The 49,164-nt window shown below is 43.1% G+C and carries 42 protein-coding genes and 6 pseudogenes; 18 read left to right on the forward strand and 30 right to left on the reverse strand.

Translation table 11 applies throughout. The annotated features are described in order from the left end of the window. Positions 1-266 precede the first annotated feature (266 nt). Positions 267-1,229 (forward strand): IS30-like element IS18 family transposase, encoded by a 963-nt coding sequence (locus HYG93_RS15390; protein ID WP_033917576.1) that lies wholly within the window; start codon positions 267-269, stop codon positions 1,227-1,229. 12 nt (positions 1,230-1,241) lie between these two features. On the opposite strand, the gene adeS is transcribed toward HYG93_RS15390, so the two are convergent. Together adeS and adeR are read right to left on the reverse strand one after the other, a co-directional pair. Then, the gene (gene adeS / locus HYG93_RS15395) at positions 1,242-2,321 is read right to left on the reverse strand and encodes a two-component sensor histidine kinase AdeS (protein ID WP_043041662.1); all 1,080 of its coding nucleotides are present in this window, start codon (positions 2,319-2,321) and stop codon (positions 1,242-1,244) included. Continuing rightward, positions 2,311-3,042, reverse strand: a complete 732-nt coding sequence (gene adeR, locus HYG93_RS15400) for an efflux system response regulator transcription factor AdeR (protein WP_033917517.1) — start codon at positions 3,040-3,042, stop codon at positions 2,311-2,313. Before adeR ends, adeS begins: the two co-directional genes overlap by 11 nt. A gap of 138 nt (positions 3,043-3,180) precedes the next feature. Between adeR and HYG93_RS15405 the strand changes: the two genes are divergently transcribed. From HYG93_RS15405 to HYG93_RS15420, 4 genes are all read left to right on the forward strand, one after another. After that, positions 3,181-4,368, forward strand: a complete 1,188-nt coding sequence (locus tag HYG93_RS15405) for an efflux RND transporter periplasmic adaptor subunit (protein ID WP_033917516.1) — start codon at positions 3,181-3,183, stop codon at positions 4,366-4,368. After that, positions 4,368-7,478, forward strand: coding sequence for an efflux RND transporter permease subunit (locus HYG93_RS15410; protein ID WP_033917518.1), 3,111 nt, complete (start codon positions 4,368-4,370; stop codon positions 7,476-7,478). The genes HYG93_RS15405 and HYG93_RS15410 overlap by 1 nt, the downstream gene beginning before the upstream one ends. Before the next feature lie 88 nt (positions 7,479-7,566). Continuing rightward, positions 7,567-8,955, forward strand: a complete 1,389-nt coding sequence (gene adeC / locus HYG93_RS15415) for an AdeC/AdeK/OprM family multidrug efflux complex outer membrane factor (protein WP_370538948.1) — start codon at positions 7,567-7,569, stop codon at positions 8,953-8,955. A 228-nt stretch (positions 8,956-9,183) separates the two neighbouring features. Further along, a complete protein-coding gene (locus HYG93_RS15420; RefSeq protein WP_033917554.1) occupies positions 9,184-10,698 on the forward strand; it encodes an MFS transporter in 1,515 nt (504 codons plus the stop codon). Positions 10,699-10,800: 102 nt separating this feature from the next. On the opposite strand, the gene HYG93_RS15425 is transcribed toward HYG93_RS15420, so the two are convergent. Further along, positions 10,801-11,100: an ATP-binding protein gene (locus HYG93_RS15425; RefSeq protein ID WP_306306510.1), complete on the reverse strand. Its 300-nt coding sequence runs from the start codon at positions 11,098-11,100 to the stop codon at positions 10,801-10,803. A 31-nt stretch (positions 11,101-11,131) separates the two neighbouring features. After that, positions 11,132-11,836 (reverse strand): IS6-like element IS1006 family transposase, encoded by a 705-nt coding sequence (locus tag HYG93_RS15430; protein WP_001067784.1) that lies wholly within the window; start codon positions 11,834-11,836, stop codon positions 11,132-11,134. A 61-nt stretch (positions 11,837-11,897) separates the two neighbouring features. On the opposite strand from HYG93_RS15430, the pseudogene HYG93_RS15435 reads away from it, so the two are divergent. Next, positions 11,898-12,353: pseudogene (locus HYG93_RS15435) on the forward strand (recombinase family protein); the annotation flags it as partial. Positions 12,354-12,647: 294 nt separating this feature from the next. Here the strand turns inward: HYG93_RS15435 and HYG93_RS15440 are convergent. Further along, positions 12,648-13,352 carry an IS6 family transposase gene (locus HYG93_RS15440; RefSeq protein WP_058952605.1) on the reverse strand — a complete coding sequence of 235 codons (705 nt, stop codon included), beginning with the start codon at positions 13,350-13,352 and terminating at the stop codon, positions 12,648-12,650. A gap of 62 nt (positions 13,353-13,414) precedes the next feature. Here HYG93_RS15440 and HYG93_RS15445 point away from each other — a divergent pair. Then, positions 13,415-13,579, forward strand: a pseudogene (locus HYG93_RS15445) (S-(hydroxymethyl)glutathione dehydrogenase); the annotation flags it as partial. Between the two features lie 86 nt (positions 13,580-13,665). On the opposite strand, the gene HYG93_RS15450 reads toward HYG93_RS15445, so the two are convergent. The 4 genes from HYG93_RS15450 to cml all read right to left on the reverse strand — a co-directional run bounded on the left by HYG93_RS15450 (position 13,666) and on the right by cml (position 18,662). After that, entirely contained in the window at positions 13,666-14,757 is a 1,092-nt protein-coding gene (locus tag HYG93_RS15450) for an NAD(P)-dependent alcohol dehydrogenase (protein ID WP_019838318.1), read from the reverse strand. 72 nt (positions 14,758-14,829) lie between these two features. Continuing rightward, positions 14,830-16,266: an aldehyde dehydrogenase family protein gene (locus tag HYG93_RS15455; protein WP_081316864.1), complete on the reverse strand. Its 1,437-nt coding sequence runs from the start codon at positions 16,264-16,266 to the stop codon at positions 14,830-14,832. Further along, entirely contained in the window at positions 16,199-17,404 is a 1,206-nt protein-coding gene (locus HYG93_RS15460; RefSeq protein ID WP_020753573.1) for an ISL3 family transposase, read from the reverse strand. The genes HYG93_RS15455 and HYG93_RS15460 overlap by 68 nt, the downstream gene beginning before the upstream one ends. Then, positions 17,397-18,662: a CmlA/FloR family chloramphenicol efflux MFS transporter gene (cml, locus tag HYG93_RS15465; protein ID WP_020753574.1), complete on the reverse strand. Its 1,266-nt coding sequence runs from the start codon at positions 18,660-18,662 to the stop codon at positions 17,397-17,399. The genes HYG93_RS15460 and cml overlap by 8 nt, the downstream gene beginning before the upstream one ends. A 466-nt stretch (positions 18,663-19,128) precedes the next feature. On the opposite strand from cml, the gene HYG93_RS15470 reads away from it, so the two are divergent. The 5 genes from HYG93_RS15470 (at position 19,129) to HYG93_RS15490 (ending at position 25,099) form a co-directional block, all read left to right on the forward strand. After that, entirely contained in the window at positions 19,129-20,025 is an 897-nt protein-coding gene (locus tag HYG93_RS15470; RefSeq protein ID WP_158660397.1) for a LysR family transcriptional regulator, read from the forward strand. A 200-nt stretch (positions 20,026-20,225) separates the two neighbouring features. After that, positions 20,226-21,515 (forward strand): salicylate 1-monooxygenase, encoded by a 1,290-nt coding sequence (salA, locus tag HYG93_RS15475; protein WP_019838315.1) that lies wholly within the window; start codon positions 20,226-20,228, stop codon positions 21,513-21,515. Between the two features lie 99 nt (positions 21,516-21,614). Continuing rightward, positions 21,615-22,535, forward strand: coding sequence for a catechol 1,2-dioxygenase (gene catA, locus HYG93_RS15480; RefSeq protein ID WP_033917443.1), 921 nt, complete (start codon positions 21,615-21,617; stop codon positions 22,533-22,535). Positions 22,536-22,803: 268 nt separating this feature from the next. Beyond that, a complete protein-coding gene (locus tag HYG93_RS15485) occupies positions 22,804-24,156 on the forward strand; it encodes an MFS transporter (protein WP_019838314.1) in 1,353 nt (450 codons plus the stop codon). Between the two features lie 52 nt (positions 24,157-24,208). Next, complete coding sequence (locus tag HYG93_RS15490) at positions 24,209-25,099, forward strand: LysR family transcriptional regulator (protein ID WP_026438256.1); 891 nt, start codon at positions 24,209-24,211, stop codon at positions 25,097-25,099. 428 nt (positions 25,100-25,527) lie between these two features. Here the strand turns inward: HYG93_RS15490 and HYG93_RS15495 are convergent, their stop codons facing one another. The 6 genes from HYG93_RS15495 to HYG93_RS15520 form a co-directional block, all read right to left on the reverse strand. Then, complete coding sequence (locus HYG93_RS15495; RefSeq protein ID WP_005093359.1) at positions 25,528-26,001, reverse strand: DUF6527 family protein; 474 nt, start codon at positions 25,999-26,001, stop codon at positions 25,528-25,530. Next, positions 25,995-27,179 (reverse strand): ThiF family adenylyltransferase, encoded by a 1,185-nt coding sequence (locus HYG93_RS15500; protein WP_005093361.1) that lies wholly within the window; start codon positions 27,177-27,179, stop codon positions 25,995-25,997. The genes HYG93_RS15495 and HYG93_RS15500 overlap by 7 nt, the downstream gene beginning before the upstream one ends. Then, a complete protein-coding gene (locus tag HYG93_RS15505; RefSeq protein WP_005093363.1) occupies positions 27,154-27,909 on the reverse strand; it encodes a multiubiquitin domain-containing protein in 756 nt (251 codons plus the stop codon). The genes HYG93_RS15500 and HYG93_RS15505 overlap by 26 nt, the downstream gene beginning before the upstream one ends. A 98-nt stretch (positions 27,910-28,007) precedes the next feature. Then, on the reverse strand, positions 28,008-31,391 hold the full coding sequence (locus tag HYG93_RS15510; protein WP_033917444.1) for a UvrD-helicase domain-containing protein: 3,384 nt from the start codon (positions 31,389-31,391) through the stop codon (positions 28,008-28,010). 1 nt (position 31,392) lies between these two features. Beyond that, positions 31,393-31,959, reverse strand: coding sequence for a hypothetical protein (locus HYG93_RS15515; RefSeq protein WP_033917445.1), 567 nt, complete (start codon positions 31,957-31,959; stop codon positions 31,393-31,395). After that, complete coding sequence (locus HYG93_RS15520; RefSeq protein ID WP_005093369.1) at positions 31,959-32,735, reverse strand: hypothetical protein; 777 nt, start codon at positions 32,733-32,735, stop codon at positions 31,959-31,961. The genes HYG93_RS15515 and HYG93_RS15520 overlap by 1 nt, the downstream gene beginning before the upstream one ends. 311 nt (positions 32,736-33,046) lie before the next feature. Here HYG93_RS15520 and HYG93_RS15525 point away from each other — a divergent pair, with 311 nt between their 5' ends. The 3 genes and pseudogenes from HYG93_RS15525 to HYG93_RS15535 form a co-directional block, all read left to right on the forward strand. Further along, entirely contained in the window at positions 33,047-33,751 is a 705-nt protein-coding gene (locus HYG93_RS15525; RefSeq protein ID WP_001067783.1) for an IS6-like element IS1008 family transposase, read from the forward strand. 53 nt (positions 33,752-33,804) lie between these two features. Further along, a pseudogene (locus HYG93_RS15530) lies at positions 33,805-34,260 on the forward strand (recombinase family protein); the annotation flags it as partial. 45 nt (positions 34,261-34,305) lie between these two features. After that, positions 34,306-34,929: pseudogene (locus HYG93_RS15535) on the forward strand (IS5 family transposase); the annotation flags it as partial. Positions 34,930-35,008: 79 nt separating this feature from the next. Here the strand turns inward: HYG93_RS15535 and HYG93_RS15540 are convergent. From HYG93_RS15540 to merT, 8 genes are all read right to left on the reverse strand, one after another. Next, on the reverse strand, positions 35,009-35,221 hold the full coding sequence (locus HYG93_RS15540) for a DUF3330 domain-containing protein (RefSeq protein WP_000993245.1): 213 nt from the start codon (positions 35,219-35,221) through the stop codon (positions 35,009-35,011). Between the two features lie 65 nt (positions 35,222-35,286). Next, complete coding sequence (gene merE / locus HYG93_RS15545) at positions 35,287-35,523, reverse strand: broad-spectrum mercury transporter MerE (protein ID WP_001087807.1); 237 nt, start codon at positions 35,521-35,523, stop codon at positions 35,287-35,289. After that, positions 35,520-35,885, reverse strand: coding sequence for a mercury resistance co-regulator MerD (gene merD, locus HYG93_RS15550; protein ID WP_033917457.1), 366 nt, complete (start codon positions 35,883-35,885; stop codon positions 35,520-35,522). The genes merE and merD overlap by 4 nt, the downstream gene beginning before the upstream one ends. 40 nt (positions 35,886-35,925) lie before the next feature. Beyond that, the gene (gene merB / locus HYG93_RS15555; RefSeq protein WP_033917456.1) at positions 35,926-36,552 is read right to left on the reverse strand and encodes an organomercurial lyase MerB; all 627 of its coding nucleotides are present in this window, start codon (positions 36,550-36,552) and stop codon (positions 35,926-35,928) included. Positions 36,553-36,591: 39 nt separating this feature from the next. Further along, complete coding sequence (gene merA, locus HYG93_RS15560; RefSeq protein WP_033917455.1) at positions 36,592-38,226, reverse strand: mercury(II) reductase; 1,635 nt, start codon at positions 38,224-38,226, stop codon at positions 36,592-36,594. A 38-nt stretch (positions 38,227-38,264) separates the two neighbouring features. Next, positions 38,265-38,690, reverse strand: a complete 426-nt coding sequence (merC, locus tag HYG93_RS15565; protein WP_000522996.1) for an organomercurial transporter MerC — start codon at positions 38,688-38,690, stop codon at positions 38,265-38,267. 27 nt (positions 38,691-38,717) lie between these two features. Then, positions 38,718-38,993, reverse strand: coding sequence for a mercury resistance system periplasmic binding protein MerP (gene merP, locus HYG93_RS15570; RefSeq protein ID WP_004178136.1), 276 nt, complete (start codon positions 38,991-38,993; stop codon positions 38,718-38,720). A gap of 13 nt (positions 38,994-39,006) precedes the next feature. Then, positions 39,007-39,357, reverse strand: coding sequence for a mercuric ion transporter MerT (gene merT / locus HYG93_RS15575; protein WP_001294659.1), 351 nt, complete (start codon positions 39,355-39,357; stop codon positions 39,007-39,009). Between the two features lie 71 nt (positions 39,358-39,428). Between merT and merR the strand changes: the two genes are divergently transcribed. Next, a complete protein-coding gene (merR, locus tag HYG93_RS15580) occupies positions 39,429-39,884 on the forward strand; it encodes an Hg(II)-responsive transcriptional regulator (RefSeq protein ID WP_001166626.1) in 456 nt (151 codons plus the stop codon). A gap of 166 nt (positions 39,885-40,050) precedes the next feature. Here merR and HYG93_RS15585 read toward each other — a convergent pair whose 3' ends face one another. Further along, positions 40,051-40,755, reverse strand: coding sequence for a hypothetical protein (locus HYG93_RS15585; protein ID WP_228716448.1), 705 nt, complete (start codon positions 40,753-40,755; stop codon positions 40,051-40,053). Positions 40,756-40,814: 59 nt separating this feature from the next. On the opposite strand from HYG93_RS15585, the gene HYG93_RS15590 reads away from it, so the two are divergent. Then, positions 40,815-41,947, forward strand: a protein-coding gene (locus HYG93_RS15590; protein ID WP_223235881.1) for an IS3 family transposase whose coding sequence is annotated in 2 segments (ribosomal slippage) — positions 40,815-41,067 and positions 41,067-41,947 — 1,134 coding nt in all. Because the reading frame shifts where the segments join, the coding sequence is not laid out codon by codon here. Between the two features lie 59 nt (positions 41,948-42,006). On the opposite strand, the pseudogene HYG93_RS19600 reads toward HYG93_RS15590, so the two are convergent. From HYG93_RS19600 to HYG93_RS15610, 4 genes and pseudogenes are all read right to left on the reverse strand, one after another. Beyond that, positions 42,007-42,840: pseudogene (locus tag HYG93_RS19600) on the reverse strand (site-specific integrase); the annotation flags it as partial. A 1,113-nt stretch (positions 42,841-43,953) separates the two neighbouring features. Continuing rightward, positions 43,954-45,325 (reverse strand): annotated as a pseudogene (locus tag HYG93_RS15600) (IS1182-like element ISCfr1 family transposase). 114 nt (positions 45,326-45,439) lie between these two features. Further along, a complete protein-coding gene (locus HYG93_RS15605) occupies positions 45,440-46,576 on the reverse strand; it encodes a DUF3883 domain-containing protein (protein WP_000080860.1) in 1,137 nt (378 codons plus the stop codon). 50 nt (positions 46,577-46,626) lie between these two features. Beyond that, positions 46,627-46,854: a hypothetical protein gene (locus HYG93_RS15610; RefSeq protein ID WP_000248278.1), complete on the reverse strand. Its 228-nt coding sequence runs from the start codon at positions 46,852-46,854 to the stop codon at positions 46,627-46,629. A 23-nt stretch (positions 46,855-46,877) separates the two neighbouring features. Here HYG93_RS15610 and HYG93_RS15615 point away from each other — a divergent pair, with 23 nt between their 5' ends. Next, positions 46,878-47,069, forward strand: coding sequence for a hypothetical protein (locus HYG93_RS15615; protein ID WP_000951934.1), 192 nt, complete (start codon positions 46,878-46,880; stop codon positions 47,067-47,069). A 481-nt stretch (positions 47,070-47,550) separates the two neighbouring features. Here HYG93_RS15615 and HYG93_RS15620 read toward each other — a convergent pair whose 3' ends face one another. After that, a complete protein-coding gene (locus tag HYG93_RS15620; RefSeq protein WP_000587837.1) occupies positions 47,551-48,093 on the reverse strand; it encodes an AAA family ATPase in 543 nt (180 codons plus the stop codon). 12 nt (positions 48,094-48,105) lie between these two features. After that, positions 48,106-48,966, reverse strand: a complete 861-nt coding sequence (gene aac(3)-IId / locus HYG93_RS15625; protein WP_000557454.1) for an aminoglycoside N-acetyltransferase AAC(3)-IId — start codon at positions 48,964-48,966, stop codon at positions 48,106-48,108. Between the last annotated feature and the right edge of the window lie 198 nt (positions 48,967-49,164).

Consider the following 49,164-nt stretch of genomic DNA (forward strand, 5'->3'; position numbering starts at 1 on the left):
ATTTCTATCATTTAATCTTAATTCTATTAGATTAATGATAATACTATCATTTAATTATTGCATTAAGTCTAATGATAGATATTGTATGCGATTTGGCTCGCTATCATTCAGGTATAGTCTTTTGATAGACTGCTTGTTTGCGGAATGTTCCGATTTGAACCACGCAGATTCAAATCCCAAGTGCAACACATTTGTAGTCAGTTGAAAAAGTTAGGTGTATTCATAGAATCATTAGACTTTTTCAACTCGCAATTGGAAAGCACACAATGAAGAAATACACCCAACTCTCTCAAGATGAAAGATACGAAATTTATGCTACTTTGAAAAGTAAAAGTTCAATCGCCTCCCTTGCTCGGGAGTTAGGACGTTCACGATCAACCATCTACCGTGAATTAAAAAGAAATACTGGACAACGTGGATATAGAGCTCAACAGGCAGCTAAATTTGCAAGTCAAAGACGGTATCGTCCTTCATCATCAATGACAGCATTTGCCTTCGCTTATATTGATTATTTGATTGGTTTGGACTGGTCACCAGAACAAATTTCAGGTGCTTTAACACAACGCGGTTGGCTGGATGTACCTTCACATGAGTGGATTTACCAGTACATTTATCAAGATAAATCAAAAGGCGGTAAACTTCATCTACACTTAAGGCATCAGAAGAAATATCGAAAACGCGGTTACAAAAACACGGATCGTAGGGGTCAAATCATTGATAAAACAAGTATTCACTGCCGAGACCAGGTCATTGATCAACGACAACGTTTAGGAGATTTCGAAGGTGACACGGTGATTGGTAAACATCATAAAGGTGCTTTATTGACTCTCGTTGATCGAAAGAGCCTGTATGTACATATTGTTCATTTAGGGCCAACGAGAGCATCCTCTCAAACGATTACTTGTGCATTAGATCGTTTACAAATGAGCCATGCTTATAGTGTAACATTTGATAATGGCAAAGAATTTTCCGAACACAAAAGAATTACTGATGTTGGCATAGAGACGTATTTTGCTGATCCTTACAAGTCTATTCAACGAGCAAGGAATGAAAATACGAATGGTTTAATCCGTCAATATCTGCCAAAATCATCATCGTTTGATGACGTGTCAAACGAACAAATAGAGCAGATAGAATTTGCACTCAACCATCGTCCTAGAAAAACACTAGGTTGGTATACACCGAGTGAAGTTATGGCTGGTTTTTATACTGTTGCACTTGCCGCTTGAATCCGCCTTTTATTATTCGAAGTTTATCCTAATAGTAAATACACTTTTAGAATTCCTATTTTCATACTGAATGGTTCCATGATGAGCATTAATAATTGCATTAACAACAGCTAGCCCTAAACCAGTTCCGCCAAATGCTTTATTTCTTGAGTCTTCTATCCTGAAAAAAGGTTTAAATAGTTCTTCTTGATATTCCATAGAAATACCTGGCCCGTCATCTTGTATCATTAATGTCCATATATGTCGTTGAACAAATGATGTAATACTTAGTAAGCCTGGATTGGCATAGCGTATAGCATTATCTACTAAAGCAATTAATACCTGTTCCATTCGGCGACTATCACAATACACTATGTCATCTGATACTTCAGAGTGAATAGTAATTTTAGCTTCCTCTAATTTCTCACTAAACATTAAAATAATTTTTGATACGCTTTTTTGGAAATTGGTTGGCTCTATATTTAACTTAAGCTGTTGATTCTCAATTAAACTTAATACTCTCAGATCCTCAACCAAATACGATAACCCTTCAGTCTGGTTTAGTAGACTTTTCATTAGAGCGGGACTAGGCTCAAATACATTATCGACAATACCCTGTAGTCGGCCTTGAAGAATTGTAACTGGAGTACGTAATTCATGTGCTATCGCTGCATTCCACACATGAGCATTTTTTATTGAAACTTCAAGTTTATGGGCCATATCATTAAAATTATCTATAAGCTCTGAAATTTCAGCATTTACATATTTATTGTTTTCAACTCTTGCTGTTAAATCCCCTTGACTAATTTTTTGAGTTGCTACGGCTATAGATTCAATTGGTCTAACAAATCGTTGAGAAAGCCGTATTCCTAAAAAAATAGATAAGAAAAATCCTATAATTAATACTATTAGTAACCAAACTAAGTCTAATAAATGAAGATAAGGCCAGTTCTGCCCAAGTTTTTCCCATGTAACTAATTTCGCTTCAATGGCAATGGCATAAATTAAATAACCAAAAGTTAAAGTAAAAAAAGTAATACTAAAATTCAAAATACTGAATGTAATAATTAGCTGTTTACTAATTTTAATTTTAATTTTACTTTTACTTTTCATTTAAATTATCCAAACGATAGCCTACGCCTCGTACATTAATAAGCATATGATTTAAGCCATGTTCTTCAAGTTTTTTTCTTAATTTACTCACATGACTATCAACAGTTCTTTCTAAAGCATTACCATCTGGCATGCAATAACTCATCAACTCTCCTCTAGTAAACACCTTATGTGGTTGTGCTATCATGAGCATTAAAATTTTATACTCTGTTAAAGTTAAGTTCAGCTTTGGTGATGATGAACTTAAATTAATAAATACACTATGAGTATCCGTTTGAATTTCAATATTTTTATAATGCAAATTCTTATTTTTTGCTTGCTGGTTTTGTTGGCTGCGTCTTAATACAGCATATACTCTTGCTACGACTTCATTAGGATTAAAAGGTTTTACCACAAAATCATCAGCGCCCATTCGGAGTGCCATAACTTTATCAATATCTTGATCAAGTGCGGTTAACATGATGACTGGGGTATCATTAGTTTGTCGAATTTTTTTAAGAACATCCCATCCATTTATTTCTGGTAATTTAATATCTAACAATAATAAATCAATAGGTTGAGACGAATGGAGCTCTATAGCTTGTCTACCGTTCATAGCACGTATGACACGCATCCCTTCTTTTTTTAGATACTGTTCAATAATATCACCAATATCATATTCATCCTCAACAACAAGAATTAGTTTGTCACGGCAATCAAATGAGAATGAACTATCAAACATAAAATAATCCTTTACTAAGAACTTATTTATTTTATCGATATTTTTTTTATTCTCCACACTTTTTCCATAGTTTATCAACGATAAATACACAAATATTAAAAATAATGTAAATATCTAAAACTGTATGAGTTTTTCCATATGAAGAAGCCTCTGTTACTTCCACTTTTTTTATCTATTGGCCTTATCTTACAAGGCTGTGGCTCTGAAGAAGCAGCTCAGACTGAAACACCTTCGGCAAAAGTAAGTGTATTAAATGTTCAACCACAAACAGTAAACTTCAGTGAAAATCTTCCAGCTCGTGTACATGCATTCCGAGTAGCAGAAATTCGCCCTCAGGTTGGTGGAATAATTCAAAAAGTACTATTCAAACAAGGCAGTGAAGTAAAAGCTGGGCAACCCTTATACAAGATTAATTCAGAAGTCTTTCAAGCTGATGTTGCAACAAATCAAGCTGCATTGAAAAAAGCGGAATCAGAAGTTAGTCGATTAAAGACCCAACTTGAGCGTTATCAAGAGTTGTTACCTAGTAATGCTATTAGTAAACAAGAATTTAGTAATGCACAGGCCCAATATCATCAAGCTCTAGCTGATGTTTCACAAATGAAAGCCAGCCTGACACGCCAAAATATTAATTTACAATATGCAACCGTGAGAGCACCTATTTCAGGACGTATTGGTCAGTCTTTTGTCACTGAAGGTGCATTAGTTGGGCAAGGAGATGCTAATGCTTTAGCAGTGGTTCAGCAAATTGACAAAGTATATGTGGATGTAAAACAATCTATTACAGCTTATGAAAAACTACAAGCTGCTTTACAAGCAGGTAAATTATCCGCAAATGCTGATCACAACGTCCAAATTTTAAATAATCAAGATCAACCTTATAACGTTACCGCAAGACTATTATTTGAAGATATTAATGTTGACCCTGAAACTGGCGACGTAACTATGCGTATTGAAGTTGACAATAAAAATCGTCAGCTTTTACCAGGGATGTACGTTCGAGTGAAGATGAGTCGTTCTTCCGTTCCTAATGCCTTACTAATTCCAGAACAAGCGATTCAATATGACAACAGTGGACATTCACAAGTTTATATTGTGAATAGCAAAGGAATGGCTGAGTTACGCAAAATCGAATTAGGTCAACAACATGATCAATTTTACACAGTCAATCAAGGCTTAAATTCAGGTGACCGTATTGTTGTCGAGGGTATTGACCGGATCCAGCCAAATCAAAAACTTGAAATCACTACATGGAAAGTATCAGGACCTAAAAATACGTTTCCAAACGCAGAAGTCAAAGCCTCTACAACAAAAGGAGGTGAATGATTATGTCTCAATTCTTCATCCGCCGCCCTATATTTGCATGGGTGATTGCGATTTTTATTATTCTCTTTGGATTACTCAGTATTCCTAAATTACCTATTGCCCGTTTTCCAAGTGTTGCTCCACCACAAGTGGTTATTACAGCCGTTTATCCTGGTGCAACGCCAAAAGCAATTAACGATAGCGTAGTAACGTTAATTGAACGGGAAATGTCAGGCGTAAAAAACTTACTTTATTATAGTGCAACAACAGATACATCAGGTTTAGCACAAATTACTGCGACCTTTAAGCCTGGTACAGATGTAGATATGGCTCAGGTAAATGTACAAAATAAGATTAAAACTGTTGAAGCCCGCCTGCCGCAGACTGTACGCCAACAAGGTTTGTTAGTCGAAGCATCTTCTTCAGGCTTTTTAATGTTGGTCAGTCTGAGTTCACCTAATGGACAACATTCTGAAGTCGATTTAAGTGATTATTTAGTTAGGAATGCTGTTGAAGAATTAAAACGTGTTGAAGGCGTAGGTAAAGTTCAATCGTTTGGTTCAGAAAAGGCTATGAGAATATGGGTTGATCCAAATAAATTGGTGTCCTATGGCTTATCTATTAGTGATGTAAATAATGCTATACGTAGTAATAATGTTGAAATTGCACCCGGTCGATTAGGTGATGTACCCGCTGAAAAAGGACAACTCATTAGTATTCCCCTATCAGCACAGGGCCAACTTAAAAATATTGATGAGTTCAAGAATATAAGTTTAAAAAGTAAAGTAAGTGGTAGTTCAATAAAACTATCAGATGTTGCTAAAGTTGAAATGGGTTCACAAGCCTATAGTTTTGCTATTTTGAAAAATGGTAAACCTGCTACTGCAGCAGCAATCCAGCTCAGCCCTGGTGCTAATGCAGTAAAAACCGCTGATGGTGTTAAAGCTAAGGTTGAGGAACTAAAACAGAATTTACCAGAAGGTATGCAACTAGATATACCTTATGACACCGCTCCATTTGTCAAAATCTCAATTGAAAAGGTAATTCATACATTACTTGAAGCCATGGTTCTGGTTTTTATCGTGATGTATATATTTTTACATAATGTTCGATATACATTAATTCCAGCGATTGTAGCACCTATTGCTTTACTTGGTACATTTACAGTGATGTTATTGATGGGCTATTCCATCAACGTACTAACTATGTTTGGTATGGTGCTTGCCATCGGAATTATTGTCGATGATGCCATTGTCGTCGTAGAAAATGTTGAACGAATCATGGCAACAGAAGGCCTCTCACCTAAAGAGGCTACCTCTAAAGCCATGAAAGAAATTACTAGTCCTATTATTGGGATAACACTAGTACTTGCAGCCGTATTTTTACCTATGGCATTTGCAAGCGGCTCTGTAGGGATCATCTATCGTCAATTTACAGTGACGATGTCTGTATCCATTTTATTTTCCGCTTTGCTAGCTTTAGTGTTAACTCCCGCACTTTGTGCCACCATTTTAAAACCGATCAATGGTCATCATCAAAAGAAAGGGTTCTTTGCATGGTTTGACCGTAGTTTTGATAAAGTGACTAAAAAATATGAAGTCATTTTGCTCAAAATCGTTAAACACACTATTCCAATGATGATTGCCTTTGTTGTCATTACGGTTGTTACTTTTGCTGGTATGAAATATTGGCCTACAGCATTTATGCCAGAAGAAGACCAAGGTTGGTTTTTAACAACATTCCAACTTCCATCAGATGCAACACGTGAAAGAACCCAGAATATTGTGAAAGAGTTTGAAGGACATCTAAATCAAAAACCTGATGTGCAAAACAATATTTCCGTTCTTGGCTGGGGTTTTGGCGGTTCTGGACAAAACGTTGGGGTTTCATTCTCAACACTAAAAGATTTTGAAGAAAGAAAAATGCCTGCCTCTGAATATGTCAATTCACTTAACGCAGCTATGGCAAAAAGCAATGAAGGTAGCGTTATGTCTATATTGCCTCCGCCAATTGACGAGTTGGGTACATATTCAGGTTTTAGTCTACGGTTACAAGACAAAGCCAACTTAGGTATGCCTGCTCTTATAGCAGCTAAAGAGCAGCTGATTGAAATGGCTTCTAAAAATCCAAAGCTCTATATGGTTTGGGCTGAAGGTTTACCTGAAGGCAATCGTGTGAGCTTGAAAATCGATCGTGAAAAGCTTAATGCTCTTGGTGTTAATTTTGCTGATGTATCAGACATTATTTCAACCTCTATGGGGTCAATGTATATCAATGATTTCCCGAACCAAGGTCGTATGCAACAAGTGATTGTTCAAGTCGATGCAAAATCACGTATGCAGTTGGAAGATATTCTTAATCTCAAAGTAACAGGTTCAAGTGGCCAATTGGTTTCGTTATCAGAAGTTGTGACACCACAATGGAATAAAGCACCACAACAATATAATCGCTATAACGGACGTCCATCTTTAAGTATTGCCGGTATTCCAAACTTTGGGACATCATCTGGTGATGCCATGCGTGAAATGGAGCAAATGATGGCCAAACTTCCTAAAGGAATTGGCTATGAATGGACTGGTATCTCTCTACAAGAAAAACAATCAGAATCACAGATGGCATTTTTATTGGGCCTATCTATGCTGGTGATCTTTCTTGTACTCGCTGCCCTTTATGAAAGTTGGTCGATTCCACTATCAGTTATCTTAGTTATTCCATTGGGTATTTTTGGTGCTGTGATTGCAATTATGACGAGAGGCATGATGAATGATGTGTTCTTCAAGATTGGACTCATCACAATCATTGGTTTATCGGCCAAGAACGCTATTTTGATTGTTGAATTTGCCAAGATGCTTAAAGAAGAAGGTATGACTTTAGTTGAAGCTACCGTTCAGGCTGCAAAACTTCGTTTACGTCCAATTCTCATGACATCTCTTGCCTTTACATGTGGTGTTGTTCCTTTAGTCATCGCATCAGGAGCGAGCTCTGAAACACAACATGCATTAGGTACTGGGGTATTTGGCGGCATGATTTCAGCAACAATTCTCGCAATTTTCTTTGTTCCAGTATTTTTCATCTTCGTACTGGGAGCAGTTGAAAAACTCATTTCTTCAAAGAAAAAAACGACCCCTTAAGTTAAAAGAGCCAAAAGAAACATAAATGTTTCTTTTGGCTCTTCTTCGATATTACTGCTTTTACTATTTGGAGAAAATCATGCTTAAAATGCCAGTTCATTTAACACGAGGATTACTTGTTTCTTCCCTTTCCATTGCATTAACTGCTTGTATCAATATGCAGGCATCACAACCTGTACAGAAGTCGAATATTCCACAAAATTTTTCACAAACATCTACGGGAACATCGATTGCGGAAAATGGTTATAAAACTTTCTTTTCTGATCCTAAGTTACTACAAGTAATTGAAATTTCAATCGACAATAATCGTGATTTACGTACTGCCGCCTTAAATATTCAACGTGCCCAACAACAATATCAAATTAGCAAAAATGATCAGCTGCCCACAATTGGAGCAACTGGTAGTGCAGTTCGACAAGTCGAATCCTCTATTAATCCTAATAACCCATATTCGACTTTTCAAGTTGGCTTGGGTGTAACCGCTTATGAATTAGATTTCTGGGGACGAGTCCAAAGTTTAAAAGATGCCGCTTTAAATAATTACTTTGCGACACAAAGTGCTAGAGATGCTACTCAAATTAGTTTAATAAGCCAAGTCACCCAAGCATGGTTAAATTATGCTTTTGCAAAAGATAATTTAAATCTTGCGGAGCAGACATTAAAAGCACAAATTGATTCGTACAATCTCAATAAAAAGCGTTTTGATGTAGGTATTGATAGCGAGGTTCCATTACGACAAGCTCAAATTTCTGTCGAAACAGCACGAAATGATGTGGCTAACTATAAAACTCAAATGGTACAAGCACACAACTTACTGAATCTTTTAGCTGGACAAACTATTCCACAAGATTTACTTCCAAATCAAAGAATTAAAAGTATTACAAAGGAAACAGCTTTCACAACTGGCCTGCCCAGTAATTTACTTAATAATCGTCCTGATTTAAAAGCAGCTGAATTTCAACTTAGAGCAGCGGGTGCAAATATCGGTGCAGCAAAAGCACGACTATTCCCAACAATTAGCTTGTCTGGATCCGCAGGTTATGCTTCAACAGAGTTAAATGATTTATTTAAATCTGGAGGTTTTTCTTGGTCAGTTGGTCCAAGTATTGACCTTCCTATTTTTGATTGGGGAACCCGTAAAGCTAATATTAAAATCTCTCAGACAGAACAGCAAATTGCACTTGCTAACTATGAGAAATCGATACAGTCAGCTTTTCGTGAAGTTAATGATGCACTTGCCGCTCATGCACATATCGAAGATCGTTTAGCAGCCCAGCGTCGTTTGGTCATTGCAACAGATGCAACATATAAACTATCCAGTGCTCGTTTTAGAGCAGGTATTGATAGTTATTTAACGGTATTAGATTCGCAACGCTCTTCTTATGCAGCACAACAAGGACTACTTATCCTCGAACAAATAAAACTAAATAATCAAATCGAACTTTATAAGTCGTTAGGTGGAGGAATTGCGAGTTGAAAAAGTCTAATGATTCTATGAATACACCTAACTTTTTCAACTGACTACAAATGTGTTGCACTTGGGATTTGAATCTGCGAGATAAAAAAACAGCCATCTGTTGACAAGGTTTTTACAGGAAAACTTGGCAACAGATATAAATAAACCCAAAGAGCATATTATCACTCAAGATGGTAAGGCTGTTTAGCATCAAATAATTGTGAATAGACCATCTATGTAGGTTTAATAATGAAAGCTTCCAATCTTGATCCGAAACGCTGGTGGATATTGCTCGCTGTCGTGCTTGCATTTCTGCCGATTGTGATTGATATGACTGTACTGCATGTTGCGGTTCCCTCATTAACCCAATCGCTGAGTGCCACAAGCAACCAAGTCTTATGGATTATTGATATTTATCCATTACTTATGGCTGGACTTTTAGTTCCGATGGGAACTTTGGCTGATCGTGTCGGCAATCGTAAGATTCTGCTGATTGGCTTGGTTATATTTGGAATTGCCTCAGTCCTTGCGGCATTTTCCCAAACGGCTTCTATGCTGATTGCCGCACGTGCTTTATTAGCATTAGGCGGTGCCATGATTATGCCCTGTGTATTGGGTATTATTCGCAGAACCTTCGAAGACAGTCGCGAACGTGCCATTGCGCTGGGTATTTGGGGCACAATCGGATCAGCCGGTGCCGCCATTGGACCGCTCATTGGTGGGGGATTGTTAGAATATTTCTGGTGGGGTTCAGTTTTCCTGATTAACGTCCCAATCATGCTGGTTGTCGCACCAATGTGCTATTTCTTATTGTCCCGAAAAGAAGCTATAACCCCTGGACATTGGGCATTTGGTCAAGCGCTATTGCTGATTGTCGGTTTGATTTCGTTTGTATATGCACTAAAAGCAGGCTTAGGCGGTAAACAGTCGTTGTTGATTGTCTTGCCTTTGGTCGTTTTATCTATCGGCTTATTAACCATATTTGTACGCAAACAGCTGAATTCTCCTCAGCCGATGCTAGATCTTTCGCTATTTTCACGTCCTGCTATTTTAGCCGGCATTATTATGGCAATGGTTGCTGCAGGCGCTTTGGCAGGGGTTGAGTTAACTTTGGCAATGGAGCTGCAATATGTCATTCGTTTAACACCGCTGCAAGCCGGTCTTTTTATGGTTCCGATTATGGTTGCGGCCGCTATTGGCGGGCCTATTGCTGGTTTTTTATCCAATAAATTTGGACTCCGTCTGGTTGCGACCATGTCATTAATATTGGCAGCAATTGCGTTGGTCAGTTTGAGTTATTCAGATTTTCATCATCCGGGAATCATCGTTCCCTTTATTTTAGCTTCGATTGGATTAACACTGAGTATTGGTTTAACAGCTTCATCCATTGCGATCATGGGCTCAGTACCTGCAGAAAAGGGCGGTGCGGCAGGTTCACTTGAAAGTACAGGTTATGAACTGGGTACAGGACTAGGTATTACTTTATTTGGTGTTTTCATGGCCTATATATTTGGCAGTCATCTTCAAGTGCCGTCAGATTTAACTGCTGTTTTAGCAGAAAAAGCCAGACTATCGATTGGTGATACCTATTTAGTAGCGAGCCAATTACCTACAGAGCAAGGAGTTGCATTGATTAATGCAGGTAAAATAGCCTTCAGTTCAGCTCATGTGAATTTATTATCAACAGCAGGTATTATCATCGGCATACTCTCCATTGTGGTATTTTTTATGCTAGCTAAATATCGAGATGAGAATTCATTGTGATGAAATTTATTTGAGGATCATCAAACAGAATTGTTAAGTTCAGACATCAAGTTATCTTATATTTATCGCTTAAATGAAGCCTATTGATCTGAACTTAACACATTATAAATGAGTTGATGTCTTACGATTCAGTTGAATAGTAAAACAGCTGCCACCTAAGTTTTTGGATTTAGAATAATAAATATGACCTTGATGTGCTTCAATAATTGCATCAATCACTGCCAAGCCTAATCCAGTACCGCCATCTAGACGTGATCTAGAGTCTTCCAGACGATAGAAGGGTTTGAACAGGTGTTTAAGATGCGATTCATCAATACCTGGACCTTCATCTTCAAACGTCAATACCCAATGTTCTACTGTGGTTACAGATATAATATTTATGGCACTGTTGCAAATAGAGATTTGAGTCGATGATGTTCCCTTTAAAAAGTACTTAGAGACCGAAAACCCTGTTGATTAGACACACTTCACCCTGAGGCTGACCATAATAAAATGACGATGCTTGTCCTTTACGTAGTGCACGCATGACTTCAATACCTTTAATTGTGGCATAAGCTGTCTTCATAGATTTGAATCCTAATGTGGCCCTGATGATCCGCTTTAGCTTGCCATGATCACATTCAATCACGTTATTTTTATACTTAATCTGCCTGTGCTCAAGGTCTGGTGGACATTTACCTTCCCGTTTTAACCGTGATAAAGCACGTCCATATGTGGGTGCTTTATCCGTGTTGATCACTTGTGGAATTTGCCACTTCTTCACATTATTTAAAATTTTTCCAAGAAAACAATATGCTGATTTGGTATTACGTCTAGAAGAAAGATAAAAATCAATGGTATCGCCACGTTGATCGACTGCACGATACAGATAAGACCATCGTCCATTCACTTTTACATAGGTTTCATCAATATGCCACGAGCTCAGATCTGTAGGATTACGCCAATACCAGCGTAAACGTTTTTCTATTTCAGGAGCATAACGTTGAACCCAACGGTAAATAGTCGTGTGATCAACATTCACACCCCGTTCGGCCAGCATTTCCTGCAGTTCACGATAGCTAATGCCATATTTACAATACCAGCGCACAGCCCAAAGAATGATTTCGCCCTGAAAATGCCGACCATGGAAAGGATTCATATGCTGCACCTTTAGCTAAAACAGTCTTCAGCTTACCATTCGTGGTTATTTGCAACAGTGCCAAAATACCGACCGGCCGAAATTTCAGGAAATGTTGAACTATCTCCGGGAAGGGGACAGGGTTGTTGTACATTCCATGGATCGTTTTGCACGAAGCCTAAAAGATTTGGTTACCGAAGTAGATAAACTGGTTAAAGGAGGGATCGCCATCCAGTTTGTAAAAGAAAATATTACTTTTACGGCCCAATCCACCCCGATGGATAATTTGATGCTGCAACTGATGGGGGCTTTTGCACAGTTTGAACGTGAGATTATTCTGGAGCGACAAAAGGAAGGAATTAAACTCGCCTCTGCTCAAGGGAAGTATAAAGGCCGGGTACACAAATTGAAACCTGATCAGGCCGAAGCTTTACGACAAGCATGGAAGGAAGGGAAGTACTCTTCAAAAATGGCATTAGGCCAAGCATTTGGAATTAGTCGCCAGGCGGTATATCGGTATTTAAAAGCAGGTGAGTAACTCAATTTGAATTGGCGACTATATTTAGTTGAGATTATGAAAGCCTTAGAACGTGATAAATCAATAAAAAATCCTATTAGAAATTGAATGGGATTTTACAAAGTATTATGTTGCTGATTTTTAAAATATAAATAAAATGTATTTTATATAGGCTGCATTGGGCTAATTTTAGGACAGCTTAAATAGAAACTATTTTTCATAAAATATAGAAATAACTTAAAAGAAATTCCTAAAGTTATAACGGCACTGTTGCAAATAGGGATCTGAGTCGATGATGTTCCCTTTAAAAAGTGCTTAGAGACCGAAAACTCTATTCACCAGATACACTTCACCCTGAGGCTGACCATAATAAAATGATGAAGCTTGTCCTTTACGTAGTGCACGCATGACTTCAATACCTTTAATTGTGGCATAAGCCGTTTTCATAGATTTGAATCCTAAGGTGGCCCTGATAATCCGCTTTAGCTTGCCATGATCACATTCGATCACGTTATTTTTGTACTTAACCTGCCTGTGCTCAAGGTCTGGTGGACATTTTCCTTCCCGTTTTAACCGTGATAAAGCACCTCCATATGTGGGTGCTTTATCCGTATTGATCACTTGTGGAATTTGCCACTTCTTCACATTATTTAAAATTTTTCCAAGAAAACAATATGCTGATTTGGTATTACGTCTAGAAGAAAGGTAAAAATCAATGGTAAAGCCACGTTGATCGACTGCACGATACAGATAAAACCATCTTCCATTCACTTTTACATAAGTTTCATCAATATGCCATGTGCCGAGATGTGTAGGATTACGCCAATACCAGCGTAAGCGTTTTTCTATTTCAGGAGCATAACGTTGAACCCAACGGTAAATAGTAGTGTGATTAACATTTACACCGGGTTCGGAAAGCATTTCCTGAAGTTCACGATAGCTGATGCCATATTTACAATACCAGCGTACAGCCCAAAGAATGATTTCGCCCTGAAAATGCCGACCATGGAAGGGATTCATACACTGAACCTTTAGCTAAAAAACTATTTAGCTTATCATCAATGGCTATTTGCAACAGTGCCGTGAAAGGTCGTTCACAACTTCCGGACATGGTTGAAGATGCAATGAAGGGGGAAATTCAACTTGAGCCTTTTGTGACCCATACCATGGGCTTGGACAACATTAATGAAGCTTTTGACCTCATGCACGAAGGTAAATCGATTCGTACAGTAATTCATTACGAATAATCATATTGATTAGTACAGTACTTATAAATGAAGTACTGTACTAACAATGAGTTATATTTTTTAGCTTAATTATAACTATAAGTAAGCTATGAGCCAATTATAACTACTGGCTTGATCGTTATGCCAGTTTTTGAATCTTCAAATGCTTGATTAATATCATTAAAATTATAAAATTTTACAAGCTTGTCGAAAGGAAATTTTCCTTCTTTATAATATTCAATGATTTTAGGAATATGTACTTGAGGAGTAGAGTCACCTTGTATCGTACCTACAATCGTTTTACCTTCCATCAAAATATCATTTGTAAAGTTTAAAGTTACATCTCCTCCCATACCGACAATCGAGATTTTTCCTGCTACTCTCAATGAATCTATTCCATTTTTAATGACAACAGGAACACCGGTCGTTTCAATTGCATAATGAACACCGCCATCTGTAATTTTTTTCACTTCTTCTACTACATTTAAACTTTGACTATTTAGAGCATGAGTAGCTCCAAGTTCTTTCGCTAACTCAAGACGATTTTCATGTATATCAATAACGATAATATTTTTTAGCCCTAAAAGATTAGCGGCCATCACTGCACTTAATCCAACTGCACCTGCTCCATAAATGGCAATAGAGCTTCCAGGTTCGGGTTTCAAGCTGTTCATCACCGTACCACTACCAGTTTGAATACCACATCCTAAAGGACCTAGTAATCTCAGATCTACATCATGATCCACTTTGACTATATTATTTATATTTGCTACAGCATAGGTGGCAAAAGACGACTGTCCAAAAAAGGTAGAGTAATTTTGACCATCCTTATGCAGTCGATAGGTTTGATCTTGTAGTTTTCCACCAAAATTAAGTTCAACAGTACGTATACATAAATTGTGGTGCCCTGTAAGACACTGGGAGCAAGAGTTACAGTATGAATAAGATAGGACGATATGATCACCCACTTTTAAATGAGTAACGTTTGAACCAACTCTTTCAATAATTCCTGAGCCTTCGTGTCCTAATACTGCTGGGAAAGGAGTTCCATTTCCTTTTATTGATTCTGCATCAGTATGACAAATACCAGATGCAACTATTTTTATTAGAACTTCATCTTCTTTAGGTTCTTCAATTTCGATTTCTTCAATAACTAATGGATAATTTTTTTCTTTCGCAAGTGCAGCTTTGATTTTCATACATTTTTCCTTAAATGTAAGTGTTATCTAGCTTTTCGCTAGATAACCTATAAATTAATATGGTCTAGATCTTCATTTAATAAGTCGAATAGAGTGGGGTTCTAGATATGATTTCAATGTTTCATTGATGTCTAATTCACGACCAATACCACTTTGCTTGATTCCACCAAATGGCATGCCGAGTTGTAAAGAGTCAAAACTATGACTATTAATAAATGTACTACCCGCCTCTATCTTTTGTGCAATATCATAGGCAAGCTCAATATTGTCAGACCAAACAGATGAACATAGACCTTGCTCATTATCATTTGCATATTCAATCGCTTGTTCTACAGTTTCATAACCGATCAGTGGAATAATGGGTCCGAATTGTTCCTGCTGAACAATCTCTAATGAGTTATCTAGGGTTTTCACGACGTGCGGTAGAACGTAGTATCCATTGTCCCATTGTTCTGGATTCAGTTTTTGACCTAACTCACGTACTTCACATTGATCCGAGGCTTTAGCATTTTCAATAAATTTCTGTACGATAGCCCACTGCTTTTTATTGTTGAGTGGGCCAAAATTGGCAGCTGAATTTAAGCCATGGCCAACTTTATATTTATCCACTTCTTCACAGAAAAGATCGAAATATTGATCAAGCTTATCTTTCGGCACATATATACGTTTAACTGCAAAACAAATTTGCCCACTACGTGTAAATACACCCTTTAATAATTTTGGTAGGATAGATTGGAAATCGATATCTTCTAAAATAATTGCCGCATCATTTCCACCTAATTCTAAAGTGACATCTTTAATTGTTTGCGCTGCACTTGCCATTACGGCTGCACCGGTGGCTGTGCCACCAGTAAATGCAACTTTACGAACTAGAGGGTGACTCGTTAAAATATTTCCTACATCTGCATCGCCATGTACGACGTTAATCACGCCTTTTGGAAATACGGCTGCTATTTTGGCAAGCAATTGAGTTAAAGCCAATGCTGAGAATGGAGAAGGCTTCAATACCACAGTATTACCTGCAAGTAATAAAGGACCTAACTTCATCATTGTTAATACAATAGGCATATTCCAAGGCACAATTGCAGAGATGACACCCTTAGGTCTTTTATGAATTCGTATCCAGCCTGTTTCTTCTGAAATTTCTTTAGGTATCAAAAGATCATCTGGAGCCTGAGCATACATACTCATTACGCCTGAACCCAAATAAAAATCAGTTTCTGCTTCCCAAAGCATGCCACCATGTTCAGAAATAAGCAGTTCTTTTAGTTCATCTTTTTTTTGAAAAATGAGATCGGCAGCCTGTTTTAAACAGTTTTGACGTTCAGCAATACTACTGTCTTTCCAGCTAAGAAAAGCTTGATGTGCAATATTAATAGCATTTTCGACATCATTTAAACTGGTATTACTAATAGAACCAATTTGATGGGTAAAATTCAGTTCATCGCACTTTGCCGGGAAATGCAGCACGGATCTTGAGGAAGAAGTAGTCCGTGTCGCGGTATCCATAGGCCATCCGCTTAATGACTTTGATCCGGTTGTTCATGCCCTCCAGCACGCTGGTGTTCAGCCGGTGGAGGGCACTGGAAACGATACCCTCCATATATGGCTCCAGCTTCTTGGCAAATCGTACCAAAGCATCAATTCCGCTACCGAGGGCCATGCCGGCCCATTCCCGCCAGGCGCTTCTGGCCGTCGTCTCGCTTTCCGCAAACCATAGCGTCTTAAGTTGGTCCTTGAGCACGTACACCGTAGTCAAGAACGCATTGGCGGCCAGGAGTTCGTCCAGCTTGACCGCCTGCTCGGGCTCAAGGTTGTCAGCATTGCGTAACAGTATCCAACGGCTGCTTTTGATCACCTTGCGGGCGACCTTGTCATCTCGCAGTTGATTGGCCTGATCAACTCGCACTCTATCCATCACTTCGCGGCCATACTTAGCCACCACATGGAACAGGTCGTAGACCACCACCGCGTTGGGGCACTGGGCCTTCACTTCAAGATCGAAGGCTGAGTTCATGTCCATGGCCACTGCCTCGATCTGGTTCCGGGCATCGCCTAACCACTCGAAGAACGGCCGGATCGCCTCACGCGAGCGGCCCTCGCCAATCCACACCACTTGCTGGGTGTCGGCACAGGCGACCACCGTGGCGTAGCGATGACCCTTGTGCAAGGCGAATTCGTCCATCATCAGGCGGCGCAATCGACTTCGATCTGGCTCGTGCAAATCACGTTTGAGCCGCTCCATGTCAATAGTCTTGACTGTATGCCAATGCAAGCCCAAAAGATTGGCAACATGACTGACGGGCAGCATCTGTACTAATTTCTCAATCCAGTTGCGCAATGATTGCGTAATACGGGAGCGCGGTGGTAGCCAATCGATCCGCTCTCTGGTTGGACCGCATTGTGGACAACGCAGCCGCCGCACAGGTACATCCAACTCGACGCGATACTGCATAATTGGTGACTCGCGAACTCGGCGCCAATTGATGTCATGTACCAGGAAACAAGGGCAATCGCATCGGCTACAAATTGGCGTATGCTCCTCGTCGTGTGTAAGACGGATCAGCAAAGTCTGTTCATCTAGAAGCCCATGAGACGCTGGCGAAAAGCCCTTCCAGAACAGGCTCCAAACATCAGCGCTAGTCATGATCATGGACCGATTGCGCGCTATCGGTGCCTTGTAGCGCCAAGGCATCATGTTCTTCTTGGCTGAGATGGCGTCTGTTGGGATTGATGCAGGACAGACAAAGCACTGCTGTTGCGAGGATGAGGCAATAAGCGATGATCGGCCAGGTGGTACCAGTCGATAAAAGCGTAATAATGAGTGTCCCGATAATCCCTAACAGTAGTCCACCCAAACAGAAGTAGACTGCTGTAGCGGTCCCAGCGATATGATCGAAACCTCGAAGAGCGGCATTGGGTGCCACCGATACCGCAGTGGCGATACCAACACCCACGAGCCACATCGGGGCGATGAAGCCAAGCACCGAGACCGGTGCCAATGTCTCGCCAACAGCGAGCAACAGCGCTCCCGCCATCAGACACCCCATTCCCACTCGTAAGGTCTTCAGGCTTCCCCACCGGGGAATCAGTCGTCCCATGATTCGCGCTGTAGCCATCATAGCGATGGCCACTGTAGCAAATAGCAAGCTGAAGCTAAGTTGCGATAACCCTTGCCTCCCCATCATTAGCCAGGGGGCGGTCGAGAAAAAGACGAAAAAGCTGCCCATCCCCGCGCTGTAACAGAGCGTGTACAGCCAGAAGTTCAGGTGTTTCACAGGAGTCAATAGCTGCGACCACTGTAGGTCTGCCGTCCGGTGCCGCCGAGTCTCTGGCCAGAGTCGCCAGGCTGCGATAACAGCGCCTATCATTGCCATCCCTAGCAAGCCGAAGATTGCGCGCCATCCGAGCCACGCGTCGACCAGCGCTCCTAGCAGTGGGCCTATCGCAGGAACCATCGCAAGCATAGAGCCGAGCAAGCCATAGATGACGTTGCTTTCCTCACGGCCCGAATAGATGTCGCGTACCGTCGCGAAAGTGGAAACGAGACATGCCGAAGCGCCGCAGGCCTGAAGAACGCGGAAGCTCAGAAAAAGTTCTGGCGATGAAACTACGGTGAGGCCGAATGAAGCCGCAATATAGGCAATCCCGCCACCAAGTAAAACGGGGCGGCGACCCAGCCGATCCGACAGTGGGCCGAAGAGAAGCTGTCCGGCTCCAAGCAAAACCAGGTATGCCGTCAACGTCAGCTGGATCGTCCCTGCACCGGACCCAAGTGCATCCGCCATGAAAGGCACCACGGGCAGGTACATATCCATGCCCAGTGACGCCAGCAAATCGAATGGTGATAACAGCAATAGCGTGGCGGGAAGAGAATACCGCCAAGAAAAATCTTTTGAGCGCACGAAGCCATCTCCTTAAGTTAAGAATTTGGCGGCGCTCTTGCAGAGCAACTAGGTTCTTGAGAACGCCGCAACAACCGAAAACGAAGGTTGCTGCGGCTTACTTGTCTGCTTTCTTGGTAGCGCTCATGTGCGGGTTATCTCATGGATGAGTCCATATCGTAACAATCTTCACGCTAAAGTGCAAAGAACCTAAAATTCCCTGGATCATATACAGGCTGAGTCTGGGTGGCAATGGGTAAAAAACGCCATTTATAAATCCTGAAATGTGAACTAGTGACATGTATTTCTCCTTGAAAGCACCCAGATTCATTCTGTAGTGTAAGAATAGATTCTCAGTATTTGAAAATTCAAAATAATGCATCCTTTATTTTGAATTTAGATAATATGAACTATATTTAAGAAGAAAAAATAGGCTAAAATGAGAGTTTAAGTTTCATAAAATGAAAGAATGAAAATTAGAGATAAAGTGAATGATCTAGAATTTTTTTTAAAAATTGTAGAGGCAGGTTCACTTACACGTGCTGCAGTCTTGTTGGAAAGCTCATTGCCATCAATGAGCCGTCGTCTATCTCAAATCGAACAGAGATTCGGCGTTAAGTTAATTGATCGAAATTCTCGACGTTTCAAGTTAACTGAAAAAGGGGAATATTTTTTAGAAAATACCCAGCATATTTTGTCCTTACTTGAAAAAATGGAAAATAACTTACAAGGTGAACAGGACTTTTTGACTGGACGATTACGAATTGGTTCACTCAATCAATTCGGGAAACAGCATTTAGCTGGTTGGATTGCAGAGTTTGCAAAACAATATCCTCATTTAAACATTGAATTATTATTGTCTGATTCAAAAGTAGATTTAATGGAACAGGAACTCGATTTCTCCTTTCAGATTGAAGTCCCTCTAGAGATTGATTACTGTTCTGTCCCGCTTATACAAGGTAAAAAAATTTATTGCGCATCTCCTGAATATTTTAAAAAGTTTGGAATACCCGATAATCCGTATAGTTTGGCGGATCATCACTGTCTCTGTTTGATCAGAAATCGGCATACATTTAGTGAGTGGCCGTTTATGGAGAATGGTAAAAATACAATAGTAAAAGTCTCACCTCAATTGTCTAGTAGTAGTAGTGAAATAGTTCATCAATGGGTATTAGCAGGCCAGGGCATTGCTTATAAATTGAATTGGGACATTCAAGCTGATTTATCATCAGGAAAAATAGTTGAATGTTTGACAGAGTTTAATCCACTGCATAGAAACTTATATATGGTTTATCGAGAAAATAATTCTACACAGCTAAAATACAAGTATTTCATTGATTTTATTAAAAATAAATTTTTAATATTAAGAAATAGTGTTTTGTGAAATTGATTAATCCAAAATTCTGATTCAGTTAAATCACCATCCTTATGAATCAGATATTTAATATCTTTTAATTAGATCATGTCCTTATAAATAATAAGTATCAAAAATTTAGATAGTTCAAGTTAAAAAATATAAATTGGATAAATTCTGAAAAATCGCTAATGATGGAAATCTAAGCAGTTTAGTAAGGAATGCTAAAAATGGACAAAAAGATTAAAGTTGCGGTGATTGGTGGTGGGATTGCAGGATTAGCACTTACTACACAATTGGTGAAAAATCAAAATTTAGATGTGCATCTTTATGAAGCAGCCCCGCAATTTTCTGAAATTGGTGCAGGAATTTCTTTTGGTGCAAATGCTGTAAAAGCAATTCACTTATTAGGCTTGGCGAACGAATATGAAAGTATCGCAGACAAAGTAAAAGCCCCTTTTACCGATATCTGGTTTCAATGGCGTAATGGTTATACCGATGAATACTTATCAGCTTCTATAGCTCCGAATGTGGGGCAATCTTCTGTACATCGCGCAGATTTTTTGGATACGCTGATTCCTTTGGTTCCGCATAAAAATGTGCATTTTAACAAACGAGTACAAGAAATTAAGGCTACAGATCATCAGGTTTCGATTCAATTTATAGATGGTCAGCGTGTTGAATGTGATTATCTGATTGGATGTGATGGTATCCATTCTGTAGTTCGTAACCATGTACTTGATTCTCACCAGCTGAAACGTGTAAGTCCGGAATTTTCTGGAACTTGGGCTTATCGTGGAATCATTAAATTTGAGGACTTTAAACAAGCCATTAAAGAGCTTGGTAATGATCCAGAACTAGCTGAAGTGCCTCAAATGTTGTTAGGTAAAGATAAACATATTTTAACCTTCCCAATTCGTCAGGGCGAAGAAATTAATATTGTTGCCTTTAAATCAGACCGTACCCAAACGACATTACCTGAAAATACGCCTTGGACTAAATCCGTTTCTAAACAAGAAATGTTAGATGACTTTGCGGATTGGAGTGAGAGTTGTCAGGCATTATTGAATCTGATTGAACAGCCGACGATTTGGGCATTACATGAAACACCACCTTTAACCACCTATAAAAATAAAACCCAAAATGTCATTGTGATTGGTGATGCAGCACATGCCATGTTACCGCATCAGGGTGCCGGCGCAGGGCAGGGCTTGGAAGACGCACTGATCTTGGCTAACTTATTGGCCAATCCACAGCTCACAGCAGAAAATATTAAATTGGTATCAAAAATTTATGAAGATATCCGTTTAGATCGCGCAGTTAAAGTTCAACATACCTCCCATGAGTCGGGGGAAATTTATGAACTTTATTCACCCGATTATCCAAGCTTTGAAGAAGTAGGCGCACATTTAGCACATCGATTTGATTGGTTATGGCAACACTCGCTTGAAAAGGATATTGAAGATGCTAACACAGCATTACAGCTGGACATTCAGCAGCATTTAAAACTGGTAGGTTGAAATTAGAAGTCAAATCGAAAAAGCAAAGGACGCTAAGTTTCTCACATGATGAGAGAAGCATGATTCACCAACAAATAAACATACTTAAGGAGCAATAGTATGAACCGTCAGGAAATTGACACTTTAGTTAAAAAAATGAATGTGGACACTGCAATAGGTCCAGTGGATGATCGCGTTCAACAAGTTGTGGTACGTTTAGTATCTGATCTATTCCAGGCGATTGAAGATCTTGACCTGACCCAGAGTGAAGTATGGAAAGGTCTTGAATATCTTACCGATGCTGGACAAGCTAATGAATTAGGATTATTGGCTGCAGGTCTTGGTCTTGAACATTTTCTAGACTTACGTGCGGATGAAGCTGATATTAAAGCAGGTATTACGAAAGGAACACCACGTACCATTGAAGGACCACTGTATGTCGCTGGTGCACCAGAATCTGTCGGCTTCGCTCGCATGGATGATGGTTCAGAATCTGATAAGGTCGACTTACTTTTTATTGAAGGTACTGTAACCGATACAGATGGTAATATTATTGAAGGTGCCAAAGTGGAAGTCTGGCATGCCAATAGCTTGGGTAACTACTCCTTTTTCGATAAATCACAATCTGATTTTAATCTTCGTCGTACTATTTTTACCGATCAAGATGGTCATTATACTGCTCAAACGACTATGCCGGTCGGTTATGGCTGTCCTCCCGAGGGTACTACACAGGCTTTACTCAACAAATTAGGCCGTCACGGTAATCGTCCTTCTCATGTTCATTACTTTGTTTCAGCACCAGGTTACCGAAAGCTCACGACTCAGTTCAATATTGAGGGTGATAAGTACTTATGGGATGACTTCGCGTTTGCAACACGTGAAGGTCTAGTGGCAACCGCGGTGGATGTAACTAATAAAGCTGAAATAGAACGCCGGAATGTAGATAAACCATTTAAACATATTCAATTTAATGTTGAGTTGGTGAAAGAACATGAATGTACTCCATCTTCTGATGTTGAACGTCGACGGGCTAGCGCATAATTTTTTAGGATGGATAGGTTGATCCTCTCCATCCTATAGACGTTTTACAAACTTCATGTAAAGACAAACTTAGAATTAATCCGAATTAGCATAAAAGATTTGTTAATCGTAACAATATACCGATAAGGAAATTATGGATCTGCGAAAGTACAGAAAATAAATACAGTGAGCATAGATATCTACTCGTTCTCACTTCAGTTATTACGTAGTGAATTATTAAAGTCTGTCAAATAAAATATTGCAATCTATATGACCAGGGAGGTCTGTAATGCAAAGTATTAATGCAAATGAAGTCATGGATCATGCTCCATTAAAAGCAATTCATTGGCGAGTGATTTTACTGAGCGCACTCATCATTATCTTCGATGGATATGATTTGGTTATTTATGGTGTGGCGCTGCCAAAGCTCATGGTGGAATGGCAAATTGATTCCATTACTGCAGGATTCCTGGGTAGTATCGCCTTATTTGGAATGATGTTTGGTGCGATAATTTTTGGTAGTCTGAGCGATAAATTAGAAGCTTACGGATTTAGCCGAAAAAAATTAATTATCTTATGTGTTTGTTTATTTAGTAGTTTCACACTTTTATGTGGCTATGCTTCGAATCCGCAAAGTTTTGGAATTTTCCGCTTTATTGCTGGCCTTGGTTTAGGTGGAGTAATGCCCAATGTTATTGCACTTATGACTGAATATGCCCCTAAAAAATTACGTGCTACGTTAGTCTCTTTAATGTTTAGTGGCTATGCAGTAGGAGGCATGTGTTCTGCCTTGTTAGGTATGTGGCTGGTTCCACAATATGGTTGGAAAATCATGTTTATTTTAGGAGGATTACCACTTCTATTATTACCTATGATTTGGTTACTACTCCCTGAATCGATTGATTATTTGGTACGCCGCAAAAAAACTGAACAAGCAATTCATATTCTCAAGCAAATTGACAGTAATATTACTTATACTACCCAAACGAGCATTAGCCTGCATCAAGCTAATCAAACTTCCTCTAAAACCCCAGTAAAAGATCTATTTACAGAAAATCGTGGTCCAATCACTCTTTTATTCTGGGGAAGTGTATTTATGGCCTTAGTTTTGGTATACGCCTTAGGAAACTGGTTGCCAAAACTGATGGTTGAAGCAGGTTATGATTTATCGACGAGCTTGTTTTTCCTTTTTGCTCTAAATATTGGGGGGATGTTAGGTGCAATTGGTGGTGGTTATTTCGCTGACCGTTTTAATCTAGCCAAAGTGTTATGTACACTCTTTATGAGTGGCGCTATTGCCTTATTTCTCCTCAGTTACAGTCTACCGACTTTTGTTCTTTATATTTGTATTGCAATTGCGGGAGCGGCTTCAATTGGTGGACAAATTTTATTACTGGCTTATATGTCTCAATTTTATTCATCTAATATACGTGCAACGGGTTTAGGCATGGCCTTAGGAATTGGACGTTTAGGAGCTATCCTAGGGCCAATTTTATGTGGCTGGTTACTGAGTTTAAGTTTACCGATCAAATATAATTTTATTGCTCTTGCAATTCCTTGTATCATTGCTGTTATCAGTGTATCGATGATCCACTTCCGCTTAAAGAAAACAAGATTGAAACGCACTGTAGTACAAGTCTAAAAGTGAATCAGGGAGGGGAATCCTCCCTAATATCATCGAGATATTCAAATTGATTGATCTAAGCCTTATTAAAGTTTTTATTATTGTTTATGAGACTAAAAATATCAGTCATGCTGCTGAGCGATTGAATTTAAGTCAGCCCTCTGTGACCTATAATCTAAATCGTTTACGTAAATTTCTAAATGATCCTTTATTTGAACGTGATAAGTTTGGAGTTAAGCCAACTAAACTAGCACAAAGCTTATATCCTAGCTTTAGCAAATCAATAGAAGAAATTGAAGTAGCAATTACTGCCTCTCAAAATTTCAATCCTAAAACTTCCACTCGAATATTTCGACTGGGTTTATCGGATTTGGGAGAAATATGTTTGCTACCATCTTTAATTCAGTATCTTTCAAAAGAAGCACCTTTTATTAAGATTGAAATCGAAGAAATCAGATCAAGTAAAGTTGAAGAATGGCTTGTTGATGGTTCTTTAGATGTTGCCGTGTTTAATAGTAGCTATACCGTTATGCCTAGAATTGAATCACGTAATGTATTTGAAGAGCGGTATATGTGTATAGCGCATAAACAACATCCCCGTATACAACAGCAGCCCAGTTTAAAACAATATTTACGGGAGAAACATGCTGCTATTAAATCTTCTACAGGGCATATTGAAATTGATCAAAGACTGAAAGAGTTAGGTTTAAAAAGAGAAATTATGCTAGAGCTACCACATTTTAGTGTCTTACAAGATGTAGTGAGCAGTTCTGAATTGTTGGTTACTTTACCCTCACGTGCTGCAAAAGTGTATGAACGAAACAGTGAGGTAAATGTTTTTGAATTACCCTTTGCCGTAAAACCCTTTAACGTCAGTGTTAATTGGTATAACCATCGAGATGATTTAGAAGCTCGAACTTGGTTTATCCAAACTTTACAAAATATTTTTAAGCTTCTTTAAACTCAAATATTGAATTATATAGGATAGTAGTCTTATATATTCTGAAAGAAATACTCGATAACCAAATACCTCTTTGAGGTTATTATTTGTTATGTGTTTCTTACTATAAATATATAAATTAATCTTAATAATTCAGCAAGACTATGATAAATAAAAGTCTTGCTGAAAATTATTTTTTAATTTCTAACCCAATTCATTTCTAATATTATTTGCAACAGTGCCTGAAGGACACATAAGTTGTCATAAAAAAGACAATTCGAGTAGAAGTGGGCTTTTCATAAAGTATTATGCTATTGATCTTAAAAGATTTGCATAGAGTATATTATGTTAGTTTTAGTTAGCTAATATTCTCCCTGCTTTAAACAGGGAAAATATGAAAAACTATACTTCGGATTTGTCTGACTCATGGAGAGATTATCCCTATTTCACTAATCAATTTTATTAATTAATTTTCGTGACCATCTACGCAAACTATCCCAAATACCTTTATTCTCAGGCGGTTTTCTAAAGGTAGCTTCTTTTTCATTATTATTTACTTCACTCTCTGGTTGAGCCATAGATTGATAATAATGAGTCTTAGCTAATTTATCCCTCTTTCTTTCTGCTGTGATTCGATCTTCGCTCCAACTACCAGCTTCAATTACTACATTTTGTTTAATAATGTAGTGTGAACGACATGCAGAATTCCAATTCCCAACAGATGGCGTCAGTGAAACACTTTCGCCATCAAAAATCATTTTCCAGTCGGTTGGTGATAATGGAGTAACAACCCGTTCTCCACAGCCGCAACAGCAGCTATGCACTGCTGTTGCATATTCCATTGAGATATATAAAACGCCTGTATCGATTTCACGTGGGATATTACGGATAAAATGGTTTGTTAGCTTTTTAATTTTCAGCATGTCAGATCCCCATTCAGTAACATATTTCCATCCGTAGTGTAGGTAGAGTGATGTTCATTCTCCAAATCTCTATAAAAGCCTCTCAATTTTTTCCATTTAATTACAGCTAAAGCCGCATTTAATGAGTTTAAATCAGCGACTTGTATATTAGATGCATAAAGATCATTCTCACCAACACTAGCAAATGAAATACGTCCTGAATGGATATGTTCGCGTTTATCAGGAGTACTACTTGTCACTCTCAAAATGCCACCAAGACTACCATTTACGAACTCTATTCCCATTCCAACATCAATAAAAGGTATATCAAGTAACTCCAATTTCTGAATGATCGCTTTCTTATCTTCACCAGCATCAATACAAATAAACGCAAACGAAGTTCCATTTAATAATTCAAGATTGGTAGAGTTCAAGCTAACTGGATTCGCAACAATATTACGATGCATTCGGTCGTAAATATTTTTGAAATAATTGACCTTCAGTGGCGCATTTCGCAGCTCATGTAATAAGGGAGCACCAGGAGCACGAAAAGCGTTATGCTGTAAAAACTCATCCGCATCAAACAGACGTATCTCATGTGCGGGAGTTTTGCAAACTAAATCAATAATATAACTTCCAGTCCCCCCAGTTCCAATTATTGAAACAACCTCGCTTTCTAGCTTTTCTGAAAGTTTGCCTATCCCGGCACGATCAGAAGCTGTATCAATATAATTAAAAATGCTTTCAATTTCAGTTTCATCAGGAGCACGAAATATCTTTGGACTCATACCTGGCTGTAATACCGCTGCTGGACCAGACAAAATCGTCGCGTAGGTAGACATTTTAGCAAAGTAATCTGGGTATCCTTCTGGACCTGGTTTACTTGAAAAGCTATGTTCAGCAGTAATACCATGACCAAAATCCATGTGCTGAGTTACATGGCGAATTTCATCTATAGGCATTCCATTAGCTTTACAAGGATATTCCCCATCCCAATGCATGACATGACACCCAGGTTTACGTGTATTATCACCGGCAAGATCCAATGATGTTACAAGGGTACCTTTGCGAACGCATTTTTGTGCATTTACATAAGGTACCTCTTTCATAACAAGGAAGCCGGCAATAATTTGCACATGATAGCCAGCTTCACGAAGCTGGCGTAAATCATCATTAAGATTGAATAGTTTTTGTGACATTGAAAATCGTCCCCTGATGTTTAACTTCAATAACCCCACCCTCCGCAAGCTCACCAGCATTTGGTCTAGATGCTGCATGACGATAAGTCATAGAGTAGATAATATTTGATCCGATTGGGTCATTAGGAAATGCCAGTTGGACAACCTGTTCAAATGTGACTTGCTTATTAGGTACTGATTCATCAAGAGAATTAATAGTGATGGTGTAACCCTGAACTGGTCGTTTAGCTGTAATAAAATGCTCTATACCAGGAGCTGTAAGATCCAGCAATTCATCAGGTTCAATAAGGCGATCAGTACCACCTCGCACCTCCAAAAATACGGCTTGATCTGGACTAATACCTGACAATACATACAAGTTGTTGGCCTCAATAGCTGACCTGCCCCATTTAAGCTGACGACCATCAAGTGTTAGTTTGAATTCCCGATCCGTACGAAAAGCAATAAACCGTTCAACTTCTCGCCCACGCAAGTCAAAAGTTTCATTTAATCGAATATCTTCAAATTCACCAGATGGTAATATCGCATAAAGAGTTACCTCATCCCGATCATCAAGCCCTACTACAGATAATATCTGCCGCCCTGTAGGCACTGGATCAGAAACAAAAGCCTGTTGGAAATTCACATTGTCTATTCCAACACTAATGCGATATCCATTTGCAGCTTTTAACGGACGGTTCTCACGAACCGCTTCGCCAACATCATCAAAATCATCCTGAATAGGATTCATATAAACACCTCTTAAAGTTTTGACCAGAAGGAATTTTCTGGCTACATCTCTTTAATCGGACCGACAAAGCATCGTCGGTAATTTTTTTATAATTTATTTTAAAAATTTTTCTTTATGATACCGGTCGGGACTCTACCGCAAATAAATAGCGCAGGACAATTAGGGCAGCTAAATGCTGAATCTGCTATTTTAAAATCACCACCACGGATACGAATGAAAATTTCTCGTAATTTGTCTTCAAAATTGTTTAGGGCTTTTGGTTTAAAGTCGAGAGGGTAAACCTTATTATCGGCTAAATAGACCAATTCTGCAGATGAATCAGGAAAAGTACTCTTTGCAGCAAGGGAAAATGCTGCATATTTTATATTTTTTGGGTCTGAACTAGGTGCATGACCAGTAAAGATACAGCGTAACGTACGCACATCATCTCGTAGCAGCATTTCATCAACATGAATTGTTATCTTTACACCTGCAACATTCAAAACTAATTTATCAAAAACTTCAACAATTGCTCCATTTCTGGACTGGATAAAAAAATTGAGCATCATCTCAGCGATATTACGATAATCACTTACGTATCCATGCTCATGTAAACCAAACTTTTCAAAAGTAGCCTCCAACATAGGTTTCCAATTTATTGAAGGATCATTATCTAAGCCAATTAATGCTTGAAATACATCGCGTACTGCTTCATGCATTTGCATGAATGCAGTTTCTTGTCTACGACCACCAATGCATAAAAGATGAGTATATAGAAACCGTCTAGGGCACCTATCATATAAATCTAAAGCATTAGCACTGAAACTTACATCTCCCTGAAATTCCACTACTAATGGGATACTTTCCGGCGCTATTGGTAATTGTAATACTGGGAGAGTTTTTATGTGCGAAACAGGGCCAATCCTTTCCAAAAAACCAGAAAGTGGACGTTGGATTTTTTTCTGACCTTTAGTCCTTGCACCATAAAAAAATAGTCTTTCTCGTGCACGTGACATTGCTACGTAAAAAAGACATTCTTGCTCATTGTCGTGAGCTTCTCTGGCTACATCATTAGATGAACCTTTACCACCAGCAACCATACCCTCAGGTGGTGGACATTTTGTCCGTCTATATGAGCCAGGTAGTGTATCTTTATTAACCCCACTTAAATGAACAACAGGAAACTCAAGACCTTTTGAACTATGAATCGTCATCAATTTGACTGCATCAATATTTTGGGCCGCTGTCGGAAGCTGACTGAGATCACGATCATCGTTAAGCTTAAGTAAACGACGTATTCGCATTATCATTTTTACTATGGGAAAGGCACTACCTTTAAGTTGTTGCCGAGCAAAATTCATAAACTGCCAAATAGCAATTCCTTCAGCTTTCCCTCCAACAGACTCTGATGTTGCAATTTCAGCTATCATTCGTGTGCGATCGAAAAGCACAGTCGCTAAAACATTCCAAGGGTGTGAGTGATTACTAAAACCCTGTAGTACATTTTTTAATTTTTCAAGTGAAGATAATCCCTCTGGGGATAAAGCTAACAATGATATGTCGCAGTCACAAAGTTCTCTTTCGCTTGTGCGTAGATGCTCTAGAATTTGAGTGACATCTTCCATTGGCATCTTAAATTCTGTACAACATGCAATACGAATCAATCCGGAAGCGCGTTTATCTGTCAAAATAGAGACCAATGCTATAAGGTCTTTAATTTCTGGTCGCTCAAATAAGCTACCCAGAAATAATACCGGAATTCCCAATCGTTCCAGATCCCGCCCTAATTCTGAGAGCTTGTCATTTCCCCGACACAAAACTGCTTGATCTCGATACTTAAAACCAAGATCACACATTTTATTAATTGATTCAGCTAAAGCGGAACTTACCAGGTCACCACTTTCTACTGTTCGTATTTCCGGAAGAAAACCTGATGCAGGGCGATTTGCAGTAAGAGCACTGTGTGTACCGCCTGTTTTCATATCTGATGCAAAGCTTGAAAATGATGTCACGATCTCTGAAGCAGAGCGGTAATTAATTTTCAGTGATTGACCTACACTCCCGGGAAAATCATCCACGCAAAAACGCGATATATTAAATGACGAGGCTCCACGAAACCGATAAATTGACTGCTTTGCATCACCAACGACCCAAAGATTATCACCATATGGTTTGAGAGCCTTTAATAACCTGATACTGCTCCTATTAACATCCTGATATTCATCCACCAATACATGCAGATAATCATGCTGCAACTGTTGACGTAACTCTGCATTAGCCTCCAGCAGTTGTACTGGTAGCATCACTAAATCACCAAAATCTAAACAATTTTCTTGTTTCTTTATCTTTTCATAAGCTTCGTATACTACAGCAACTTCTAATGCTCGTTCAGCAGTTTCACGTTCTTCTGCACTACTGGCCTTTGCTAGCATATTCTCTGCAAGAATTCGGTACTGTAATGCATCTATCACCTCATCCTTTGCCCGGGAAATAGCATTCAAAATATCGACAATATTTTGAGAAGGATCGTACAAATCACGATAATGATTTAAATTAAGACGTAAGAACTCCTCTTCCAGAAGTTCTACAGCCTCTGAACGATCCATTAAGCGGGGTTCCGCTGGTAAATCACATAAATCATGAAATCGACGAAGCAGATCAAGGCCAAACCCATGAAAAGTCCCTATCCAAAGAGCCGCTGCCTCATGGGGCTGCTTTCGTGCGATACGTTCTGATATTTCCGCAGCTGCTTTATTCGAGAAGGTTAATAACAATATCCGTCGAGGATCAACCTCTTCATTCAGCAAACTTTCAACTCTTGCTATGAGAGTTCGAGTCTTACCTGTACCTGGACCAGCCTGAAGTAAAAAAGCAGAACCTCTATGATTTACTGCATCATTCTGCTTTTCATTGAGAGGCATCTCTGGATCAATTTCTTGTGGTTTATTTTCAACCATAGGCAACAGCATTGCATCAAGCATTTGCTGTGCAACAACCTCAAAAGGTGCTCCGAGCTTACTAGCGATATCACTACAAGTCATATGGCATTCAAGATGCATTTTTTTAACAACTGAACGCGGAAGCAAGAATTCTCGGGCGAAAAGATCCATCTGAACTTCACGTCGTTGTCGATGGTTATAATCCACAACGCGACTTATTCCTGATAGTTCAGATTCTGCTGTACGGCTAGGGTCAATACTAATAACATATTCATCTTGTGTATCATCTCCTAGCTCAACATGACCAATTTCATGCGCTACAAGAAATGCCTGTTCAAAAGATGAACCAAAATCCTCATGTGTAATTAATCTATATGTGCTATCAAAGAACGCCCGTGCGCCATTTAATTCATCGGAACATTGTAAACACTTCTCTACGTCAATATCTCGAAACGCAGCTTCAGCAACAGCAAAAGCATAAGAGTTCCAAGGATCTAGCCCTCTGCCTACAGCCTCATGATGTAGTTTGTCAGCGCGCTGGCGAGCGATCTCGATAGCATCCATATCATTCGTCTCTATTTATTATCTCTTGAATTCGTTCTTCTGGAATAAGTGCATCATGAAGAATCTTTTCGAAAGATACCTTGCTTGGCGCAGTTGGTTTTACATTAGATTTATAACTTCGGCTATGTTGTGCTTGTGGTGGTAGTGCAAGAAAGGCCTTCAACTGAGCAGTCGTTACCTGTAGAACTATCGCAAGCCTATTAATAAAATGTAATGGAACAGATGACAGTTCAACTCTTCTTACTCCAAAAGCCATTAAAACTTGTTTGGGAAGATTTAATAACTTTGCTGCATTTGAGAAACGCTGTGGAGGTATATCTATTTGTTCCGATTGCTGGGTAAGCCCCCTACGAAATCGATCCAAAGCAGACTCAATACTTATTTCATCATCTGGGGTAAGTGGTACACAGTCATCAATTTCACGAGACAGCTCGAGTGACAGATCGACTAATTCATTAGAATATTCAGGAAACTCTATGAGATACTTTAGTAAGATATCTTTACTAGAATCAAATTCTACTGAGAAGTCTCTCAGTACATCCTCACGAGAAATATTTTGATCTCTCATTAAAATTTCTCCTTATTTTCTAGTTGTTTACGCAATATTGCAAGCGCAAAATCACGGTGCGTGCGAATAGTTTTATCTGACTTCTTCAACGTTTTAGTGATTGTCATTTCATTGGGATCTTTCGAAATAATGGGTATATCGTGACACCACATTACGACAATACGTTGCTGAAGTGGTGATAAAACATTAATCGCCTCATGTAGACTTCGTCGGTAATATTCTTTGTCAAGTTCATTTGCATCAAAAGGATCATAGGGTTCTAACGCATTTTCAACCTCTGGTAAGATATTTTCATCTTCACCATATAATCCTTGAGTGAGATTATCTTTATTTTGAATTTTATTTTGTGCATCAACTCGGTCTTTAGCTAATGCGCTGTTAAAGTTGACTTCAAAATAATCAAGACGCTCCTCATAACTATCCTGATCCACTAATAGTAAATCGATAAAATCATCACGAACTTTATCGCGGATTTCCATATTACTTAAGGAAGAAGTTCTTCCATCTAGGCTATGAGGTTTAGGAAGATTACGATGTATTCTTTCTAAGAGAGCTAGGAGTAACTTTTCACGAAGCCAAGAATTATCAGTATTTCGAATAAAATAGAGCAATGTTTCACTTGATATAAAACCCTCAATTGATTTTGGCCAAATAATACTTCTGGCAACAATCTCCTCATGACTGATTTTTTCTAGTTCATCAATCTCACATTCAACAATACTACGCCGAGTGTATAAAACACCTTCCCTATTAACCTTTCTTAGAGGTCTAGCCATAAAGCACCCTAACAACCTTAAATCGATAATTTTTTAACAATTATTAGTAATTAATCTTAAAGAACCAAAATATCTTATATAACAATAATATCAGTTAAAAAATTTAAGAGTTGGTAAATCCATAATCAATTCATGTTATTAAATTTCTATTGTTTAAAAACTTTAAAATTCCACTACTTTTCTACATCTATTATCAAAAAAATACCTGTTGTACTCAAGCTTGAAACTACAATATTACTAATTAGAGAGGCACTGTTGCAAATAGGCTGACATGATAAGCTAAATATCTTATTTATTTCGAGATACAGCAGATGAATCCCTTCCACGGTCGGCACTTTCAAGGTGAAATCATTCTTTGGGCTGTTCGTTGGTATTGTAAATATGGCATCAGCTATCGTGAACTTCAAGAAATGCTCGCTGAACGAGGCATAAATGTGGATCACAGTACAATTTATCGTTGGGTTCAGCGTTATGCTCCAGAAATGGAAAAACGGTTACGCTGGTATTGGCGTAATCCTACAGATTTACATTCATGGCATATGGATGAGACTTATATCAAAGTGAAGGGGCGATGGACTTACCTGTATCGTGCAGTTGATCAACGGGGTCATACGATTGACTTTTACCTTTCCGCTAGACGGAACAGTAAATCAGCCTATAGTTTTCTAGGAAAGATCTTCAATACGGTGAAAAAATGGCAAATTCCACGGGTCATCAATACAGATAAAGCAGCGACCTATGGCCATGCTTTATCACGATTAAAGCGAGAAGGAAAATGTCCAGTAGATATTGAGCACAGGCAGATTAAGTATAAAAATAATGTCATTGAATGTGATCATGGTAAGTTAAAGCGAATCATCAGGGCCACATTAGGATTCAAATCTATGAAGACTGCTTATGCCACAATTAAAGGTATTGAAGTCATGCGTGCACTACGTAAAGGACAAGCATCGTCATTTTATTATGGTCAGCCTCAGGGTGAAGTGTGTCTAATCAACAGGGTTTTCGGTCTCTAAGCACTTTTTAAAGGGAACATCATCGACTCAAATCTCTATTTGCAACAGTGCCTAAAAATACCGACCGACCGAAATTTCAAGAAATGTTGAACTATGTCCGGGAAGGGGATAGGGTGATTGTACATTCCATGGATCGTTTTGCACGAAGTCTAAAAGATTTGGTCACTGAAGTAGATAAACTGGTCAAAAGAGGGATCGCCATCCAGTTTGTAAAAGAGAATATTACTTTTACTGCCCAATCCACGCCGATGGATAATTTGATGCTGCAACTGATGGGTGCTTTTGCTCAATTCGAGCGGGAAATTATCTTAGAACGTCAGAAAGAAGGGATTAAGATCGCAGCAGCTCAGGGCAAATATAAAGGTCGTGTCCATAAATTGAATCCAGATCAAGCTAAAGCATTACTGCAAGCCTGGAAAGAAGGGAAGTATTCATCAAAAGTTGATCTGGCAAAAGCGTTTGGTATCAGTAGACAGGCTGTCTATCGGTATTTAAAACAAATTAATTAGTCACTAGATGGACTGAAAGGTGCCTACAAAATCAGTGGCTATTCAGATATTACAATTAGCTACCAAAAAAGTAGAGATGGTCTGCATCTACTCGTGGACTCTACTGGCTTGAAGTTTCTAGGTGAAGGTGAATGGAAATGCAAGAAACATGGATCTGAATATCGTCGCCAATGGCGTAAGCTCCATATTGCTATAGAAGCTGAAACCCTTCAAATACGTGCAGTACAACTCACGACAAATAATGTCAGCGATTCACAAGTGCTCGAAGATTTACTTTCTCAAGTTCCCTTGGATGAACGAATTGATTCAGTCTATACAGATGGTGCTTATGACACAAAGCACTGCCGACAAGTCATTTTAAATCGTGATGCACATGCGGTCATTCCACCCAGGAAGAATGCAAAGCCTTGGAAAGATCAGCAAGTCAGGTCTATAGAACGAAATGAGTTATTGAAAACAGTCAAACTGCTAGGAAGGTCACTTTGGAAAAAGTGGTCTGGTTATCATCGTCGAAGTTTGGTGGAAACCAAGATGCATTGCATCAAATTATTAGGCGATAAATTAACAGCAAGGAGTTTTCCTAGTCAGGTGAATGAGATTCATGCACGCGTAGCCGTCTTGAACAAATTCACAGAATTGGGGCGCCCTCACACCCAAGTTGTCACTTGAATTTGGCTCAATTAGGATCGCTCTATCTTTCAAACCTTTATGCAACAAAGCCAGTCCCTATGTTAATTTGAAGAATGCCTCAATCTGACGGCTGCGAACCGCCAGGGACAGGCGCAATGTCAGATTCTGTCGCGGCCTTGGCGCGTGCCTGGAAGCGTTCATAGCAATCCAGCCCGCAGAAATGTTCGACGTATTCCGCGCCTTCCGGGGTGAAGGCGGCATCGAGCGGAATTTCTTTGCAGCATACGCAGCAGGTGGTGCAACTGGCAGTGTTCGGGGCGTTTGCGTTCATGGTGGTACTCCTCCAGATTGGTAGCGAAGCTCAAAGCTGCCCACTCTCGGCTGGCTGGGAAGCGGTCATGATCTTCCCTTGAAGGCCCGCAGCAGCCGCGTCACAGACAGGACAAACAAGCCGGTCAGCGTGAGGGCTGCAATACCCCAGTGCTCCCCGATGAACGCGCCGGCCGTCGTGCCGGCTAGCACAATGGCGAGAATCGGCAAATGGCAGGGACAGGTGAGCACGGCCAGCGCGCCCCACAAGTAGCCGGTGATCGGTTTGTGCGTCTCAGACGGCAAGTGCTCTGGGCTGTTCATGGCAGACTCTCCGCGTGCTGTGCCGGTTCGGTTGGCATGGCGGCCAGTTGCATTTCGAGGCTGGCCAGGGCCTCGCGCCGACGCTCGACGAGTTGCCGCAACACGGCAAGCTGCGCAGACGCACCGTCACCGTCCGCAGCATCCAGCGCCCGGCACAGCCGCGCCAGCACATCCAGGCCGATGCCCGCTTCGAAGGCGGCCCGCACGAAGCGTAGCCGTTGCAAGGCGGCATCGTTGAACAGGCCGTAGCCGCCTGGGGTGCACGCCACCGGCCGCAGCAATCCACGCAGCAGGTAGTCGCGCACGATATGCACACTCACGCCCGCGTCATGTGCTAAGCGGGAAACTGTATAAGCGCTCACTGAACACCTCCTTTTCCTCACCCTGCGCAGCACAGGACAGTTACGTCCCGCTAGGCGATGACAGCTGTCGAGCAAGCTCTTGCCCAAGGCGAAAGGCCTCTTCGACGCCCACAACTTCGGCACCCTCATGCTGCGCGACCCAATCGTCAGCGGCAGCGGCGCTGGCAAAAAAGTGGACGTGGCAGCAGAAGGAGCAGCGAATGTCGGATGACGCATTTGGTCGCACCAGTGACACAACTGCGCTCGCCGGTTCGAGCCGGTGCAGCCCATCTGGCGCCACCGTAAGCGATACCTCTTCACCCGTTGTAGGGCAGCGCGAGGAGACGTACGCGCTCCTGCCGAGCAAAGCCGGGAATATTAATACGTCTAGGGCGCACCACGTGTAGAGACGTTGGCCGTCAATCTCAAAGGTATGCGGGGTTTCGCGCAGCGTAAGGCCATAGCCGACAATATTGCCGTCGTCGTCATACTCGGTGCTGGGGACCTGATCGAGTGCTGCCGCGACTCTGTCGGCCGGCCAGTCGAGCACGGTCGCGAGCGTTTTCCGCGAGACGGGACTTCCCTTGGCAATCTCGCGAAGAAGCGGAAGCAAGAGTTCAGTGGGATGTAGTCGGTTGATAACCGAGAAACGCTCCGCGATTTCTTTGACGAAGGTTGATGTTTCCATAGTTGTTTGGCTCCTTGGGGTTTGGTGATTTGATTCCGATTACCCGGCGCAGCAGGAAAGCTGCTTCACGTCCTTGCTGAAGGTCTGCGCCGCGAGCTTCAACCCCTCGACCATCGTCAGGTAAGGGAACAACTGGTCGGCCAGTTCCTGCACCGTCATGCGGTTGCGAATGGCGAGAACAGCCGTCTGGATCAGTTCGCCCGCTTCCGGGGCAACCGCCTGCACGCCGATGAGCCGTCCGCTACCTTCCTCAATGACCAGCTTGATGAAGCCGCGTGTGTCGAAGTTGGCAAGCGCACGCGGCACGTTGTCGAGCGTCAGCGTGCGGCTGTCGGTTTCGATGCCATCGTGGTGCGCTTCCGCCTCGCTGTAGCCCACGGTCGCCACTTGCGGGTCGGTGAACACCACGGCCGGCATCGCGGTCAGATTGATGGCGGCGTCGCCGCCGGTCATGTTAATGGCCGCACGAGTGCCGGCCGCTGCCGCCACATAGACGAACTGCGGCTGGTCGGTGCAGTCGCCGGCCGCGTAGATGTTCGGGCTACTGGTGCGCATGCCCTTGTCGATGACGATGGCCCCCTGCGCATTGACGGCTACCCCCGCCGCTTCCAATGCCAGGCTGCGCGTGTTCGGTGTCCGGCCGGTGGCGACCAGCAGCTTGTCGGCGCGCACTTCGCCCTGTCCAGTGGTCAGCACGAATTCGCCGTCCACATGGGCGACTTGGCTGGCTTGCGTATGTTCCAGTACCTTGATTCCTTCGGCACGGAAGGCGGCTGTGACGGCCTCGCCGATGGCAGGGTCTTCGCGGAAGAACAGCGTGCTGCGCGCAAGGATCGTGACCTGGCTACCCAGCCGGGCGAAGGCTTGCGCCAGTTCCAGCGCCACCACCGACGAGCCGATGACGGCCAGGCGTTCGGGAATGGTGTCGCTGACCAAGGCCTCGGTCGAAGTCCAGTAGGGTGACTCTTTCAGGCCCGGAATCGGCGGCATGGCCGGACTGGCACCCGTGGCGACCAGGCAGCGGTCGAACATCACGACGCGCTCACCACCCTCGTTCAAACTAACGATAAGGCTCTGGTCGTCCTTGAAACGCGCTTCACCGTGCAGAACGGTGATGGCTGAATTGCCGTCCAGGATGCCTTCGTACTTGGCATGACGGAGTTCTTCGACACGGGCCTGCTGCTGGGCCAGCAGCCGCTCGCGCAAGATCGTCGGCGGTGTGGGTGGCATGCCGCCGTCGAATGGGCTTTCCCGGCGCAGATGGGCGATGTGGGCGGCGCGGATCATGATCTTGGACGGCACACAACCGACGTTGACGCAGGTGCCGCCGATGGTGCCGCGCTCAATCAGCGTGACCTGCGCGCCTTGCTCGACGGCCTTCAGTGCTGCCGCCATCGCGGCTCCACCGCTGCCGATCACGGCGACTTGCAACGGGCGCTCGCCGCCGCTGCCCTTGTCGGCCGGCGGGGCATCGGCGAGCATCGCTTTGTAGCCCAGGCCAGCCACGGCGGCGGTCAGTGCGTCCGGCGCTGTGCCTGGATCAAGGGCGAGCTGGGCCGCGCCCTTGGCATAGGACACTATGGCAGATTGGACGCCGGGTACTTTTTCCAGCGCTTCCTTGACGTGCGCCGCGCACGAGTCGCAGGTCATGCCGGTGATTTTTAGATGGGTCATGTATTTTTCCTTTTCTGTGGTGGCTACGGCTGTTGCCGTCAGCCACGTTGTTCTGGCAATTCACAGCTGTCCGGCCCGCAGCGGCGATGTGCTGGCGAGATGAAATCCCAGACCGATACCCCAACCATCAAGGCCAGGCCGACATAGAGCAGTCCACCGCTCTGCCAGCCGTAAGCCCGCATTAAAAACACCGCTGCCAGCACCAAGATCGGGCCTATCGTGCCGAGCGCCGTGCGTCGCCACTGTCGATGATTGAGCCAAGCGATAGCATTGGCGAGTAACGCGATGCCGGCGAACATCGGCAGCAGGATGCCAATGAATAGCCCCTCGTACTGGCTCAAGAAGCCCAGTCCGATGGCCGCGCCAAAGCTGGCGATGGCAGGAAAACAGGCGGCGCAGCCCATCGCGGAAACGACGCTGCCGAGCGCGCCGGTTTTGCCAGCGATGCGCGTGATGAGTCCCATGTGTCGCTCCCGAGTTCGGTTAACGGATCAGCGTTTGAGGCTGGACGGATAGCCCGCGTCCTCGGTCGCCTTGGTCAACTTCTGGACGTTGGTCTTGGCATCGTCGAAGGTGACGACGGCCTGGCGCTTGTCGAAACTTACGTCGGTCTTGCTCACGCCCTCAACCTTGGAAAGCGCGTGCTTGACAGTGATCGGGCAAGAGGCGCAGGTCATGCCAGGCACGGACAGCGTGACGGTCTGAGTGGCGGCGAACACGGGGGCAACGAAAGCGGCGAGAGCGAGGGAGGCAAACAGCTTTTTCATGATGAACTCCTGATTAGTAGAAAAATGGCATGACGTAGGGAAAACCAAGCGCGACCAAGACCAACACGGCGACGAACCAGAAAATGAGCTTGTAGGTGGTGCGCACTTGCGGAATCGCGCACACCTCGCCCGGCTTGCAGGCTGCGGTCGGTCGGACGATGCGCCGCCAGGCAAAGAACAGTGCAACCAGCGCCGCGCCGATGAAGATCGGCCGATACGGCTCCAATACCGTCAGGTTGCCGATCCATGCCCCGCTGAACCCCAAGGCGATCAAAACCAGCGGCCCCAGGCAGCAGGCCGACGCAAGAATGGCGGCCAGCCCACCGGCGAAGAGCGCGCCGCGCCCGTTTTGTGGTTCAGACATACGCTTGTCCTTTCAAATTTGGTTTGGATAGCTTAAGCTTACTTCCGTAGTTATGTACGGAGTCAAGCGATATGCAAATTAATTTTGAGAATCTGACCATTGGCGTTTTTGCCAAGGCGGCCGGGGTCAATGTGGAGACCATCCGGTTCTACCAGCGCAAGGGCCTGCTGCCGGAGCCAGACAAGCCCTATGGCAGCATTCGCCGCTATGGCGAGGCGGATGTAACACGAGTGCGGTTCGTGAAATCGGCCCAGCGGCTGGGCTTTAGCCTGGACGAAATCGCCGAGCTACTGCGGCTGGAGGATGGCACCCATTGCGAGGAAGCCAGCGGTCTGGCCGAGCACAAGCTCAAGGATGTGCGCGAGAAGATGGCCGACTTGGCACGCATGGAGGCCGTGCTGTCTGAACTGATGTGCGCCTGCCATGCGCGGAAAGGGAACGTTTCCTGCCCGCTGATTGCGTCACTGCAAGACGGAACGAAGCTCGCTGCATCGGCGCGGGGGAGTCACGGGGTGACTACGCCTTAGCGTGCTTTATTTTCCGAATTCTGAGACGACCCCTAGATGCCTGGTCAAGACTGCATACTTGCAGTTTTGACCAAGCATCGGAATATAATTTTAAGCAATAAAAACAATATTATGTAGCAACTTCACAAAAAGATAATAATCAGCAGGTTACAGTGAGAAACCTAGATTAACTCGGCATCCTATTGTGAAAATCAATAGCAAAATCTGATTCAGATCGTGGTTCGGTATTGTAGAATTTGAAGCCTAAACATTTAACTTCCTTATAACCATGCTCTTTAACTTCATTTAAGAACTCAACATAGTTTTGTGAATCATCTTGATCTGCATCAAAAACAATTTGGCTTTCATCATCCAAACTAATCAATACTTCCTCTTTCCAAGTATCCTTTTCAAGCAAATGACCACCTTTAGGCTCAATTAAGCATTGATAGTACATTTCACTATTTTCAGCATCATTAATGATCAGCATGTAGTCAGGGCTGAATCTACGACCATCTTTAGGGCTAAACAACCAATAATCGAGTTCATTCCGTATCAGGTAAATCTCTGCACCCTTGTAGCGTGATTTAAGCTCGTCAATTTGAGTTGCAACAAACTTAACAAAGCGTTTTTCTTCACTTGTGCCATAGTTTTCACTGTAGGCGTACCAATCGGCAGTTTCAACATCAAACTGTAGATCGGGGTTGTCATGGCTTGACTGTGGTTTTGCACGTTCATCAGGTGCATGATCACTCGTTTCACCATCTGAATCTTGGATAGGGAACGAAACCAAGTAGATGTTCTTTTCTTGCTGAAAGATAGAGGATAGTGATTTAGGTCTAAAAATATGACTTCCTGTAATCAGAGGTGGATCAGGAAATTTGAACAACACCTATAAGTGATATTTTGCTCCCCAAATGATGTTATAAACATCAATATATGGAGTATTTTATGGCACGTAGACCAAGAAGAAATCATTCAAATGATTTTAAAGCTAAGGTAGCACTTGCTGCGATTAAAGCAGAAAAAACACTTGCTGAATTGAGTGCTGAGTTTGATGTTCATCAAAACCAAATTATTGACTGGAAAAATCAATTGATCTCAGCTTCCTCGCAAGCTTTCGATCAATCAAAAGCTCCAACAGAACCACCCATCGATCTAAAAAAACTACATGCAAAAATCGGTGAGCAGGCATTAGAAATTGATTTTTTAGAAGGTGTGTTGAAGAAACTGGGCCGCTTCAACCACAAAAGTTAATCGATGACTCACTTCAGATTTCAGTATCTAAGCAAGCTCAGCTGCTGAAAGTCTCCCGTGGTTGTTATTACTATCGCCCAAAACCTGTGAGTGCATCAGATCTGAAGCTGATGCGGTGTATGGATGAGTTACATATGCAATACCCTTTTGCAGGTAGCCGTATGATGCGTGATTTGTTGAATCGTCAAGGACATCATATAGGACGACGTCATACACGTACTTTAATGAAGAAAATGGGCATTAATGCGTTATATTGCAAACCAAATTTAAGCCAGGCTAATCAAGCTCACCGCAAATATCCATATCTGCTCAAAGGATTGGCTATTCAGCGCAGTAATCAAGTGTGGTCTACGGATATAACGTATATCCCTATGGCAAAAGGCTTTGTTTATTTATGTGCTGTGATTGATTGGCATAGCCGCAAGGTACTTGCGCATAGAGTATCGATTAGTATGGAGGTTACATTTTGCATAGAAACATTAAATGAAGCTATTGAAAAATATGGTCGACCTGAAATATTTAATACAGACCAAGGCAGTCAGTTTACCAGTGATGCATTTATTGATGTATTGAAATCAAATGGCATTCAAATCAGTATGGATGGTAAAGGTCGATGGGTTGATAATGTGATGGTTGAACGATTATGGCGGAGCGTTAAATATGAAGAGGTGTATCTCAAAGCCTACAGCAATGTTTTGGATGCGAAGAAGCAATTAAACGCATATTTTGAATTTTATAATTTGAAACGACCTCATTCGAGTCTGGACAAAATGACTCCAGATGAGTTTTACTATGACCAGCTACCACAACAAAATAAGGTAGCTTAACTAGAGCAGAGTATCACTTATAAATAAGCTTTTAGTTGTTCAAACATGTGGGACCACCTCTTTTTTGATCGATCATCGAACTCATCATCTGTATTTGTAATAATTAAACTAAAACTATGATTCTGAATTGATTTTTTAATAGAGTTGGTTGTTAGTAGCATAAGCTCACCAATTCTAAGACCATAGTTGAGCATGAGATGTATGATCAGAAAGTTTCTGAGTTGTACATTTTTAGATCTAAAAGGATTTAATTCATTGTATTTATTAGAGTTACTTGGTGAAATGACTGAATACAATCCTTTAATCATTTCCTGATTCATGCTCTTAAAATTATGATTTATCTCACTTTTAATTGTCTTATTGGCTTTTGAAAAATTATTTATAATTTTTTTCTTTATTGTCATATATTTATTCAAGTTTTCTTTAATTTTTTGAATTTCCTTCAACGTAAGTTGTGGCTGTGATTGCATGCTTAAGTATTCATTAATCAAGAAGTTGTAAAACTTTAAGAAGGATCTAACTCTATGACCAATTGTTGTGTAATTAATATGTTCTGAATTGCTTAGCCGTATAAGATTACTTTCAAGTTTTTTATTATTTTCTAAGTAAACAATGAAATTATCAATTTCACATTGAATGATCTCAAAATTATAGGATGTCGAATAGAACGACTCACAAAAGGACGTGGCAAACTTTTCAAACCAAAATTCATACCAAAATTTTATTGCGATTAAATCTGCATGCTGCGTAGAGATACTTTGAAATCTAAGAAATTTCATGGTGTACAGCATAGGGTACATACATGGACAGAATGAATCTAAATCAAATAAAAGAATAATTTGATTTTCGTTTGAGACTTTCTTTTCTAAATGAATTGTTTTTAAAGCAAACATAGTAAAGTTTATGAATTATTCTTAAGGTCAACATATCATATTTTATGATTGAAATAGAAATTAGTTAAGTTATTGAATCTTAGTTCAAGAAAGAAAAATATGAAGTTATTGTTAGGTGTATCGGAATTGTCATAATTAAAATTCTCAAAGGAGTAGAAAAGGCACTACCCCACAATTTTTTTCTCTCAAAATGTCATTCACTGTCATTTTTTAGTGGCAAGTACCAGGTGCAATTCTTTTTACGGTGTATTACACCGTAGATGTTTTGAGTGAGCTTAGCTGGCACCGTAAAAGTTTTGATCGACAAAATATCCAAAGTCAACTGGACTGTTAATCCATTTGCTAAACAAAACGTGAAACAGCAAATTATTGTAGTCTATATATTTTTCATAATTGTTCACGATACCTAAGTTCAGCAAGTTTTTTTCAAACTCAATGCGTTCAATGGGTTCTGATTTCACAAATGCATGGATGGATGCTTTGATTGTGGGAGGAAAATAAAGTGTCATCCTAACTACAGGACCCTGCAACGTAGCAATTCCTGCAAAAATCCATTTAAAACAATGACTTATTTCAATTCTGCCATCTGCAAGCGTTTTGTGGGGATGGAGGCCGGAATCATTAAAGTATCATCCTAATTTTCGCTCAACCTTGGAAAATGCTGAGAATCGTAAAAATAAAGTTTCATCCTTTCCGCTACTAGTTCAAGGCTTTCTTCCGGCCGCCGGCAACAACGCTGCTTGGCTGAGGCGATCCACTTGCGCTACCGCTCACTGATCAGATCGAACTTGAACTCGACGAGCAGCCAACCATCAGGCCGAGCGTGATCGCCAAAAAAAACGGATCATGCGAAATCCTTCGTTGAGTTTGGCGCGGGTTTTAGCAAATCAGCTGGCCCGCGATCCGGTTGAGAGTGATCCGAAGCGGTCCTTGACGACCGGCACAAATCGGCCGATTCTGTTGAAAAAGTAGCTTTAGCGGCAGCCTGCCGATCAGGTGTGCCTGCTGTCGAAGTGGCTGCAAGCCACTTCAAGTTGCCTTCCGGCGTTTCACTGAGCGTCCTTGCTCAGGTTTAAGGGTTAATTTGAGGGTTTCTGCTCGTAGCAGGCATACCTATCCCGTCAGCGGTGGCCCTTGAGGCAAAAGCTTGGCCATGCGGCGCAGGTTCTGCACCATCGCAGCCAAGGTGAATTCGTCAGTGGCACCCGTTAGGCCACGCAGTCGTAAACGGTCGAGTTTCATGATCCGTTTGAGGTGGGCGAAAAGCATCTCCACCTTCTTTCGTTCGCAGCGAGAGACGAGGTACTCCGGTGTCTTGGCGATGCGTCGAGCCACGTCGCGGGCAGCCTCATGGATGCTGCGGACGATCTTCCGATTCGGCGTGTTGGGGCAGCATTTCGCTTTCAACGGGCAGGTGGCGCAGTCGGTTTGGCTGGAGCGGTAAATGACGGTTTTGGCCTTAGTTACCCGCGACCTTTGCTGGGTGAAGGCGCGCCATTCACTGCGTAGCGGTTTGCCGGCTGGGCAGCGATATTCATTGGCGTCCTGACTCCAGTGAAAGTCGTTACTGGAGAGGCTGTCGTCCTTGCGCTCGGTCTTGTCCCACACCGGCACATGCGGTTCGATGTCCTTTTCTTCGACCATCCAGGCCAGCATCGGGGCGGTGCCATAAGCGGTATCGCCGATAAGGCGTTCCGGTGTGAGATCGAACTGCGCCTCGACACGCTCGACCATCGTCCTAGTCGAATCGACTTCGGCGGTACGGTGCGCCGGGGTAGCTTCCACGTCCATGATCACACCGTGCTCAGTGTCGATCAGGTAATTCGTGGAGTAGGCAAAAAAGGCCGGGCCACCTGGCGCTGCTGTCCAACGGGACTGAGGATCAGTGAGCGAAATTTTCTTGGGAAGAGCCTCAGCCAGCGCCTCTTCATCAAGGGCTTCGAGGTACTCGCGCACTGCGCGGCTGCTGAGCTTTGGATCGTTCCAATCGACCTCATCTCCCGCCACCCCACGTTGCCGGCTGGCATCCGCCTTAATGATGCTGGCGTCGACGGCGAAACCTTCACCCTTGACTAGGCCGGCTGCCATGCAGCGCCGCAGCACCTCATTGAATAACCAGCGGAATAGATCGCTGTCACGAAAACGCCCATGGCGATTCTTCGAGAAGGTCGAGTGATTGGGGACTTCGTCTTCCAGACCCAACCGGCAGAACCAGCGATAGGCCAGGTTCAGGTGCACCTCTTCGCACAATCGCCGCTCGGAACGAATGCCATAGCAAGTAGCCGACGACCAGCATGCGCACCATCAACTCCGGGTCAATCGAGGGACGCCCGATGGGGCTATAGAAATCTGCCAGGTAGGCACGTAGATCACTGAGATCCAAGCACTGGTCGATGCTGCGCAGGAGATGTTGGGCCGGGACGTGATCTTCCAGATTGAACGAGTAGAACAGGCGCTGCTGTCCTCCCGGTAACTGTCCCATCATGCTGTTCGCCCCCACGCTCGCTGACAAAGCAATTTTGCCAACGGCATGGGGAGGCCGCTACTTTTTCAACAGAATCGGCCGCACACAGCCATTCGGCTCAACAGAACCCTGCCTTTACCCCACCAAACTCCGGAAACTCGCCCGGTAGTCCGTCGGCTTGAGATGCACATGTTGGCTGAGGTCGCCGGGTAGCGTGAACAGGCGCGGACCGTCCCGAAACTGGAACACGCGATACAGATGGAATTGATCGCCCGCCTCCTTGGAGAATTCGAGTTCGTTGTGGCTGACCAAGAAAGACGAGCCTACCCCGCCATTGGTGGTTTTCACCTCGATGAAGCGCTCATGGGCGTCCTCTTCGAACGACAGGATGTCGAACCCCGCACCGTCTCCCTGGGTGTCGGACACCCAATCCAGCCGCTGAAAAAGCTCTGGGTGGCCGAGCTCGGTCAGGCGTTGCTGTTCGTAGCCAATCACCCACTGCTCCCCTGCCCGGCCCAGCTTGCGGTTGGCTTCATCGCGAGCGGCATAATCGAACTTTCGCGGTAGGCGTTGCCGTAGAGATGCCGGGGTACGCACAAGCACTTCACGGGCGGGTGGTTCTACCAAAGCCGCTCGGTAGGTTTTGTCACCCGGAAGTTTTACCTCCTCCAGGGCATCGACAAGAGCGCCGACCGTCTGCTGATGTTCCAGAACGTAGGCGTGTACGGATTTACGCAGCAGCAGTTGGCTGTTGCCGCGTGGCTTGTAGCCGTTGATATAGGGCAGGCCCAGGGCATCGAGTACGGCGCTAATGTTCTGGTGCTTGAGCTCGACTGAAGACTTGCTGCGACCGTTCAGCAGTTGGCGCAGTGCCTGGTTGTGCTCGGACTTGTTGTACGGCTCCCCAGCCGCCTCGGCACGCAGCATGTCGAAATAGTCTTCGACCGTGGCCAGGACCTCTTCTTCGGACCAGTCTTCGCCGATGCGAATGATGCGAAACCCGAGCCGCGTCAGCGCCGGAACGACGGTCGCCTCGCCACCGGAGAAGCTGTCAGCAGTGAGCGGGCCCTGCTCGGGAAATTGCTTGCCGAAGGCCACACCGGCGATGGCCTTGGAATCGCAATCGGTGCCGGTCTTCGGATCACGTACCAGGAAGTCGCGGGACTTGCCGTAGCCGTGGCGCGCCAGGAATTTCGTGCGGCCCAGTTGCACGAACTCATCGATGGCAGCCTGCACGGCGGCGGGGCTTCGAAGCTGGGAGAGTTGAGACACAGGGTCCTTCCTTACTGTCATGGTGTGCCGGGAACCGCCGAGCCACGAGATTATGAGTAGCCCCTGAACAGAAACGTCACGATAAAAGCCGTGAACGCCACCAGGCCCATTAAATCCCTTGCGTATTTGCAGCCCGTGCTGTCCAAACCTGTACCAGGTCCGATCAACACGCTCCAACCATTGAGGTACGAAAACACCGCCTGACCGAACAAAAAATGCGTGATAGCCGCCGCAGCCATGACGCCGGAATCGTCAGACAGGCTGTAGCTGTTGACCATTGCCCTGTACGCCTGCATCTGAAATGGCTATTGCCCTGATGGGAGCCGGCTTTTCAGCCACCGACACCAGCGATGCCGTCAATATTCTTTACCCGATAACCATGACCGTACAAGCTAACAAGGCCTGGCAAGCCAGCGGACTTAAAAAGTCTTTTTTTCTACCATCCCACAAAAAAGTTCGTGGTGGAGAAAAGATAAGCTATGCAAGGCTTTAGGAGACGTGGTTTTTCAGGATGACGAAGAACGATTCGGCGCTAGGTGCAACATAGGTGCATCGCACGAGCGCTAGGAACGGCGAAAAAAGGCGGACGTGGCGAAATCGGTAGACGCAGCAGACTTTAAAATTGGAGTGCCCGCGGGGAAATCCGCGGAGTAGAACCGCTCAAAGTCGGGGAACGCTAACGGGCAATACCCTAAGCCAATCCCGAGCCAAGCCCCTTCGGGGGAAGGTGTAGAGACTGGACGGGCGGCGCCTAAAGCCTTCGGGCAATGGCGAAGGGACAGTCCAGACCACGAACGTCATCAGACGGCGGCGAAAGTCGAGGTGGTACGAAAATCTGCTTCTCTGTGAGAGTACGGGTTCGAGTCCCGTCGTCCGCACCACAAAGCCAAACATCCCTGCGATGATCGACCTCTGGGCGTTTGGTCGTGAGCCCGCCACCCTCGCGCTACGCTTTGCGCAGGCGTCGAAGGCGATCAGGTGCGCCCATCGATTCCGTCGAGCACCATCGCTGCGAGTTCATCGCTGGTGTGTGCACCACTATCGAGAACACGGGTTGTGCATGGAAGCCGTTCCCTTGCGGCCAAGCATCGGGCGACATTCGCTAATCGCCACTCTCGAATCTCCGCATTTCGATTCGGGTCAGGATGCATGGTCTGGTTCGCGATCCGGTGACGCAATAGGTCCTCGTTGAGCGTCAGAAAGATGTGCAGCAGCTGATCGTCGATCCGCCTTACCCCGTCGAGTATCTCAGTCAGATAGTCCGGGTGCACGAGCGTCATTGGGATGATGATGTCCTGCGAGTAATTCCTTCGAATCTCCCTGACCGCCGCGATCGTAAGTCCCCTCCACAAGGGGAGATCCTGATAGTCTCCGCTCGCTGGCATGGGGACCGTTTCTTTCACCACGAACCCGATTTCCTCGGGGTCAAAGATCAGCGATTTGGAACGCCGATCGCGCAGCCGCTTAGCGAGCGTCGTCTTTCCGGCGCCGAAAGGTCCGTTGATCCAGATTATCATTGTCGACGGCCTCTAACCTGAAGGCTCGCAAGAGCGCTCGACGGCCTCGTGCGGAGGCACGATCGGAGTGGTTCCGAAATGCTTCTCAAGATAGGTGACGCCGAACGTCACGATGTCCTGCGCGTCGAACAGGTAGCACTGAGCAAAGCCCACGACACCTTCTCGATGGCGACCGAGCTTCACGTAAGCATTTGCTATAGTTTCAACCGCATCCGGCTTTCCTTCGATAGCAAAGCAATCGAGAATGCCGTTTGAATCGTAATCCGATGCCGTTTTCCAGGCGACTTCACCGTCTCTTCCAAGCATCGGCATCTCATACGTCACCCACCGTTTGTTGGGGATATCGGCAACCGCCTCGGCGTAGTGCAATGCGGTAACGGAGTTTAGCGGCGCACCCAACAGCAGGGCCTTCCCGCCAAGGCGAACGAACCGCTCGACGGGCGATCCTTCCCCCAAGGCGTGACCGAGTTCGTGAGGCTCCGTCAGCGTTTCAGCCAGCGGACCAACCGCGACCATCGATGCATCGGGGTGCGCGCTGCGCCGCGCGCCGGGGGCTTGAACCAGAAATTGATTCAGCAGGCCGAACCCACGGTAAGTCCCGGCTGTTGCGGGATCGAACGGCAGCCAGGTACGGCGGGCTTCGTCATCCAGCCGAGCGCCATTCAGAGTCTCCTCGTAGGGTGATCGGTCCCACGACGCGTATCCCATCACAGTGCCAGTCGGCCCAACCGCGGAGCGTAACGCGGCAACGACCGTCTCCGCTCCTCCTTCGACCGGACCAATCGCTTTAAGTGAGGCATGCACCATCAAGAGGTCACCGGTTTGGACTCCGAGTTTTTGAAGCGCCTCCGTTATTGCCTTCCGCGTATGCATCGCGATATCTCCTCTAAACTGCAAAACACTATACCTATCGAGATATCACTCTACTATACCTATCGAGATATAGAGGTGGTCCCACTTGTTTGAACAACTAAAAGCGTATTTATAAGTGATATTCCGCTCTAGTTAAGCCACCTTGTTTTGTTGGGGTAGCTGATCATAGTAAAACTCATTTGGTGTCATTTTGTCTAG

The organism is Acinetobacter sp. SwsAc6 (assembly GCF_013391565.1).
Lineage (GTDB): Bacteria > Pseudomonadota > Gammaproteobacteria > Pseudomonadales > Moraxellaceae > Acinetobacter > Acinetobacter cumulans.

Excerpts from the sequence above, each read along its gene's own strand:
- HYG93_RS15390 (WP_033917576.1), top strand. The coding sequence starts at position 267 with ATGAAGAAATACACCCAACTCTCTCAAGATGAAAGATACGAAATTTAT.
- adeS (WP_043041662.1), bottom strand. The coding sequence starts at position 2,321 with ATGAAAAGTAAAAGTAAAATTAAAATTAAAATTAGTAAACAGCTAATT.
- adeR (WP_033917517.1), bottom strand. The coding sequence starts at position 3,042 with ATGTTTGATAGTTCATTCTCATTTGATTGCCGTGACAAACTAATTCTT.
- HYG93_RS15405 (WP_033917516.1), top strand. The coding sequence starts at position 3,181 with ATGAAGAAGCCTCTGTTACTTCCACTTTTTTTATCTATTGGCCTTATC.
- adeC (WP_370538948.1), top strand. The coding sequence starts at position 7,567 with ATGCCAGTTCATTTAACACGAGGATTACTTGTTTCTTCCCTTTCCATT.
- HYG93_RS15420 (WP_033917554.1), top strand. The coding sequence starts at position 9,184 with ATGAAAGCTTCCAATCTTGATCCGAAACGCTGGTGGATATTGCTCGCT.
- HYG93_RS15430 (WP_001067784.1), bottom strand. The coding sequence starts at position 11,836 with ATGAATCCTTTCCATGGTCGGCATTTTCAGGGCGAAATCATTCTTTGG.
- HYG93_RS15440 (WP_058952605.1), bottom strand. The coding sequence starts at position 13,352 with ATGAATCCCTTCCATGGTCGGCATTTTCAGGGCGAAATCATTCTTTGG.
- HYG93_RS15450 (WP_019838318.1), bottom strand. The coding sequence starts at position 14,757 with ATGAAAATCAAAGCTGCACTTGCGAAAGAAAAAAATTATCCATTAGTT.
- HYG93_RS15455 (WP_081316864.1), bottom strand. The coding sequence starts at position 16,266 with ATGGATACCGCGACACGGACTACTTCTTCCTCAAGATCCGTGCTGCAT.
- HYG93_RS15460 (WP_020753573.1), bottom strand. The coding sequence starts at position 17,404 with ATGACTAGCGCTGATGTTTGGAGCCTGTTCTGGAAGGGCTTTTCGCCA.
- salA (WP_019838315.1), top strand. The coding sequence starts at position 20,226 with ATGGACAAAAAGATTAAAGTTGCGGTGATTGGTGGTGGGATTGCAGGA.
- catA (WP_033917443.1), top strand. The coding sequence starts at position 21,615 with ATGAACCGTCAGGAAATTGACACTTTAGTTAAAAAAATGAATGTGGAC.
- HYG93_RS15485 (WP_019838314.1), top strand. The coding sequence starts at position 22,804 with ATGCAAAGTATTAATGCAAATGAAGTCATGGATCATGCTCCATTAAAA.
- HYG93_RS15495 (WP_005093359.1), bottom strand. The coding sequence starts at position 26,001 with ATGCTGAAAATTAAAAAGCTAACAAACCATTTTATCCGTAATATCCCA.
- HYG93_RS15500 (WP_005093361.1), bottom strand. The coding sequence starts at position 27,179 with ATGTCACAAAAACTATTCAATCTTAATGATGATTTACGCCAGCTTCGT.
- HYG93_RS15505 (WP_005093363.1), bottom strand. The coding sequence starts at position 27,909 with ATGAATCCTATTCAGGATGATTTTGATGATGTTGGCGAAGCGGTTCGT.
- HYG93_RS15510 (WP_033917444.1), bottom strand. The coding sequence starts at position 31,391 with ATGGATGCTATCGAGATCGCTCGCCAGCGCGCTGACAAACTACATCAT.
- HYG93_RS15515 (WP_033917445.1), bottom strand. The coding sequence starts at position 31,959 with ATGAGAGATCAAAATATTTCTCGTGAGGATGTACTGAGAGACTTCTCA.
- HYG93_RS15520 (WP_005093369.1), bottom strand. The coding sequence starts at position 32,735 with ATGGCTAGACCTCTAAGAAAGGTTAATAGGGAAGGTGTTTTATACACT.
- HYG93_RS15525 (WP_001067783.1), top strand. The coding sequence starts at position 33,047 with ATGAATCCCTTCCACGGTCGGCACTTTCAAGGTGAAATCATTCTTTGG.
- HYG93_RS15540 (WP_000993245.1), bottom strand. The coding sequence starts at position 35,221 with ATGAACGCAAACGCCCCGAACACTGCCAGTTGCACCACCTGCTGCGTA.
- merE (WP_001087807.1), bottom strand. The coding sequence starts at position 35,523 with ATGAACAGCCCAGAGCACTTGCCGTCTGAGACGCACAAACCGATCACC.
- merB (WP_033917456.1), bottom strand. The coding sequence starts at position 36,552 with ATGGAAACATCAACCTTCGTCAAAGAAATCGCGGAGCGTTTCTCGGTT.
- merA (WP_033917455.1), bottom strand. The coding sequence starts at position 38,226 with ATGACCCATCTAAAAATCACCGGCATGACCTGCGACTCGTGCGCGGCG.
- merC (WP_000522996.1), bottom strand. The coding sequence starts at position 38,690 with ATGGGACTCATCACGCGCATCGCTGGCAAAACCGGCGCGCTCGGCAGC.
- merP (WP_004178136.1), bottom strand. The coding sequence starts at position 38,993 with ATGAAAAAGCTGTTTGCCTCCCTCGCTCTCGCCGCTTTCGTTGCCCCC.
- merT (WP_001294659.1), bottom strand. The coding sequence starts at position 39,357 with ATGTCTGAACCACAAAACGGGCGCGGCGCGCTCTTCGCCGGTGGGCTG.
- merR (WP_001166626.1), top strand. The coding sequence starts at position 39,429 with ATGCAAATTAATTTTGAGAATCTGACCATTGGCGTTTTTGCCAAGGCG.
- HYG93_RS15610 (WP_000248278.1), bottom strand. The coding sequence starts at position 46,854 with ATGGTCAACAGCTACAGCCTGTCTGACGATTCCGGCGTCATGGCTGCG.
- HYG93_RS15615 (WP_000951934.1), top strand. The coding sequence starts at position 46,878 with ATGGCTATTGCCCTGATGGGAGCCGGCTTTTCAGCCACCGACACCAGC.
- HYG93_RS15620 (WP_000587837.1), bottom strand. The coding sequence starts at position 48,093 with ATGATAATCTGGATCAACGGACCTTTCGGCGCCGGAAAGACGACGCTC.